A 56,590-nucleotide genomic window follows, 5' to 3' on the forward strand; every position below is an offset into this window, starting at 1 on the left:
CGGCGGACCGCGACGCCGTCCACCGGCCGCGCGGTGTACGGCGCCCAGGTGAGGACGCTCGCGTCCCATCGCGCGGCGTCGAACCGCCTAAGCATCGACAGCAGGTGGTTGCCCGTCCCGCCGCCCAGGTCTCCGAGCAGATAGAGCAGCCGCCGCGGCGCCGCTTCGCCGTTCATCGCGCGCTCCGTCCGCGCGCCGCGCGCACCGCCTCGACGAGACGCCGCGTCGCGTCGTCGATCAGGGCGAACGCCGCGGCGAACCGCTCCGGCGGACCGCCGTAGGGGTCGGCGATCGCGGCGACCGGCGGCGACGCCAGCGCGCCGAGCAGGTGAATCCGCCGCCGCGCGTCGCCGCGACGCCGGCGGACCGCGCGACGCTGCCACGGCTCCATCACGAAGTAGATCGTGCCGGGGCTGTCGGAGAGCGCGCCGAGCGGCGTCGCGCGGTGGGCCGACAGGTCGAGGCCGCGCTCCCGCGCGGCGACGACCGCGGCGCCGGGCGGCGCCGCGCCGGCCGTCGCGTGCAGCCCCGCCGAAGCCACGGAGCACTCGGGAAGCATTTCCGCGCAGCGCGCGGCGGCGTAGGCGCTGCGGCAGATGTTGCCGAAGCAGACGAAGACCAGCCGCTCCGGCGGGGCGGCGAACCGGGGCGGCCGCGGCGGCGCGACGCGGTCCCGCAGCGCGCACTCCCAACGCCGGAGACGCCGCCGCAGCGCGGCCTCGAACGAGGCGAGCGCCCCGCCGCGCAGGCTCGGATGGTCCTGCGGCCCGTTCATCGGCGGCGACGCGCCGCGCCGAACAGCCAGCGGCGGCATTCGTGGAGAAACGGACGCGGATCGTCGCGGCGGAGCGTGTCGAAGTCGAGCGCGCGTCCCTGGCGCGTGCGGCGCAGGTCCCGCAGCGCCGCCGGCAGCGCCGCGGCGCCGCCGCGGCGAAGGCGGATGAGGAAGTGATCGAGGTCGCCGAGCAGCCACCAGAGGCGCACGTTCCAAATCGGCGCCGGCGGCGCCGCCGCCGCGCCGAGCAGTTCCTGCTCCAGCCACAGCCGCGGGAAGTCGATCCCCGCGGCGACGGCGAGCTGCATCGAGCCCCAGAAGCGGCCGTTGATCTCCATCAGCCACGCCCGCCCGTCGGTCGGGTCGCGCTTGAACTCGACCATCGCGACGCCGCTCCAGCGCAGCGCCGCCAGCAGCCGTCGCGCGTGCTCGAGCAGCGCCGGGTCGGGCGGCGCCGCCTCGCAGAGCGTGCTCACGCCTCCCCAGGGCGGCTTCTCGCGCAGCCGCCGATGGGCGAAGGCGCACGAGACCTCGCCGTCGCGGGCGAGCAGGAAGACGCCGCATCCCTCGCCCGGCACGAGCCGCTGCGCCAGAAACGGCCGTTCCGCGAAGGCGCCGTCGCGGCGCAGCGCCGCGCGCAGCTCTCCGCGGTCCCGCACGATCGCCACGGACGCGCCGCGCCAACGCCCGTCGGCGAGATAGCGCGAGCGCGCCGGCTTGAGGACCAACGGGAAGCCGAGCCGCTCGAGCCGCGGATCGTCCTCGAGGCCGGGTCCGCCTTCGAAGCCATCGGGGACCGGCACGCCGAGTTCCGCGGCGAGCGCCATCAGCCGGACCTTGTCGTGGGCGAGATCGAGCGCCTCGGCCGGCGGCGCGACGAGCTTCGTCCCCCGCGGCAGCGCGTCGCCGTGCTGCCTGAGCGCGGCGGTCGGCACGTCGGCCGCGGGCAGGACCGCCGCGGCGCCGTGCTCCGCCGCGGCGCGGCCGACCGCCGCGGCGAACTCGCGCGGCTCGTCCTCCGGCGACGGATGCAGGAAGCGCTTCGCGGCGAAGCGCGACGCCCAGCCGACTCCCCCGCCCCGCGGCGCGCCGGCGACGATCGCGCAGCCGCGACGCCCCAACGAGCGGATCGCCGTCAGCGACGCCCTCGTCGTCGCGTCGGGCACGACGACGCAGGTTCCGGCGAGGGGATCGCTCACCGCGCCGTCGGCGTCCAAGCGACCAGCTTCTCGCGGCGCGCCCAGCGGAGCCACGCGACGAGGATCGACAGGTTGACGAGGACGAAGTAGTGCGCGGCGCGCGCCGGCCGGAAGCCCAGCAGCCGCGGAAAGAAGGTCGCCGCCGCGCTGTAGGCGTAGAGCGCGGCCTGCAGCGCGAAGAGCGCGGCGAACGTCGGCGAGCCCGGCGCCGACGCGGCGCTCGCGCCCAGCGCCGCGAGGAGGGCGAACGGAACGAGCCAACGGCAGAGCTTGTGCGAGACGAGCTGCCACCAGAACAGCGGCGCGCGGAACGGGTTGACGCGCGGGAACTCGGCGAAGAACGCGGTGAGTCCGCGCAGCACCGTGCGTACCTTGCGCTGCAGTTCCGCGCCGGGGCGGGCGACGTCCTCGTAGTAGCCGAACGCCCCCTCGCCCTGCACCGCGCGCAGTCCGAGGCGCGAGGCCGCGATGACCGAACGGAAGTCGCTGGGGAGACGGTCGGAGAAGTCGTTGCACACTTCGCGCCGCACGGCGAAGAACGAGCCGCTCATGCCGACGAGCGAGCCGGCGTTCGTCTCGAGGCGCCGCAGGAACATCTCGTACCGCACGTAGAGTCCCTCGCCCGCGGGACGTCCGTCGCGCGTCACGAAGCGGTCGATCGAGCTCACGCAGCCGATCCGCGGGTCGGCGAACGGGCGGACGATCGCGGCGACGCCGTTTGCGTCGAGCCGCGTGCCGACGTCGGTGAAGACGATCACCTCCCCCGTCGCTTCCGCCAACGCCGCCTTCTGCGCCGCCTCCTTGCCGCCGCGCGCGGCGAGCCGGACGAGGCGCACGCCCCGCGCCGCGTACTCGCGCTCGACCAGCGCCGGTCCGTCGTCGGCGGAGGCGTCGTCGGCGACGATGATCTCCAGCCGCTCCGGCGGATAGTCCTGCGCGAGCGTGTTGTCGAGCTTGGCGCGCAGCCGCGCCGCGCCGTCGTGGACGGCGACGATCACGGAGACGCGCGGTTCGACGCGGCCCGACGGCGGCCGGCGGCGGCGCAGCGCCCCCAGCGCGCCCAAGACGGCGGGGTAGCCGACGTAGGCGTAGGCGACGAGCAGGGCGGCGAGGCAGAAGACGATCGCCGGCATCGGATCAACCGTTCCGTTCCGCGCCGGCTTGTTCCTTCTTCCGCTGGTAGTAGCGGGAGTAGTAGTAGTGGTAGTGCGAGCGGCCGTCCACGATGTTCGGCGCGAGGTCGTTCAGGACGACGCCGAGAACGCGCGTCCCCTCCAGCAGCGCCAGCGTCTCGGAGTACAGCTCCACCGGCGTCACGCCGGCCCTGGCGACGACCAGCACGCCGTCGGACAGGCGGCCGAGGGCGGTCGCGTCGCCGAACGGCGTCACCGGCGGCGTGTCCACGACGATCCAGTCGAACCGCTCCCGCAGGCGGACGAAGAGCCCGCGGCATTCCTCGGAGTCCATCAGCGCCGCCGCGTCCCGCGCCGCGCGGCCGCGCGGCATGATCCGCAGCGGGCTCTCGCGCAGGGAGACGATCGCGCCGTCGAGGTGCATGCGGATCTGCAGGACGTCGGCGAGGCCGCGCGACGGCGGCGGCGAGAGCCACGCCGTCGGCTCGGCCCGCCGCAGGTCCGCGTCCACGAGCAGCACGCGCTCGCCGTTGCGGGCGCCGAGCGCCAGCGCGAGGTTGAGCGCGACGAACGACTTCCCCTCTCCCGGCAGCGCGCTCGTGACCACGACGACGCGGGAGGACCCGCCGCTCTCCGCGACGAGGAGCGAGGCGAGGCGCTGGAAGCTCTCCGCGTTGGGGTCGGCGAGCGGCGCGCCGAGCAGGACCTCCGGCGCGCGGACGAGTTCGTAGGGCGCGCCGGCGCGATCCGGCGGGACGGCGGAGGAGGGCGACTTCGCGCCCGTCGTGACGTTCTCTCTCAACGGCGTGCTCGCCATGGCGCGTCAGCGGGGAAACGCGACCGCCGCGAGCGCCAGGAGCGCGACGGAAGCGACAGTGACCAAGGCGGCGAGCCAGCGACGGACGCGCCGCTGCCGCCGCGCGGTCTGCGTCTCGACCCGGCCGACGACGACGAGCACCGGCACGGACGACGCGGCGCGCAACCCTTGCCGCGAGCGGATGCGCGGCTGCAGGAACGTTCCGACGACCAGCGGCCCGACGCAGAGCACGAGCCCGGCCATGACGCTGAACGGGAAGACGATCATCGGCGAGGGGCTGATCGGGAAGAGCGGCGGGATCGCCCGCTCGATCACCTGGAACTGCTCCCCTTGGCGCGCCTGCTCGACCTTGTGCGTGCCGCGCGCGTTCTCGAGGCTCGTCTGGTAGTTCTTGTAGCGCTCCTGCAGGACGTCGTAACCCTTCGTCAGCTCGGCGAACTGCTGCTCGACCCGCGGCGCGCTTTCCAGCCGCTGGTTGAGCCGCGCGAGGTCGGCCCGGATCTGCTCGCGCTCGCGCTTCAGCCGCTCGATCTCGCGCGCCGAGCCGGCGACCTGCGCCGCGAGCGGCTCGCCGGCGAGCGACGACGACGCCTCGCCGCCCGACGCGGCCGGCGCCGGCTGCGCGGCGAGCGCCTCGTCCAGTTCCTTCGACTTGGCGCGCACCGCCGGATGGGCGTCCGTGTAGCGCGCGCGCAGATCGGCGAGTTCGCGCCGCAGACGGGCCGTGCGCGCCTCGGGCGTCTCCGCGTTGTCGGCCGGCGTCGCGGAGGGAAGGGGAAGCGACGAGGCCAGCGCCTTCTGCGCGGTCAGCAGTTCGTACCGGTTCTGCTCCTGCGCGAGGGCCCGCTCGGTCGCTTCGAGGTCGCGGCGCCGCCCCTCGAGAAGCTGCAGGTTCGGCTCGCGCTGGTCGCTCAGTTCGTAGAGGTGCTGCGACTTGAACGAGGCGATCGCCTGCTCCTGACGCTCGAGCTGCGCCCGCGCTTCGTCGGCGAGGCTTTCCAGGACGGTGGTCGTGGTCTCCGCCTGCGCCGTGCGGAGCTTGACGTTCTCCTCGATGAACAGAGAGGCGAGCATGTTCACCGCCGCGGCCGCCCGCTGCGGGTCGGCGTCGCGGTAGGCGAGGCCGAAGACCCCCGCGCCGCGCTGGGCGTCGAAGCGGATGACCGAGGCCTCGAGGCGCGAGGTGATCGCCCCCAGCCAGTGCTCGCGCTCGGCGCGCGCCTCGTCCACGCCGTAGATCTCCGACGCGACCTTGAGCAGGTAGGGACGGCTCAGCACCGACTCGCGCAGCGACGCGACGCGCATCGAGATGTCGTCCGGCGTCTGGTTCCGCACGAACTCCAGCGGCAGCCGCGACGGGGCGACGAAGATCTTGGTCTCCGCCTCGTAGGTGCGCGGCAGGAAACGCATCGCGGCGCGCCCGCCGGCGAAGCCCAGCGCGAGCCCCAGCAGCATGAGCCACCACGAGCGGGCGATGCGCTCGAACGTCTCCGCCAGCAGGACGGTCTTCTGCCTTCCGTTCATCGGGGTGCAATCCCCCCCTTTCGGCGCGCCGCGGGCCGCGACGGGCAGTCGGAATTTACGGGGAACTCGAACCCGCGCCACGAAAGCCATGTCCGATGCGGCGCGGAATTCGGTCTCGTCGCGCGGCCGGCGGCGGGCGGCGCTCCGGGGCGCCGAGCGAGGGACGGTTTGCGCCGGCCATTCCCGGCTCGGCGGCGAGGCCCGCCGGAACCCATTCCGCAGACCGACGCCGGGCGCGGTCGGCGGCGGCGCGGGCCCTCAATTAACGCCCCGGATGGGGGCGCCCTCGGGATAAACTGTTGTAACTTAGGTCCACTTCGAGAGGATGCAGGGGGTCGCGACGGATCGCCTCGGCGGCAGGTCGGGGCGGGACGTTTCGCCTTAGTTTCATTTTGGGAGAAGACGCATGGACGACGAAGGGATCGGCGGGCTCCCCCGCCCGGATGCCGTCAAGGGCATTTTGGCCGCCATGCAGCAGGACAACCCGGAGATCGCCGGGTGCGCCCTGCTCTCGGACGACGGGCTGATGATCGAGTGCCTTCTGCCCGACTCGCTCGAGGAGGGGTTCATCCAAGGGATGGCGGCGATGCTCGCCAGCGTCGGCGAAAGAACGTCGAACGAGATGGGCCTCGGGCCGATGGAGCAGATCATCGTGCGCGGCCGGGACGGGTTCGCCGTGATGGTCGGCGCGGCCGAAAAGACCTATCTCTTGGTCATCACGTCGTCGACGGCGAAACTGGGCTTGGCTCTCCTCGACGCGACCCGGGCCGCGGCCGAGATTAGAAAGAAGATGTAGCCATGGCTTCCAACTCTTCATCCCGACGGCGCGCGCCGCGCCCACAAGCGAGCGGGAGGAACACGATGCCTGTCAGACTTTCGGTGGTCAGCCAGAAGGGTGGTGCGGGTAAGACGACGGTGGTGCTCAACTTGGGCCTCGCGCTGGCCAAGCGGCACCGCGTCCTGATCGTCGATCTCGATCCGCAGGGCGGGATCGCCCTGTCGCTCGCCAAGCCGGACCAAGCGTGGGCCGGCCTCGCCGAGCTGCTCATGGGGAGCGCCTCGATCGACCAGGCGATCATCCAGACCAAGGAAGGGAACCTGTCGATCCTCTCCCGCGGCCGCCTCGATCCGGCGGACGTCTGCGAGTTCGAGCTCGCGCTCCATCAGGAAGGCGCGCTGGGCCGCGTCCTCGCCGACGTCGAGAAGGGGTACGACTTCGTGCTGATCGACACGCCGGCCGGCATGGGGATGATCCCCCGCGCCGCGCTGCAGGTGACGAACTTCGCGATGGTCACCTTCCAGGCCGAGCCGCTGGCGATGCGCTCGATCGGCCAGGTCCTGCGCGTCATCGAGCGGGTCAAGGCCGACGAGAACCCGCAGCTCGAGCTGGTCGGGATCCTGCCGACGATGGTCGACGCCGAGAACCAGAGCTCCAAGACCGCGCTCTGGACGATGTGGTCCGGGATGCAGGGCGTCCTCGACAACCACATCCCGCGCTCCGACGTCTTCAGCAAGGCCAGCGAAGTCGGCATTCCGATCGCCTTCCTCGGCGGGCCGTCGCGTCCGGAGGTCCGTCGGTTCGACGCTCTCGCCGTCGAGGTCGAGAACATCATCGACAGGTTCACGCCGAAGGAGACGGAGGAGCCGGAGGGCGCTTACCGTGAGCTCGTCTGATCTCGAGTTCGCGCGTTCGATCGCCGAGAGGCTGAAGGCGCAAAAGGACGCCGCGAAGCCGGCCCAGTCCGGCGGCGGGTACGTGCGTTTCTCGTTCGGCGCGCCGCCGCCCGCGGCGCGCCGGGCGGCGCCCGAGCCTTCGGCGGCCGAAGAGCCGAAGGCGGCGCCGGCGGAGGCGCCGGTCGTCGCGGTCGACGAGACGCCGGTCGCCGTCGAGGAGACGCCCGTTCCGGTCGCCCCCGAAGCGCCGGCCGACGAGCCGGACCTGGCGGCGGCGTTCGAGCGGCTCATCGAGACGCCGGCCGCGCCGGACGTTTCGACGCAGGCCGTCGAAGTGGTCGAGGCCGAAGCCGAAGCCGAGGCCGCCGAAGCGGTCGTGGTCGAGGCCGAAGCGCCGGCCGTCGAAGCGGTCGTGGTCGAGGCCGAAGCCCCGGTCGTGGAAGCGGTCGAGCCCGAGTCCGAAGCCCCGGTCGTCGAAGCGGTCGAGCCCGAAGCCGAAGCACCGGTCGTCGAAGCGATCGAACCCGAAGCCGAAGCCCCGGTCGTCGAAGCGATCGAGCCCGAGGCCGAAGCCCCGATCGTCGAAGCGATCGAGCCCGAAGCCGAAGCCCCGATCGTCGAAGCGGTCGAGCCTGAAGCCGAAGCGCCGATCGTCGAAGCGATCGAGGTCGAGGCCGCGAAGGAAGCGGAGGCCGCGCCCGCGGTCGCCGCCGTCGAAGCGTCGTCGCCGAAGGCGCCGGCGCTGCCGGAGCTCCGCCTCGAAGGGCTGCCGGCGTTCGGGCCGCAGGCGTGGGACGCGCTGCTCGATTGGTGCATCGCCGCGGCCGGCGCGTCGGAAGCGTTCGCGATGGAAGGGCAAGGCCTCCCGATCGCCGTCCGGGGAACCGACGAGGAAGCCCGGCTCGGCGCGGTCGGAACGCGGGCCGTGATGGCGCTCGGCCAGGCGAAGTTGATGGGGCTCGCCGAAGAGGCGCCCGAGCAGTTCGACGTCTACGCCGGCGACAAGGTCCTCTCCGTGATCGCCGTCGATTTCGGCGCCGACCAGGTCATCACCGTCGGCGTCGTCGGAACGCGTCCCGTCGCCCCGGAGGCCCGCCGGAAGATCGGCGCGGTCCTCCACGGCTGGATGGGCGTCTGACAGGCAGGCCGAGGCCGCCGTCCTTCGGGCCGGCGGCCTTTTGACCGCGCCGGACGGTGGCGATGAGCGACGAGGGAAGCGGATACGGCGTCGAGCGCGCGGCGGACGCGGCGTCCGGACGCGCGGCGCCGCTGGACGAGATCCTCGACGCGATCGACGTCGGCCTGATTCTCCTCGACCCCCCGCGCTCCGCCGTCGTTTCGATCAACGTGCCGGGAAAGCGGCTCCTCGCCGCGGCGGGCGCGCCCGTCGACTTCGACGGGCTGCGGCGCCTCTTCCTCCCCGCGGTCGGCGACTGGACGATCCCGACCGGCCCGACCCGCTCCGGCACGCTGCGCCTCGGCGCGACGCTCGTCGGCTACAACACCTATCCGGCGGGGGACGGGCTGATCTGCATCGTCGCGCGGGACGTCACCGAGCGCGCGCGCCTCGAGTCGATCGCGCAGGCCGTCAACATCATGGACCACACGGGCTACATCTTCTCGTGCATCCGCCACGAGATCGGCAACCCGCTGAACTCCATCAAGACGATCCTCTCCGTCCTCGACGCGAACCTCGACTCCTACCCGCGGCCGGCGCTCGCCGACAACCTGCGGCGCTGCCTCGGCGAGGTCCAGCGGATCGAGACGCTGCTGCGCTCGCTCAAGAACTTCAGCCTCTACGAGCACCCCGCGCCGGAGCTGCTGGAGCTGCCCTCGTTCATGGAGCAGTTCCTGCGCCTGGTGCAGCGGCAGCTCGAGGGGCGCAAGATCGCCGTCTCCACGGCCTTCGCCGACGACGCGCGGCTGGCGTTCGTCGATCCGCGGGCCCTCACCCAGGTGATGCTCAACGTCGTGGTCAACGCGATGGACGCCCTCGCCGGGCGGGAGTCGCCGCGGATCGAGATCGCGGCGACGCGCTCGGGCGAGTACGTCCTGCTCAAGGTCGCGGACAACGGCGTCGGAATCACCCCCGAGCAGCGCCGCAACCTGTTCCGCCCGTTCTACACTTCGAAGCCGCACGGCACCGGCCTCGGGCTGGTGATCGTGCGCAAGCTGCTGACGAAGATGAACGGCCACATCGACGTCGAGGGGCGCCCCGGCGCGGGCGCGACGGCGACGCTGGCCATTCCCGCCCACCCCGAAGCGCCGGCGAGGCCCATGCGATGAAGACTGTCCTCCTGGTCGACGACGAAAAGGTCTTCCTCTCCAGCCTCAAGGAGGGGTTGCAGTCGTTCGGCAAGCGGCTGCGCGTGCTGACGGCGCGCGACGGCAAGGAGGCGATCGGCGTGCTCGCGCGCACGACCGTCCACCTCGTCGTCACCGACCTCAACATGCCCGGCGTGGACGGCATGGCGCTCCTCGCCCACATGAGCCGCAAGCACCCCAAGGTGCCGGCGATCGTGATGACCGCCTACGGCTCGCCGGAGACGGAGCAGAAGGTCAACGCCCTCGGCGCGCTGCGCTACATCGAGAAGCCGATCGACTTCAAGGAGACGGCGCGGCTGGTCTTCGACGTGCTCGAGCTGCCGACGAGCTACATCCGCGGCATCGGCGTGCCGAGCTTCGCGCAGCTGATCGAGGTCGAGCGCAAGACCTGCATCGTGCGCGCCACCTCGTACGAGACGCCGCCGCGGACCGGCGTGCTGCATTTCGTCGACGGCGAGCTGGTGCACGCCGAAATCGGGGCGCTCGCCGGCGCCGAGGCGGCGTACGAGATCCTCGCCTGGGGCGAGGCGAGCCTCGAGCTCGAGGAGCTGCTCGGCAAGGCCGCGGAGCGCACGATCCACGCCCCGCTCGCCAACCTGGTCATGCAGAGCCTCGTGATCGCCGACCAGAAGCGGAGCGAGGCCGAGGCGGCCGCGGGAGAAGGAGCCGCCGCCGAGCGGCCGGCCTACGAGGCGCCGAAGCTGGAGGAGGAAGCGCCCGCGGCGAAGGAGACCGAGGCCGAGCCGGCGGACGAGGGGGCGCCCGACGAGGGGGCGACGCTGGCGATCGCCGAGGCGGCCGCCGGGCAGGTGCAGGAGATCCTCGCCAACCTGCGGCAGCTCGTCCCGGGAACGGAGACCCTCGGGCTGGTCGCGGCCAACGGCGTCGCGGCGCAGGTGCTCTGCGCCCCGGGGCACGACGCGGACGAGGCCCGGGAGCGGATGGCGCCGCTCGTTTTCGCCCTGGTCGAGTCGGCCGAGATGAACGCCGCGAGCTTCGACAAGGACCGCTTCCGCCGCGTGACGGTCGAGTGCGGCGGCGGGCACGTCTCGGCGATGCGGGTCAACGACCAGTTCTACCTCTTCGCCGTGACGTCCTCGCGGGCCAAGCTCGGGATGATCTACTCGGCGATGGACGCCACCGCCCGCTCGCTGGCGCTGGTTCTCTAGCGGCGCGGGACGGCCGCCGCGCGCGCCGCCCGAGGCCCCGTTTCGGACGCTCGCCGACGTTGGTTCTCGGACGGCGCGGCGCCGGCCGCGGGGCCCCGTCCACCCGCGGACAGGTGTCCGGACAGGTGTCCGTCCGCGGACGCGGGACGCGCCGCCGGCCCGGCGTCCGGAGGCGGGCGACGCCGCAACTCCTTCATTCACCGACCTTTGGGCCTGACGCCGGGACGGGCCGGCGGCCGGCACGCCCTTTGCGTCTCCGGCGGGCATGTGCGGCGCGCCGTCCAGCTTCCCGGAAGAGAAGGTCCTCGTCGCTCCGGCGCCGCGGCCGTGGGCGGCGGCCGCGCTCGCGGCGTGGCGGGAAGCCGGCGGCCGGGGGGTCGTCGCGCTTCCCGCGGGGATCGGCCGGGCGGGGCTGGTCTTCGCCGCCGCGGCGGAGGCGCGCCGCGCGCTGATCGTCGTCCCCACCCCGCGCCGGGCCGCCCGCTGGCGGGAGGCGGCGGGGCGTTGGCGGGACGCGGCGGCTGCGGCGGCGGGTCCGGATCGCCGAACGCCGGACGGCGCATCGGGCGGCTCGGCGCCCGGCGCCCGCACGACCCGGGCCGCGGACGACTCGGCGATCATCGCGACGCCGACCGAAGCGCTCGCCGTGGTGGGCGGCGACGGCGGCGAGTTCGATCTGCTGGTCTTCGACGCCGTGCCGGCCCCGGGCGGGATGCGGGTCGAGCTTCATCCCGACGCGCTGGAGACGCTCGCGGCGTGCGGGGCGGCGAGACGCCTCGGCCTCTGCCGCGCCGACCTCCCGGACGCCGCGCGCCGCCCCCTCCCGCCGGCGCTCGGACCGCGCGTCTTCGAGCTGGCGTTCCGCGCCGGGGCGGCCCTCGACGTGGCCGCGGTCGGCCTCGCGCTGGGGCCGGAGGAGCGACGCGCCTACGCCGCCGACGCGCGCTTGTTCGGGCCGCTCCTCGCGGAGTTCGAGCGGCGCGGGCCCCGCGCCTCGTGGGAGGAGTTCGTGCGGGAGACGTCGCGGGGGGAGTCGGGCCGGGAGGCGCTCGCGGCGTGGCGCCGCGGCCGGCGGCTTCTCGCGGGCGCGCGGAGCGCCGCCGCCGCCGCCCGTGAGCTCCTCCGCGCGCACCGCGGCGCGCGGACGGTCGTCGTCGCGGCGGGGCGGCAGGCCGCCTACGCCCTCGCCTTGGACAACCTCCTCATGCCGCTGACCAGCGACGTCGCCGCCGCGGAGCGCGAGGAGGCGCTGCGCCTCTTCGGCGAGGGGAGGCTGAGGGCGCTGGTCTTCGCCAGCGTCCCGGAGCGGCTCCCGGCCGCGGCGGAGGCCGAGGTCGCGCTCGTCGTCGGCGGGGAGCGGGACGTCGTCGCCGCGCTTCCCCGCGTCGAACGGCTGCTGAAGCCGCGGGAGAGCGGCCGGGCGCTGCTTTACGCGCTGGCGACCTCCCCGACGTTGGGCGCGGCGGGCGCCGAAAGGCGAATCGCGGCGGCGGGCCGAGCGGCGGCGGCCGCCTCGTGAGATCCCCCGCCCCGTTCACCGTGCGGGACGGCGTCCTCGTTCCGCACTACTTCCGCGAGGCGGACGAGGCGTGGATCGCGCGCCTGCTCGCGGCGCGGCGCGCGGCGGTCGGCGCGCCCCGCCGGGCGCTGCCGGACGACGGCGCGGCGGCGGGAGCGCCGGCGGCCAAGCGCCGGCTGATCGAAACGCTGCTCGACGACCTCGCCGCGCGCCGAGCCTTGGCCGCCCCGCCGCGCGCGGCGCGGCGGGCGCTCTTCCTCGCCCGCGCCGCTTCGGACGCGCCGCGGGACGAGGTCGTCGCCGCGGTCGCGGCCGAGATGCGGCTCGAACCGGACGCGCTGCTCGCCGCCGCGGTCGCCGACCTCGCCGACGAACGGCTGGTCGAGCCGCTGCCGGCCGGCCTTTCCCCGCCATGGCTCGCCGCGCGGGGAAACGAGCGGCTGCTGCAGCTTGCGCTGGAGCGGGCGCGGGCCGTCGAACTGCGGCTCGCCGGGCGGGGCGAGGAGGTCGCGCGCGCGGCGCGGGATCTCGACCTCGCCGTCGAGGCGGCGAGGGACGGGGCGGGCGGCCTCCGCCTGCGCCTGGCCGGGCCGCTGGCCCTTCCCGGCAGACGCGCGCGCTGCGCCGGAGCGCTCGGCGAGCTCGCCGCCTGCCTCGCGTGGTCCGGGGGGTTCGCGCTCCGCGCGCGGGTCGAGTGGAACGACGCCCCCGCCCTGTTCGAGCTCCGCGCCGGGGAGGTCGAGCTGCCGCGGAATCGGCCCTCCGGGCGCGGCCGCGCAGTCGTCGAGGCGCTGACGCGCGAGGGGCCGCCGCGCTTCGCCGTGCGGCGCGACCCGCCGCCGCTCGAGGTCGGCGGAGCGCTCGTCTTCCCCGACCTCGAGGTGCGGGACGCCGCCGCGCCGGGCCGCCCCTGCTTCGTCCACGCGCTCGGCCTCTGGACCCCGGCGTATCTCGCGCGGCGCCTCGCGCTGCTCGGCGAGCCGGCGGCGCGCGGCCTGATCGTCTGCGTGGACGAGTCGCTCGGCGTCGGCGGAGGCGGCGTTTCGCCGGAGGGTTTCGTCCGCTACCGCCGCACGGTCGCGCTCGGCGCGCTGGCACGGGCGATGGCGGCGGCGCGCGGGCCGCCTTCCCCGCCCCCCGCGCGGCGCGCGCCGCGCCGTCCGGCGGCGCGGAGGGGCGGAGCGTGGTATTCCGTTGGCGCGGAGGACGCGCGATGCGCGAGATCACGGTCCACTCGTGGGCGGAACTGCAGCAGGAGGTCTTCGCCGGAAGCTGGAGCGAGACGATCGGGCGCTACCGGTCGCCCTTCGTCTTCCGCGGCAACAACGACGCGCGGGCCGACCTGCGGACGGGGCTGGTGCGGCTCGGCGGGCCGCCGGCGCGGCAGGAGCTCCACCTCCTCCGGAACTTCCGCAAGTACGCGCGGCAGGACGCCGTCCCCGGCGACTCGATCTGGAACTGGCTGGCGCTGGCGCAGCACCACGGCCTGCCGACGCGCCTCCTCGACTGGTCGTTCTCGCCGCTCGTCGGGCTCCACTTCGTGACCGAGGACATCCGCCGCTACGGCGTGGACGGCGTGCTCTGGTGCCTCGACCACGTCCGCGCGCAGGACTGCCTGCCGCCGGCGCTGCGGAACGCGCTGGCGCGCGAGGGGTCGGAGGTCTTCACCACCGAGATGCTCGCCGCCGAGGCGCGGACGCTCGAGCAGTTCGACGCCCTCGGCGCCGCGTCGCCGTTCGTCGTCTTCCTCGAGCCGCCGTCGCTCGACGAGCGGATCGTCAACCAGTTCGCCCTCTTCTCGCTGATGTCCGGCGCCGGCACGGGGCTCGACGCCTGGCTCGGGACGCGCCCCGACCTCTGCCGCCGCATCGTCGTCCCGGCCGACCTGAAGTGGGAGGTCCGCGACAAGCTCGACCAGCTCAACATCACCGAGCGGGTCCTCTTCCCCGGCCTCGACGGGCTGTCGCGCTGGCTGACGCGCTACTACGCGCCGACGCGCCGCTGAGGCGCCCGCGGAACGACGAAGGGCGCGGCCTTGGCCGCGCCCTTCGCTTCGTCCGGCGATCCGCGCCGGAGGTCAGTGCGGGATCTTCGCCGCGTCGGCGAGGAACTTCGCCAGCCCCGCGTCGGTCAGCGGGTGCTTGGCGAGCTGCTTCAGCACGCCGAACGGAATCGTCGCGACGTCGGCGCCGATCAGCGCCGCGTCCACGACGTGCATCGGGTTGCGCACGCTGGCGACGATGATCTCGGTGTCGAAGCCGTAGTTGTCGTAGATCGCGCGGATCCGGCGGATCAGCTCCATCCCCTCTTCGCCGACGTCGTCGAGCCGCCCGACGAACGGGCTGACGTAGGTCGCGCCGGCCTTCGCCGCGAGCAGCGCCTGCAGCGGGCTGAAGCAGAGGGTCAGGTTGGTCTTGATGCCGTTCTCGGCGCACCACTTCGTCGCCTTGAGCCCTTCGGGAATGATCGGGATCTTGACGACGATGTTCTCGTGGATCTCGTGCAGCGCCTCCGCCTCGCGGCGGATGCCGTCGCAGTCGGTCGCCGTGACCTCGGCGGAGACCGGGCCGTCCACGACGGCGAGGATCTCGTCGAGGACCTCGCGGAACGGGCGGCCGGTCTTGGCGACGAGCGACGGATTGGTGGTCACGCCGTCGAGCAGCCCCATCTTGGCGGCTTCCTTGATCTCGGCGACGTCGGCGGTGTCGATGAAGAATTTCATGTCGTGTCCTCTGGGCCGCGGCGGCTGTCGCGCCGCGGTCAGTCCTGGCCTTCCCCGCTCCCCGACTCCTCGGTCGGGACGACCTGGGAGCGGGTCACGGAGACGACTTCGTCCTCGTCGGTCTTGAGGCGGATGATCCGCACCCCCTGCGACGAGCGGCCGCAGCGGCGGATCTCCACCACCGGCGTGCGCAGCGTCTGCCCGTCCTTGGTGGCGACGACGAGCTCGTCGTCGTCGTGCACCGGGATCGAGGAGACGACCGGCCCGGTCTTGTCGGTGATCTTGAGGTTGATCAGCCCGAGCCCCGCGCGCCCCTGCACGCGGTACTCGTCGGCGTCGGTCCGCTTGCCGTAGCCGTGGCGGGTGATGGTGAGGATGTCCTCGTCCCCGCGGACCACGGTGGCGCTGACGACCTCGTCCCCCTCGCGCAGCTCGATCCCCTTCACGCCGCGCGCCGTGCGGCCCATCGCGCGGACCTCGGAGAGCGGGAAGCGGATCGCCATGCCGTCGTTGGTGGCGATGAAGACGTGGTCGTTCTCCCCCACGTTGTGGACGGAGATCAGCTCGTCGTCGTCGTCCAGCGTGAGGGCGATCAGCCCCTGCGCGCGGATGTTGCCGTAGGCGGCCAGCTCGGTGCGCTTGACGACGCCGCGGCGGGTGATCGTCACGATGTAGCGCCCCGCCTGCTCGAAGTCGCGCACCGCGAGCAGGCCCTGGACCGTCTCCCCCGGCTCGAGCCGCAGCAGGTTGACGATCGGCTTGCCGCGCGCCGCGCGCCCCGCCTCCGGCACCTGGTAGACCGGCAGGGCGTGGACCCGCCCGCGGGAGGTGACCCAGAGGCTCGTGTCGTGCGTGGAGACGACGCGGACGCGCTCGATGTAGTCGTCCTCGCGCGTCTCCATCAGCTTGATCCCCGCGCCGCCGCGCCCCTGCGAGCGGTACTCCGTCAGCGGCGTGCGCTTGACGTAGTCGGCGTGGGAGAGCGTCAGCACGACCTTCTCGTCGGCGATCATGTCGAGGGTCTGGATCTCCCCTTCGTCCTCGACGATCTCCGTGCGGCGTTCGTCGCCGTACTTCTCGCGGATCGCCTTCAGCTCGGCGACGACGATCTCGTCCACCAGCGCCGTGGAGCCGAGCACCCGCTTGTAGTACTCGATCTTCCCCAGCAGCTCGGCCAGCTCCTCGAGCAGCTTCTCCCGCTCGAGCTGCGTCAGCCGCTGCAGCCGCATGTCGAGGATCGCCTGCGCCTGCACGTCGCTGAAGCCGAGGCCGAGCAGGCCCTCCTTCGCCGCCGGCGCGTTGGCCGAGCGGCGGATCAGCGCGATGACCTCGTCGAGGATGTCGAGCGCCTTCTTCAGCCCCTCCAAGATGTGCGCCCGCGCCTCGGCCTGCCGCAGCAGGAACTGCGTCCGGCGCACGACGACCTCGCGGCGGTGCCGGAGGTAGTGCCAGAGCATCTGCTTGAGGTCGAGGACGTGCGGCCGGCCGTCCACGATGGCGAGGAAGATCGCGCCGAAGGTGATCTGCAGCTTGGTCTGCTTGAAGAGGTTGTTGATGACGACGTTGGCGACCGCTTCCTTCCGCAGTTCGAGGACGAGGCGGATCCCCTCGCGGTCCGACTCGTCGCGGATGTCGGCGATCCCCTCGAGCTTCTTGTCCCGGACGAGGTCGGCGATCTCCTCGATCAGCTGGACCTTGTTGACCTGGTACGGCAGCTCGGTCACGACCAGCCGGTCGCGCTGGTTCTTCGCCCCCTCCTCGAACTCGATCCGGCCGCGGACGAGGATCCGGCCGCGCCCGGTGCGGTAGGCGGAGCGGATCCCGGCCCGGCCGTAGATCACGCCGGCGGTCGGGAAGTCGGGGCCGACGACGAACCCCGCGAGGTCATCCACCGTGCAGTCGGGGTTGAGGACGAGGTGCTCGGCGGCGTCGATCAGCTCGCGCAGGTTGTGCGGCGGGATCTTCGTCGCCATGCCGACGGCGATGCCGTCCGCGCCGTTGGCCAGCAGGTTCGGGAAGCCGCAGGGCAGGACGAGCGGCTCCATCTCCGTGTTGTCGTAGTTCGGCGCGTAGTCGACCGTCTCCTTCTCGATGTCGGCGAGAAGCTCCTGCGCCAGCGGGTCCATGCGGATTTCGGTGTAACGCATGGCCGCCGGCGGATCGCCGTCGATCGAGCCGAAGTTCCCCTGCCCGTCCACGAGCGGGTAGCGGAGCGAGAAGTCCTGCGCCAGCCGGACGATCGTGTCGTAGGCGGCGGCGTCGCCGTGCGGGTGGAACCGCGCGATGACGTCGCCGACGGTCTTGGCGCTCTTGCGGTACGCCTTGTCGGACGTGTTGCCGGCCTGCTGCATCGCGTAGAGCACGCGGCGATGCACCGGCTTCAATCCGTCGCGCACGTCGGGCAGCGCCCGGCCGATGATCACGGACATCGCGTAGTCGAGATACGCCGTGCGCATCTCGTCTTCGATGTTCACCGGCTGGCGCGCGGTCACGCTTCCGTCGTCTGCCATGTCGTCCTGACCTCGCTGGGCCGGCGCCGCGCGGGGCGGCGCCGCGGGTCACACGTCGAGGTTCCGCACGTCGAGCGCGTTTTCCTCGATGAACTGCTTGCGCGCCGGGACGTCGTCGCCCATCAGCACGCTGAAGATGCCGTCGGCCTCGACCGCGTCGTTGACCAGCACCTGGAGCAGGCGGCGATTTTCCGGGTTCATCGTCGTCTCCCAGAGCTGGTCGGGGTTCATTTCGCCGAGCCCCTTGTACCGCTGGACGGCCACGCCCTTGCGCCCGGCCTCGAGCAGGTGGTCGAGCAGCGCCCCGCGGGAGTGCAGCTCCGTGGGCGCGCCGCCGCCGACCGTGACCTGCGTCCCGCCGGAGAGCTCGGCCAGCCGCGGGAAGAGCGCGCGCAGCTGGCGGTACTCGCCGGCGAGGACGAGCTCGTCGTTGACCAGGAACAGGCGGTGGCCGTGGTCGAGGGCGACGCCGCGGATCTCGTAGAGGCCGTGCTCCTCGTCGGTGGCCAGTTCCTCGATCTCGTGGCGGCGCTGCGAGAGGAACTCGGCCAGCGCCTCCATCCGCTCGCGGTCGGCGAAGTCCTGCTTGCCGGCGAAGCCGAGCTCGAGCAGCGCCTCGACCGCCGTCTCGGGCCAGCCGCGGCGGGCGAGCGCCTCGCGGTAGCGGCGGTACTGGACGAGCTGCTCGAGCAGGTTGACGAGCTCCGGCCCCGACCACTCGCGGCCCGACGTCAGGGAGCGGACGGTCCGCTCCTCGGCCGCCTTGCGCACGAGGAAGTCGTTCAGGTCCTGGTCCGTCTGGAGGTAGAGCTCCTGCTTCCCCTTCTTGACCTTGTAGAGCGGCGGCTGCGCGATGTAGACGTGGCCGCGCTCGACGAGCTCCCGCATCTGGCGGAAGAAGAACGTCAGCAGCAGCGTGCAGATGTGGCTGCCGTCGACGTCGGCGTCGGTCATCAGCACGACCTTGTGGTAGCGCAGCTTGCTGACGTCGAAGTCGTCGCTGCCGATCCCGCAGCCGAGCGCGGTGATCATCGTCCGGATTTCCTCGTTCTCGAGCATCCGGTCGTAGCGCGCCTTCTCGACGTTGAGGATCTTGCCGCGCAGCGGGAGGATCGCCTGGAAGCGGCGGTCGCGTCCCTGCTTGGCCGAGCCGCCGGCCGAATCGCCCTCGACGAGGAACAGCTCGCACTCCTGCGGGTCGCGCGACTGGCAGTCGGCGAGCTTGCCGGGGAGCGAGCCGGATTCGAGCACCCCCTTGCGGCGCGTCAGCTCCTTCGCCTTGCGCGCCGCCTCGCGCGTGCGCAGGGCGAGGGCGCACTTCTCGACGACCGCGCGCGCGTCCTTCGGGTGCTCCTCGAGGAAGCGGGAGAGGGCCTCGTTGACCAGCGCCTCGACGACCCCCTTGACCTCGCTGTTGCCGAGCTTGGTCTTGGTCTGCCCCTCGAACTGCGGGTTCGGCACCTTGACCGAGACGACCGCGGCCAGCCCCTCGCGCACGTCCTCGCCGGCGAACTGCAGCTCGCGGAACTCCTTCGGCAGCCGCGGCGCCTCCGCCTGGAGGTAGTTGTTGAGCGTGCGGGTCAGCGCCGCGCGGAAGCCGGCGAGGTGCGTCCCGCCCTCCGCCGTGTTGATGCTGTTGGCGAAGGAGAAGACGTTCTCCTGGTAGGAGTCGTTGTACTGCAGCGCGATTTCGGCGCCGACGCCGTCCTTCTCGCCGCGGAGGAAGATCGGCGGCTGGTGGAGCGGCGCGCGGCCCTTGTTGAGGTGCGAGACGAACTCCGAGATCCCGCCCTCGTAGTGGAACTCGACCTCGCGCAGCTTCGCGCCGCGCTCGTCCTTGAGGACGATCCGCACGCCGCTGTTGAGGAAGGCGAGCTCGCGCAGCCGCTGGGCGAGGACCTCGAACGAGAACTCGAGCGTCTCGAAGATCTGCGGGTCGGGGCGGAAGGTGATCTTGGTTCCGCGGCGGTCCGTCTTGCCGGTCTGCTGGAACTCGGAGACCGGCTCGCCGCGCGAGTACTCCTGCCGGTAGACGCGGTTGTTGCGCCAGATCTCGAGGTTGAGCGACTCGGCGAGGGCGTTGACGACCGAGACGCCGACGCCGTGCAGGCCGCCGGAGACCTTGTAGGCGGAGTGGTCGAACTTGCCGCCGGCGTGGAGGTAGGTCAGCACGACCTGCGCCGCGGGCAGCCCGGTGTCCTCGTGGGTGTCCACGGGGATGCCGCGGCCGTTGTCGATCACCGTGACCGAGTCGTCGGCGTGGACGGTGACCTCGATGCGGTCGCAGTGCCCGGCCTGCGCCTCGTCGATCGAGTTGTCCACGACTTCCCAGACGAGGTGGTGCAGTCCGACCGCGGAGGTCGAGCCGATGTACATCCCGGGGCGCTCGCGGACCGCCTCGAGCCCCTTGAGGATCTTGATCGAGCTGGCGTTGTACTCGCGCTCGCCGCCGGCGGCGTTCGCCGCTTGGGTGTCGGTTTCGTTGTCGGCCATGGGTCCTCGTCCGGCGGCGGGCCGCCGGGCCTCAATCGAGCGCGGCGACCTTCCCGGCCGCCACCGCGAGCCGAAGCGCCCCGGCCGGGACGCCCAAGCCCGCCTTCGACGTGGCCGCCAAGACCTGCGCCTCGGCGGCCGCCGCCTCGAGGAGCGCCGCCAAGCGGCGCGGGTCGAGGTCGGTGTCCACGTCGTCCAACAGCAGGAGCGGCTTCCGCCCCGTCCGGGCCAGCCGCACCCGCCGCACCTGCGCCGCCGTCACCGCCGCGAGAGCCGATCGGACCTGGCCGGCCGAACCAAGTTTGAGCAGGTCGGCCCCGTCGAGTTCGATCAGCAAGTCGTCCCTGTGCGGCCCCGCGGACGTCCGGAGCGTCTGGCGGTCCAGAGGGCGCTGCCGTTCCAGGCGCTCCCTCAGCGTTCCGCCCTTGCTCCGCCCGGCCTCGCGGTAGACGAGCTTGGCCCTCGCCCCTTCCGGGAAGAGATCCGGCCAGCTCGCCAGCTCCGCCTGCCAAGCGGCTATCTGCGCCCTCCTCCGCGAGGCGATCTTGCCGCCGATACCGGCGAGGAGATCGTCCCAAGGATCGAGTTCGCGGTCCCCCGCGCCCCGCCGCAGAGCCTCGTTCCGTTGGTTCAAGGCCCGGCGGTAATCGCTCAAGTCGGCGAGGTGGGCCGCGTCGGCCGCGGCCGTGGCCCGGTCAACGAACCGGCGCCTCTCGGAGGGGCTTCCGGCCACCTGCCGGATGCTGTCTCCGGCGAGCGGCAGGGCGGGCAGAAGTCCCAGATATTCCGCCAACTTAGCGTCGAATTGTCCCACGGAAAGGACCCGTTCGCCACGCGCCTTTCCGAGGGCCATCGCCAGCCCGGGAAGCGGCCCGTCGGGCCCTTCCAACGCCCCCTCGACCCGCAGATGGGCCTCCCCGACGGCGATCGCCTCCCGCGGGTCGCGGGTGCGGAACGAGCGGGTCGTGGCCAGCAGGTAGGCCGCCTCGAGGAGCGAGGTCTTTCCCTGCGCGTTGGCCCCGGTCACGACGACGAGGCCCGCCCCCCCGAGGTCGATCGACTGGGGGACGAGGTTGCGGACGTTCTCGACGGTCAGGCGGGTCAGCACGGGGCGCCTTCGCGGGCGTTCGGGTTTCGGCCGTCCCGCCGCCCGGCCGGAGAGGCGCGCCCGGCGCGGACGACCATCGCCCGCGCCGCCGCGATTCCGCTACTGCAGGGCCATCGGCATGACGACGTACTTGTCGTCGCGCGTGTCGCCCGCTTCGCGCACCGGCTCGAACAGCCCCTGCCCCATCTCGCGGCCGAGGCTGACGCGGACCCGCTCCGTGCCGGCGACGTTGAGGAAGTCGAGCAGGTACTGGGCGTTGAAGCCGATCGCCAGCGGCTCGCCGGAGTACTGGATCGGGATCTCTTCCATCGCCTCGCCCAACTGCTGCTGCTCGACGGAGATCTTGAGCAGGTCGATGCCGAGGTCGAGGCGGATCTGGCGCGTGTTCTCTTGGCTGAGGACGGAGACGCGCTCGATGGCGCTCTTGAAGGCGGAGACGCCGATCTCGAACACTTTGTCGTTCCCCGCCGGGATGACCTTGCGGTAGTCGGGGAAGCGGGTCTCGCCGAGGGTCGTCCAGAGTTCGCGCTCGCCGAACTGGGCGAAGAGGGAGCTCTTCTCGAGCCAGAAGTAGCTGTCGCCGTCGTGCTCCGCGCCGAGCCGCTGCAGCTCGGCCAGCGCCTTGCGCGGCACGACGACCTTCTCGATTTCCTTGTCGGAGACGTTCTGGCCGACGCGGCGGGACAGCGAGAGGCGGTGCCCGTCGGTGGCCACGATCGTCGCCACGTCGCCGTTCCATTCGAGCAGCGCCCCGCCGAGGGCGTAGCGCGGATCGTCGGAGGTCACGGCGAAGATCACCCGCTTCACGGCGTCGGTGAGCTGGTCGGCGGCCAGCAGGGCGGCCGGCTTCCCTTCGCGCTGGCGGAAGGTCGGGAACTGGTCGGAGTCCTGCGTGGCGAGGCGCGAGCGGAAGCTCTCGCTGACGATGTGGAGGCTGGAGCCGTCGTAGCGCAGCTCGACCTGCCCCGGCAGCAGCTTGCGGGCGAGCTCGTTGAGGCGCCGCGCGTTCACCGCCAGCTTGCCCGGGTCCGCGACCTCGGCCTCGATCGACGAGCGGAAGCCGACTTCCAAGTCGGTCGCCACGATGTTCAGCCGGCCTTCCTCGAGCGCCTCGATCAGCACGTTGGAGAGGATCGGGATCGTCCCCTTCTTCTCGATGATGCCCTGCAGCAAGCCCAATTCGCGGAACAAGGCGCCTTGGTCGAGCCGGATCTTCATGCGTGGCCTCCGGAGGTGCGCCGCGCTCCCGCTCGGGGGGACGCGCGCGGCGTCGATTGTAAAGCATTCAAGACCGGGTTGTATGTCTCTAGAAGCTTTAGAAGGGCTGTGGATTGTGCGCGCCCCGGCGGAAGGGGCGAGGGGTCAGCGGTTTGGCCGTCCACCGTTCCGGGCGCGGGCTGTGGAAAGCGCTGTGGAGAAGCCCGCCTCGGGGTCCGCGCGGCGGCCGTCCACAGGGCGGGCGTCCTCAGCCCTGTGGACGCTGTGGATGGATCAGCGCAACTGCTCTTCGATCTGGGAGATGGTCTTGTCGGCGGCCGGATCGGCGGAGCGCAGCTGTTCGATCTTGTGGCAGGCGTGCAGCACGGTGGTGTGGTGCTTGTTGCCGAACGCCCTGCCGATCGTCGGCAGGCTCTCCTTGGCGATCTTCTTGCCGAGGTACATCGCGATCTGGCGCGGCCAGGCGATCCGCTTGGCGTTGTTGCGCGCCTTGAGGTCGGAGACCTTGAGGCTGAAGTGGCGCGCGACGACCATCATCACCGTCTCCAGCGTCACCGGCTCCGGCTCGTTCGGGACGAGGGAGTTGACGACGTCGCGGGCGAGGGCGAGGTCGGGGGCGGCGCGGCGGACCGAGCACTGGGCCATCAGCGTCGTCAGGCAGCCCTCGAGCTCGCGGACGTTGCTGGTGATCGCGCCGGCGATGAACAGGGCGACGTCGGAGGAGAGGGACCAGCCGCGCGCGGCGGCCATCTTGTTGAGGATCGCGACCTTCGTCTCGAGGTCGGGCGGCTGGATGTCGGCGAGGAGCCCCCACTCGAAGCGGCTGCGCAGCCGTTCCTCGAGCGCGGGGATCGAGCGCGGCGGGCAGTCGGAGGTGAGGACGATCTGGCGCCCGGCGTCGTAGAGGGCGTTGAAGGTGTGGAAGAACTCCTCCTGCGTGCTCTCCTTGCCGGCGAGGAACTGGATGTCGTCGATCAGCAGCACGTCCACCGAGCGGTAGCGCTCGCGGAACTGCGGCGTCTCCTCGAAGCGGATCGCGGTGATCAGCTCGTTCATGAACTGCTCGGAGGTGAGGTAGCGCAGCCGCGCGGCGGGGGAGCGCTGGAGGACGCGGTTCCCGATCGCCTGCATCAGGTGGGTCTTGCCCAGTCCCACGCCGCCGTAGAGGAAGAGGGGGTTGTAGGCCCGTCCGGGCTGGTCGGAGACGGCGAGCGCGGCCGCGTGGGCAAACTGGTTGCACGAGCTGACGACGAAGTTGTCGAACGTGTAGCGCGGGTTGAGCGGCGAGGCGGCCGGCTGCGGCTCGGCCGGCGCCGGCTGGCGCGCCGCGGCGGGATCGGGGGCGGGAGCGAGTTCGGCGGAGACGAAGACGACGTCGTTCGCCGCGACGCCGGAGGCTTGGATCGCCGCGCGGATCTCGCCGAGGAACTGCGTCCTGAGCCATTCGCCGAACATCCCGTTCGGCACCGAGACGCGGATCGTCGCGCCGTCTTGGGCGAGAAACTTCGTGGGACGGAACCAGGTGTCGAAGATCGAGGGGTTCAGCCGGGGCTGGATCGCCTCGAGCACGCGGTCCCACGAAGTCGAGTCGGCGGCGGGACGGGAGAGCAGGTTTTCCACAGCGCTATCCTCAGGAATCAGCGACGGTTGCGGCGGTCGCGGGCGCAAGACGAGCACAAGATTTCCACAGGTGTGGAAGGCTGAAATCCGGCTTTTAAGTCCTTTTTTGTGAGGGACTTGGAATTTCGTGCGGTCACGCGAGGGCAACTCGCGTCCACAGAAAGACCCCTCGTTCGCGCACCGACGGCCTCGGGCGCGCGTTGTCGTGGCGACGTCTCTGGCGGAGGTTCCGCGGGCCCCCATCCGGCCCCGAACGAAGCGGGAGACTACCACCCGGTCGGCCGCTCGATCAAGGCCGCGGGGGAGGATATTTTCGTTCGCGGGCGCCGAGTCCAGGTTTGACAGGGAAGCGGGGCGTCTCTAATCTGATCGTCCCTCACAACGACGCCCAAGCGGACGGCGCGTCGAGCGCCGAGGGCTTGGGCGCAGCTTCGTACGCGAGCGCCCGGCGCAAGGTGCGCAGGGCCGCTTGGGAGCAAGGGTTGACCGATGAAGCGCACGTTCCAGCCGAACAACCGCCGCCGCAAGAAGGTTCACGGATTCCGCGCCCGCATGGCGTCGGCCGGGGGCCGCGAGGTTCTGAAGCGCCGCCGCGCGAAGGGGCGCAAGCGCCTGACCGTCTGAGCGGGGACGCGGGGCTGAAGTTCCCGAAGTCGTTTCGCTTGACGCGCCGGAGCGAATTCCTTCTGGTGTACGGGGAGGGGATTCGTGTGTCCGGCGATCGTCTTGTCTTGTTCTGCCGTCCCTCGGAGCGCGGTCCGCGCCTCGGGATCACGGCGACGAAGAAGTACGGCGACTCGGTCCGCCGCAATCGGGCGCGGCGGCTGGTGCGCGAGGCCTATCGCCGCGCGCGGCCGCTCTTCGGACCGTGGGACTGCGTCGTCAACGTGCGGTTCGGGACGCGCGGGGCCGGCTTGGCCGAGGTCGAGACGGAACTGCGGCGGCTCGCCGCGAAGGCGCGGCGCCGGTTGGCGCCGGCCGAGGCGCGGCCGTGAGCGTCGCGTCGCGGATCTTGTTGACGATGATCCGCGGCTACCAGCGATTCGTCTCCCCGGGGCTCGGCGCCCGTTGTCGTTTCCTTCCGTCCTGTTCGGAATACGCGGCGATGGCGGTCGAGGAGTGGGGCGCCGTCCGCGGGTCGTGGCTCGCGGCGCGGCGCTTGTCGCGTTGTCATCCGTTCCATCCCGGCGGGCTCGACCTGCCGCCGCGGCGTCGGCCGCAGCCCGGGAAGGACGTTTCGGCGGGGTTCGCTGAGAGCCCCTGCCCGCGGTTGGACGCATGAACCGGACCGACCTCAAGAACACGATCACCGCCGTCGTGCTGTGCGTGCTGGTGATCGTCGGGTGGAGCTACTTCTTCGGGCCGAAGCCCCAGCCGCCGCGCCCCGCGCAGCCGCCTGCCGCCGCGGCGCCCCAAGCCCCGGCCGCCGCCGCCGCGCAGGCGCCTTCGGCCGTCGCGCCGGTCGCCGCCGAGGGCGCCGTCGCCCCGGCGGCCGGTTCCGCGCCCGCGGCGCCGGCGGAAGAGAAGATCGTCGGCGATCCGCAGTTCCCGCCGCTGACCGTCAAGACGCCGCACGTCGAGATCCTTCTCTCGCCGCGCGGCGGGCGCGTGCTGCAGTGGCGCCTGCTGGACTACGCCGTCGCTCCGGCCGACCCGTCGAAGGGGCACATCGACCTCGTCTCGCCCGAGGCGCGGGCCCTCGACCGGCACCCGCTGACGCTGGCGACCGGCGACGCGGCGCTCGACAAGCTGGTCAACACCGCGCCCTGCGTCGTCGAGGACGGGCCGGCGCCGGCGGACGAGGCGCGCGCGCGGAAGTTCCCCGGCGCGGCGCGCAAGATCGTCTTCCGCTGGGCGGACCAGGGGTACAAGCTCGTCAAGACGCTTTACGTCGCGGAGGACGACACCTACCTCGCGCGCGTCGAGTGGTCGCTGCTCAAGGACGGCCGCGCGCTGACCGGCGCGGCGCTTTCGTGGGGCCCGTCGCTCGGCGCGAAGCCGGAAGAGGGCGGGACGTCGAAGCGCTACGCCTACCGCGGCTACGTCAAGTATCCGGAAGGCACGAAGGTCCGCGACATGATCCCGGAGAAGAGCGGGGACATGTCGTGGCCCGGCGGCGCCTCGCCGCGCTGGATCGCGCTCGTCGACCAGTACTTCGCCCTCGCGCTCGTGCCCGACCAGGGCGGCGCGGCGGCGGTGCGCGGCTTCGGCGCGGAGAAGGAGCGGACGCTCGGCCTGACGGCGACCGCCGCGGGCGTGACGTTCTTCGCGGGGCCGAAGTCCGACAAGCTGCTGGCGCGGATCGACCGCACGCTCGGCGTCGACCTCGCGCAGCTCGTGCCGTGGGGGATGTGGGGCTTCCTCGCGCGGCCGCTCTACTTCGCGCTCGGCTGGTTCGACGGCCTGCTCGGCAACTGGGGCTTGGCGATCGTCGTCGTGACGGTGATCATCCGCCTGCTCTTCCTGCCGCTGATGCACAGCTCGATGGTCAAGATGCGTCGGGCGCAGGCGCAGATGAGCAAGCTGCAGCCGAAGATCCACAAGATCCGCGAGAAGTACAAGGGGAAGCGCGACGTCGAGTCCCGCCGCAAGGTCAACGAGGAGATGATGGAGCTGTACCGCCGCGAGGGGATCAACCCGATGGCGCAGCTCACCGGATGCCTGCCGCTGCTGCTGCAGATGCCGGTTCTCTTCGCGATGTACACGGTGCTCACGGTGGCCACGGAACTGCGCGGCGCGCCGTTCTTCGGCTGGGTGCGCGACCTCTCGGCGATGGATCCCTACTACATCACGCCGATCGTGATGGGCGTCACGATGCTCGTGCAGCAGCTGATGTCCACGACGAAGACCGAGGATCCGCAGCAGCGCAGCCAGCAGCGGATGATGCTCGTCATGCCGGTCGTCTTCACCTGGATGTTCCTCTGGGTGCCGAGCGGCCTGGCTCTCTATTGGCTGGTCAACAACATCGTCAGCATCGGGCAGCAGGCGCTCGTCAACCGCCACGCGGTCGAGACGGCGCCGGCGCGCGGCTGAACGGCGGAACGGCGCGGCGCCGCGGAGGCGCCGCGGAGGATGCGATGAGCGAGGAGAAGGTCAAGTTCACGGGGCGCGACCTGGCCGAAGCGATGGGCGCGGCGCGCAGGCATTTCAACGCTTCGCGCGCCGAGGTGGCCTACGAGATGGTCGGCGAAGCGAAGGTCGGTCCGCTCGAGGGCACGCCTTCGGTCGAGATCTACGCCTGGCGGCGCACGCCGGAGGACGTCGCGGAGCGCGCGGCGCAGGCGGAGGCGCGCGAGGCGCGCGCCGCGATGCGGCGCGGCGGACGCGACGAGCGCGGCGGACGGCGCGACCGCGGCGACCGCGGCGACCGGGATCGCGGGCCGCGCGGCGATCGCCGCGGCGAGGGCCCGCGTCGGCCGCGCGAAGAGGACGAGGGGCCGGTGGAGTTGGCGCCGCTGCTTCCCGCGGCGGAGACGACGGCGCCGGAGGAGATCCTGCGTCATCTCGCGGAGCGCTTCGTCGGCGGCTTCGGCCTCGATCTCGCGGTGGACGCCGTCGAGACGACGAGCGCCGGGCTGCGCGTCTCGCTGTCCGGCGAGGACGAAGGGCTCCTCTGGGAGAACGAGGGCGAGGGGCTCGAGGCGCTGCAGTATCTGGCCAACCGCGTGCTGCAGAAGGACGGCCGGGTCGAGGGGCGCGTGTCGATCGACGCCGGCGGCCGGCGCGGCCGCGCGGAGGCGCGGCTGGTCGCCGAGGCGCTGCGTCTGGCCGACGAGGTCGTCGCGACCGGCGAGGTGCGGAAGATGGCGGCGATGGGTCCGTACGAGCGGCGCCTCGTGCACGTCGCGCTCGCCGACCGGAAGGAGATCCGGACCTTCTCGACGGGCACCGGCTACCACCGCCGGCTGCACATCGCGCCGATCGGGAAGGGCGACGCGCCGGAAGAGGCGGGGGACGCTCCGACGGAGTGAGTCCCGCGCGGGATCGCGAAAGGCGGGCCGGCCGAGCGCCGGCCCGCTCTTTTTTTCCGCCCGGAAACGGGGCGGACCCGGCCGGCGCGACGTCGATGGGCCGGGCGGGCAAATAGGAACGAACGCGGACGACCAGTGTCGTTTATGCGGAAAGTGGGCCTGCAACGCGAAAAACGCGCCGGAACCGGGAAACCGGTCGGCGCGTTTTTCGTGTCCGTGACGGTATTTCGCTGCGGGAGGCCGGAGTAGTTCCGGCAAATCCCGGCCCGAAAATGGGGACGGTCAGACCCCTCGCGGCCCCTCGATGTAGGGGCGGGTCAGGTCGCGCGGCCCGTCGGCGGTGCAGACGACGTCGTCCTCGATCCGCACGCCGCCGAAGGGGAGGAAGTGCTCGACGAGCTTCCAGTCGACGAACTGGGAGTTCGGGCCGGCCTTGATCGGGTCGAGCAGCAGCGGAATGAAGTAGAGGCCCGGCTCGATCGTCACGACGTGCCCGACCTCGAGCCGACGCGTGTTCCGCAGCGCGGGGAACTCCGGCGGCGGCGGGGCGAGCTCGCCCTCGGGGTTGGCCATCTGGCCGCCGACGTCGTGGACCTGCAGGCCGAGGTGATGGCCGAGGCCGTGCGGCAGGAACGGGCGGGTGAGGCCGAGCTCGTAGGCCTTTTGCGGCGCCCCCTTGAGAACGCCGAGGCGGCAGAGCAGTTCGGCGACCTTGAGGTGCGCGGCGACGTGGAGCTCCATGAACGGGCGGCCGGGAACGACCATCTCGACCAGCTCCCGCTGGAAGAGGTCGACGCCGTGGAGCAGCTGCAGGTAGAGCGGGTCGCCGTCGGCCGGGTTGGCCCAGGTGCGCGTGATGTCCGAGGCGTAGCCGTCGCAGGTCGCGCCGGCGTCCATGAGGAAGGAGCGGTGCGGCGTCGGGATGTCGGTCCGCTTGTTCTGGTAGTGGAGCGTCGCCGACTTTTCGTCGATCGCGGCGATCGTCTCGAACGGCATCTCGCATTCGAGGTGGCCGGTGCCGCGCAGGTAGGCCCAGTGGACCCCGCGCTCGTCCTCGCCGGCCTCGAACGCCTCGCGCGCGGCGCGGTGGCCGCGGCCGGCGCGTTCGGCGGCGACGTCCATCAGCGCGATTTCGTGCTCGGTCTTGACGGCGCGGTGCCAGTCGAGCGGGTTCATCAGCGCGGCCGGCTCGACGAGCTCGGCCGGGATGCCGAGGGCGGCGGCGGCCTCGGGGCTCGGGCCGACGTAGGCGATCTTGTTCAGCGGGCCGACGGCGGCGCCGACTTCGGCGAACGAGGAGACCTCGCGCAGCTCGACCTCGCCCTGCCAGTAGGACGGCGCGGGCGGGGCGATCTCGTACCAGTAGTCCTTCGGCGCGACGCGGACGACGAGCGGCATGCGGCCGGGGCGGGCGAGGACGCAGTGGTCCGGCCCGATCAGCGGCACGTACCGGCGGTAGTGGGCGTCGGCGCGGAAGCTGATCAACTCGTCGTCGCGGTGGTAGGTCCCTTCGGGGCCGGCGTGGAAGAGGACCCCGTCGAGCTGGAGCCCCTTGCGGGCGGCGCGCTCGAGCGAATCGCAGAGGACCTGGTCGAGAGTCTTGAGGTGGCGGCGGTAGAGCTCTTCGTTGGTCATGCGCGTCATTGTAAGCGCGAACGCGCGGGGCGGGGCGGCGGGGACGGACGCTTCTAGCTCAGCAGATAGACGCCGTAGACGGCGAGGAGCGTGCCGAGCGCGGAACGCGGGCCGAGCGGCTCCTTGAGCGCGAAGCGGGAGATCGGCAGGGCGAAGATCGGCGTCGTGGCGAGGAGGGAGGCGGCGATTCCGGTTTCGAGGCGGGCGATGCCGCTCATCGCGAAGAGGAGCGCGATCACCGTGCCGAGCAGCGTGGGGAGCGCGAGGCTCGGCCAGTTGCGCGGGCCGAGGTGGTCGATCGGGCGGCGGCGCGCGGGCCCGCCGACGAAGAAGAGCAGGGGCAGCAGCGTGAGCGCGCCGGCGGCGACGCGGATCGCCGTGCCGGGCAGGACCGGCATCTCGGTCAGCGGGCCGCGGGAGAAGAGGACCCCCGCCGCCTGCCCGAGCGCGGCGCCGAGGCCGGCGAGCGTCGCCAGCCACGGACGGCGCTTGGCGGAGGCGTCGGCGCGGCGCGCGGCGGCGCGGCGCGGGTCGGTCTCGACCATCAGCACGCCGGCGAGGACGAGGAGCATCCCGATCCAGGCGATCGGCTGCGGCAGTTCGTGCAGCAGCGGGATGGCGGCGAGCGCGGCGATGAGCGGGGAGAGGTTGAAGAGGACCAGCGCGCGCTGCACCCCTCCCTCGCGCATCGAGATGAAGAGGCACATATCGCCGAACGTGAAGCCGAGGACGCCCGAGGCGGCGAGCGAAACCCACTGGCCCGGCGTGCCCCACGAGCCGTGCGGCCCGAAGGCGGCGATCCAGCCCCAGTAGAGGATCGTGGCGACGGCGCACTTGAAGAAGTTCGTGGCCCGCGCGCCGAGGGTCTCGACCGGGCCGCGGAAGAGGGCGACGGAGACGGCCCAGAGGGCGGCGGCGACGAGACAGTCGAGCGCGCCGACGCGGGCGGCGAGGGCGGAGACCGGCGGCGCCGCGGCGAGCGGGGCCTGAAGGAGGGCGGGAAGGAAGGGCACGCGGTCTCCGGTTCTGCGGGGCGGCGCCCGGGGGGGGGCGCCGCAGGGAAGCGTAGAGCGCGGGCCGGGCGGCCGCCAAGCCGCTTCGACGAAGGAGACGACCGCCGATCCGGCGCGACGAGGCTGATCGTACTTTGCGCGGGGACGACGGGGGCCGCCGAAGGCGGGGCCGCGTCGTAGGATGCGGGCGGGAAGCGCGCGAGGACGGCGATGGGCGAGGGAGGCGATGCTGCCACGCCGGCGTCGGGCGCGAAGCGGCGCGGCGACGCGAGGACGGCGATGGGCGAAGCGGGCGAGCGGATCGCGGCGTCGTGCGGGGCCGGGGCGCTGGCCACGGCGGCGCAGGTCGCGCTGCAGCGGGACGTGGCCGTTTCCTGCGGCGGGGACGAGCTGAGCTGCGGCCTCGCTCTGGGCGCGTGGCTCGGGGCGATCGGCCTCGGGGCGTTCGCCGCGCGGCGGGTCGGGCGTCCGGAACGGATCCTCGGACCGCTCTTCGCCGCGGCGGCCTTCGCGGGGCCGATCGTCTTGGCGGCGGGGCGGCTCGTCCGCGGGTTCGGCGCCGACGCGCCGGGGGAACTGCCCGGGGTCTTGGGCGAGATCGGGTTCGCGGCGCTCGGCCTCGGCCTGCCGGGGCTCGTTCTCGGCGCGCTCTTCGTGGCCTTGGCGGCGGCGCAGGAGACCGGGCCTCGCGGCGCCGGAATCGCCAGGTTCTACGTCGCCGAGGCGGCGGGGGCGCTCGGCGGCGGGATCGTCTCGACGGTCGTCTTCGGCGCGGCGTCTCCCCTCTGGGCGTTGTGGGCGTTCGGCTTGGGGGCGCTCGCGGCCGGGTGGCCGGCGGCGCGGCGGGGTGCGCGCGGCGCGAGGGCGGCGCCGATCGTCGCGGCCGCGGCTCTTCTGGCGGTCGGGCCGTGGGTCGGCGCGCTCGACGGGGCGCTGGAGGGGCGGCGGCTGGCGGGGATCGTTCCCGGGGCGCGGCTCCTCTGGTTCGGCACGACGCGGATGTCGGCGCTGTCGCTGGCCGAGGTTGCGCGGACGCGCCTTTGGATTTCGGGGGGCGTTCTTGCGGCGAGCTTCCCCGAGCCCGAGGCGGGCGAGCTTCAGGCGCATGTCTTGGCCTCGTTCGCGCCGCGGCCGCGGCGGGTCGTCTCGTTCGGGGGGCTCGAGGCCGGCGCGCTGCGGTTCCTGCTGCGGCATGCGGTGGAGCGCGTGACGTTGGTCGAGGCGGACCGCGCGGCGTTCGCCCGGCTCGCGGCGGCGCTGCCGCCGGAGGACCGGGCGGCGCTCGCCGATCCGCGGGTCGAGGTGGTGCGGGCCGACCCGCGCCGCTTCGCGGCGGAGCGCGGCGGGGCGTACGACCTCGCGTTGCTGCTCGACCCGGAACCGCGGACGCTGCTCAGGGCGCGCCTTTCGACGCGGGAGTTCTTCGAGGACCTGCGCGGGCGGATGGCGGAGGACGGCGTGGTCGTCGTCGCGCTGCGGACCGCCCCGAACGCGGTCGCCGGGGACACGCGCGCCTTCGGCGGCGCGGTCTTCGGCGCTCTGCGGGCGGCGTTCCCGGTGGTCCGGGCGACGCCCGGGCCGGAGGCGTTCCTCGTGGCGGGGCGGACCGCGGCGGCGACGGTCGATCCGGCGGTCCTCGCCGAGCGGTGGCGGACGGCGGGGATCGCCGGGGCGCGGTTCGACGGAGGGCTCTTCCCGTTAATGTTCCCCGCGGAGCAGTCGGCGCGGCACGAGGCGAGTCTGCGCGCGGGGGCGGCGGCGGTGGGACCGAGCCGCGACGCGCGGCCGGCGGCGTTCCAGTGGGCGGCGGCGCGGCGGGCGGCGGGGGCGGGCGGACCGCTGGGGAAGGCGGCGGCGGCGCTCTTCCGCGCGCCCTCGTGGACGGCGGCGGCCGCCTTGGCCGTCCCGGCGCTGGTCGGCGCGGCGGCGGCGCGGCTCGGCGGACGGGGGCGGCGCCGGCGCCGGGCGGCGGTCGTGGCGCTCGCGGCGACGGGGGCGGCGGCCGCGGGGTGGTCGGTTCTGGCGATGCTCGCCTTCCAAACGATGGCCGGGGAGATGTTCGGGGCGCTCGGGCTGCTGACCGGTTGCTTCATGGCCGGGCTCGCGCTCGGCGGCGGCGCCGCGCGGCGCTGGGCGGTCGGCGGCGCCGAGGGCGAGGCGGCGGCGGTCGCGGGGGGCGCAACGTTGCGCGGCTGCTCCGGTAGCGGACCGGTCGGCGGCGCCGAGGGCGAGGCGGCGGCGGTCGCCGGGGGCGTAGCGGGCGTGCGGGACGCCGCGCGGCCGGCGTCGGGAGGTCGCGCGGCGCACCGGCTCCGGTGGGTGGTGGCCGGGGCGGCACTCTGGGGAGCGGCGTTCCCGGCGCTGCTGTGGGCGGCGGGCTCGGCGGGGCGGGGCGGACTTGGCGCGGGACTCGTCGCGTTCGGCCTGCTCTTGGCCGCGTCGGGCGCCGTCGCGGGGGCGGTCTTCCAGGCGGGCGTGGGCGCGTTGACCGCGGCGGGGGCTTCGGGGGCGCGGGCGGCGGCCGCGGCGGCGGGGGCGGACCATCTCGGGGCCTCGGCGCTGGCGCTGGCCGCGGCGGCGTTCTTCGTGCCGGTGCTCGGCGTTCCGGGGACGGCGCTCTGCCTCGGGGCGATCCTCGTCGCCGCGCTCCTCGCCTAGAGGCCGGGCCGTCGGCGGCCGACGGCGAAGTGTCTGCGGCCGACGCGGCTCAACGCCAGACGCCTGGAATCGCCCGGCCGCAGTCGGGACAGGCGCCGTGCTTCAGCCGGTTCTTGCGGACGAGCAGCCCGAAGCGCTCGATCAAGAGCGCCTTGCAGCCGGGGCAGTAGGTCGATTCGCCAGGTTCGCCCGGCGCGTTCCCGACGTAGACGAAATGGAGTCCCTCGTCGAGCGCCGCCGCGCGCGCCCTGGCGAGCGTGGCGATCGGGGTCGGCGGCAGGTTGACGAGACGGTAGGCGGGGAAGAAGCGGGTGAAGTGGACCGGCACGTCGGGCCCGAGGTCGTCGCGCACGAAGCGGGCCAGGGCGCGGATCTCGGCCTCGCCGTCGTTGAGGGTCGGGATCAGCAGCACGACGATCTCGGTCCACGTTCCGCGGCGGCGCAGATGGCGCAGCGTGTCGAGGACCGGCTTCAGCTCGCCGTTGCAGTGCGAGCGGTAGAACGACTCGGTGAACCCCTTGAGGTCGATCTTCACCGCGGCCGCCGCGTCGCACCAGGCGTCGAGCGGCTCCGCCTGCAGGTAGCCGTTGCTGACGACGACGGTCTTGATCCCGAGCTTCCGTCCCGCCGCCGCGATGTCGCAGACGTACTCCGACCAGACGACCGGCTCGCTGTAGGTGCAGGCCAGCAGCGGAATGCCCCGCTGCCGCGCCGCCGCGGCGAGGCGGTCCGGCGGCGCGGGGACGGGGTGGATCTGCTCCGGCCGCGCCTGCGCGATCTCCCAGTTCTGGCAGCAGCGGCACTCGAAGTTGCAGCCGACCGTCGCCAGCGAAAGGGCCTGCTCGCCGGGCAGGACGTGGAAGAACGGCTTCTTCTCGATCGGGTCGACGTTCAGCGCGACGGGGCGGGAGTGGACGAGGGTGTAGTAGCGGCCGCCGCGGTTCTCGCGCACCCCGCAGGTGCCGCGCTCCCCTTCGGAGACCCGGCAGCGGCGCGGGCAGAGGCCGCACTCGATCTCGCCGCGCGGCAGCGCCTTCCACCAGCGGGCGGGGACCGGCGCGAGGCCGGCCTGCTCGTCGCCGAAGAGGGACGGGGCGCCGGCGACGTCCTGCGCGCGGGCGAGGCGGGAGCAGGCGAGAAGCGCCCCGCCGGCGGCGAGCTGGGCGAGGAGGGCGCGGCGCTCCGGCTGGAACGCGGCCATCGGTCCCCCGGTCAGACCACCTCGACCTTGATCCGCGCCGGATCGGCCTCGCCGAGGCCGAGCTTCGCGGCGTCGAGGATGTAGAGCGGCTCCCGCCCCTCGGCCTTGAACGAGGGGAGGCCGACCTCGCGCCGCCGGTCCTCGAGGATCTTCCAGCCGACGAAGTCGAGCGCGGCGACGTTGGTCGAGGCGAGGAAGCCGGCGAACGGCCACTGCCAGCGCGGGTTGCGCATCGGCCCGGCCTCGCACTGGCCGACGCCGCCGTCGACGACGGTGAGGCGGAGCTTGTCGTTGATCAGCGGGAACGAGGCGAGCTGGGGGATGAAGGGGCGGCCGTTGTCGGCGTGGAGCTTGTTGGGGTTGTGGACGACGCCGTACCAGTTCTTCATCCCGAGGCTGGCGCCGGCCAGCCCGTGCTCCTTGAGGACGCAGAGGTTGATCACGGCGGTGACGTCCTGGGCGAGGAACGTCGGGAAGCGCGAGGCCGAAGGGCCCCACTCGCGCACGTTCGGCTCGTAGTCGCTCTGCGTGCCGAAGACGCGGACGTCGTCCCCGCCGCGGTTGAGGGTGTAGCCGGCGGCGACGAGCTCGGCGTCGGTGCGGTCGAAGACGAGGATGTTCCGCGCCGGCAGGCCGGCCTCCTTCAGCCACGAGACGAGTTTCGCCGCGACCTCGGGACGGGAGGAGAGGCCGCGGCGGGCGATGCAGTTGACCTTGATCGCCACGACGTCGGTCTTGCGGAAGAGCTTGCGGCAGGCGTCGCGCGGCGTCGCTTCCCCCGCGGCGCGGGCGACGGCGGCGCCGAGCGCGGCGTCGAGCTTGGCCGCGTCGAACTGGCCGTCCTTGAGCAGCCCCTCGCGCTGCGCGCGGGCGACGGTCGCGCTCCCCGGGGCCGACTTGGCGCCGGGAAGCGGGCCGGGGACGGCGGCGGCGGCGGCGCGGGCGAGCGGCGAGGCGGCGAGCGCCCCCAACGCGAGGGCTTTGATCGTGCGGCGGCGTCCTTCGTCCATGGGTCGTTCCTTCGTCGGCCGTCCTCGAGGCGGCGGTCAATTCTCCTCGAAGACCTGCCCGGTGAAAACCGAGAAGCGGGCGCCGGAGCGCCAGGCGTCGGCGGGGAGGCCGGCCTTCCGCGCCAGCGCGTCGAGCGTCTGCTCGAGGGTCCAGCCCTGCTCGGGGGCGACCTGCGGGAGGAAGAGGGCGCGGCGGCCCCCCTTCTCGAGCACGATGCCGTGGCGGCCGAGCTGAATGTCGCGCCACGAGGCGATCGGGCGCGGGGCGGAGAGGACGGTGACCTCGACGGCGAGGCGCGGCAGCTCGCGCGCCTCGACCGGCTCGAAGCGCGTGTCGTGGAGCGCGGCGTCGAGCGCCGACTCGACGATCGACGTCGCCAGCGGCAGGACGGGGACGACCTGGCCGACGCAGCCGCGCAGCTTTCCGTCGCGGGCGATCTCGCGCGGATCGCGGCGGTTCAGCGTGACGAACGTCGCCTGCAGCCGCTGGAATTCCGGCGCGTCGGGGAGCGCGTCGAGGGCGCGCGGGAGCGCATCCGTTCCGGACAGTTCCGTTTCGAGCGCGGCGCGGGCGAGTGCGGGGAGCCGGCGGCCGAGCGCCTCGGGGAGCGGCGGCTCGTCGGGGCCGACGGCGCGGTAGACCGGCGGGGCGTCGAGCGGGACGACCTTCGTCGTCTGCGGCGCGCGCGGGAAGGCGACGGCGGCGTAGTCCACCGCCTCGTCGCGCGGGTCGCCGACCTGCGAGGAATCGTAGTGGGCGAGGAGCACGCCGCGCGAGGCGGGGGCGACGCGGGCGAGGAGCTCGAGCAGCACGCCGATGGCGGAACGGCCGCAGATCGTCGCCCCGGTCGTCTCGATCACGCGGCGGAAGGCGCGGGCGTCGCGGTTCTCGATCGCCTCGATCGCCGAGCGATCGACGCCGCGCACGCGGGAGCGGGCGGCGGCGAAGCTCGGGCCGTAGGGGGTGTAGTCGAACGACGGGCCGTAGTGGGTGAAGTCGCTCGAGGCGACGAAGAGCGTCGTCGCGTCGGCGAGCGGCGCGAGGCGCGCGGCCAGTTCGGCTTCCTGCGCCGGGCTCGTCTGCCCGGCGAGGATCGGGATCAGGCAGAAGGCGCCGAGGCGGCGCTGCAGGAACGGGAGCTGGATCTCGACCGCGTGCTCGGGGGCCGCGGCCGCGGCGTCGATCCGCAGCAGACGGCCGTCGGCGAGGCGCGCGGATTCGGGGCAGAGCGGCACGTCGCCGAGCGGCGTGCGGTAGGCCGCGGCGTCGTCCACGGCGAAGCCGTCGAAGGCCCGATGGTGCGAGGGGGCGAGGACGACGACGCGGCGGACGGCGCCGCGGGGGATCTGGGCGAAGGCGGCGGCCGCGGCCGGGGCGGAGAACTGCCAGCCGGCGTGCGGAACGACGAGGGCGAGCGGCGGCGCGTCGAGACGCGGTGCGGGCTCGTTCAGCAGACGCTGCGCCTCGGCGGCGAGCAGCGCGGGGGAACCGGGATACCAGGCGCCGGCGAGGGCCGGCGGGCGGACGCGCGCGGCGCCGGCCGCGGGAAAGACCGCGGCGAGCGCGGCGGCGGCCACGTGGAGCTTCTTCACGCGCTTCCTTTCAGCGTGAGCGAGGAACGCGGATCGCGCGACTCGCCGACGCGGGTGACGCGGATCGCGGCGAGATCGTTGACGGGGCACTTCGCCTCGCAGAGGCCGCAGCCGACGCAGCGGGCCGGATCGACGTGGGGGCGCTGCAGCGCGACGACGCTGCCGTCGCGGCGCACGACCTGCGCGCGTTCGAACCAGATCGCCTTCGGGCTGGACGGGCAGACCTCCTCGCAGACGATGCAGGGGGTGGCCATCGCCCAGGGGAAGCAGCGGCCGTAGTCGTAGAAGGCGGTGCCGATCTTCACGCCCGGATGGTCGTGGGTCCAACCCTTTTCGTCCGGGGCGAGCGGGCGGATCGCGCCGGTCGGGCAAGCGTGGCCGCAGCGGGTGCAGCTCGGCTCGCACCAGCCGCGGCGCGGCACGAGGACGGGGGTCCAGAGCCCTTCGAGGCCCGCCTCGCCCATCGCGGGCTGGAGCGCGCTCGTCGGGCAGGCGTTGACGCAGGCGCCGCAGCGGACGCAGCGGGCGAGGAACTCCTCTTCGGGGAGCGCGCCGGGGGGGCGGATCGCCTGCGGGCCGGGGCTGGAGGCGGCGCCGGCGGACGCGCGCAGCAGCGGCGTGAGCGCGGCGCCGGCGACGAGGGCGCCGAGGAGCTGGCGGCGTTCGAGCTGCACGCCGCCGTTCGGCGCGGCCGTGCGGGCGAACGGCGCGTAGCGGATCGCGTCCGAGGGGCACGAGGCGACGCAGTTCAGGCAGACGTGGCACTCGGAGACGCGGTGCTCGGCCCATGGCTCGTCGGCGCCTTGGCAGTCGCGGGCGCAGGCGCGGCAGTGGTTGCAGCGGTCGGGATCGACGGCGATGCGGAAGATCGCGACGCGCGAGGTCCAGCCGAGAAGGGCGCCGAGCGGGCAGAGGACGCGGCACCACCAGCGGGCGATCCAGCGGTTCGCGGCGAGCAGGGCGAGGAAGAGGGCGGCGGTGAGCCAGGCGGCGATGAAGACGCGCGGGCGGAACGACGTCGCCGGGGCGGCGGCGCGCGCGGCGGCGAAGAGGCCGGCGCCGAAGGAGCGGGTGGCGAGCGAGAGCGGGTCGAAGAGGGCGACGGTCAGTCCGCCGGCGAGGGCGGCGCCGAGTCCGGCGACGAGGAGGAAGTACTTCGTGCGGAACAGCGGTCGCCAGCGGTTGAGGACGTGGCCCGGACCGCGGCGCAGCGGGCGCGAGAGATACGAGGCGAGATGGTTGAGCGTGCCGAGCGGGCAGATCCAGCCGCAGAAGACGCGGCCGAAGAGGACCGTGGCGAGGACGAGGAGCAGCGCCGTGAGGAGGGCGGCGGGGAGAACCCACGACGCGGCGAGCGTGCCGAACGCGGCGAGCGGGTCGAGGTTGTAGAGGAACCGCGCGGGGAAGCGGCGCAGCCCTTCGTCGGTCATCAGGAAGAGGCCGAGCGCGAAGAGGAGCAGGAAGTAGGCCTGGTAGACGCGGCGGAAGGTGCGCGCGAGGCGGCGGGGGCGGCGTTGCGCGCGGTCAGGCGCCGACATGGGTTTCGCCTCCGAGGGCGGGCGCGGCGGCGGCGCGGCCGAGGCCGCGTCCTTCGGCGAGCGCGATGTAGGGGATGTCGGCGGGATCGGCGCCGAGGACGCGCGCCGACCACGCGTCGAGCGCGACCGGATCGGTGCCGGCGGCCAGGAGGTCGCGGCGCGCGACGTCCTCGAGGCGGCCGCCGGTCGGGCCGCCGCGCATCAGCACGCGCGTGGCGTCAACGATCGTGAGGGTCGGGCGGATGGCGGCGCCGAGGTCGGCGATCGCGTTGTGGATGTCCTGGTGCAGGCGCGCCCGCGTGCCGCCGAGGAAGCCGTAGGAGTTCTTGAACACGCAGGTCAGGCGGGAAAGGGCGTGGTCCTTGACGATCGGCAGGCTGATCAGCTTGTCGGCCTCGAAGAGGTCGCCGAGGAGATCCCATCGCGCGAGGACCGTTCCGTGGAGGTCGGCGGCGAGGAACGGCGCGGCGGGCGGGATGTGGAGTTCGCCGCCCGCCTCGAGGGTCGCGCGGCGGATGCCGGAGCGCTCGGACGTGCGCGAGGCGTCGTGCACGGGGTTCTCGGCGACGACGACCCGGCGCGCGCCGGCGGCGCGGCATTGGCGGACGACCTCGCCGACGATGGCGGGGTGCGTGTTCGCCCCCTGCTCGACGTTGCGGTCCCAGGCCATGTTCGGCTTGATCAGCACGCGGTCGCCGGGGCGCACGAAACGGCCGACGCCGCCGAGCTTGTCGAGGGCGGCGCGGACGAGGAGCGCGGGGTCGGCGCCGTGCGCGGCGAAGACCGTGGGGCGCAGCGGGTCGGCGGGGACGCGGAAGTCGGGAACGGTGCGCGCCGCGGCGAGACGGCCGAAACGTCCGGGGGAGAGCCGGCCGAGGGCGGCGAGCGCGGCGGCGCCGCCGAGGACGGCCGAGGCCTGGACCAGACGGCGCAGGACGAGGCGGCGGTTGGGGCGCGGATCGTCTTGGGGGGTCATTTCGCGGCTCCCGCGAGGTAGGCGTCGAGCTTGGCGGCGACCGGGGCGAGGGCGCCCGGCGCGGCCGGGGCGTCGGGGTCGGCGAGGAGCCGGACGTAGGCCGGGCCGCGGCGGAAGTAGATCGACTGGGGAGCGGCCTGGGCCTCGTCGCCGGGGCCGGGGGTCCGGTCGGGGCCGGCGTCGCGGGCGAGGGCCTTGGCCGCGCCGGCCGCGGTGTCGAACAGGAGGAGTTCGAGGTCGGCCGCGGGGGCGGGAAGGCGCCAGTAGACGAGGCGGCGGCAGCCGATCGACGTGAGGTAGGCCGCGGCGCCGTCGACGCGCTCCTCGAGGCGATCCTGCGGAAGGTCGGCCTCGGGGCGGGGGAGCCCGGGCGCGGCGGCCGGGTCGGGCACGGTCGCGGGCCGGGTCGCGGCGGCGGTCGTTGCGGGCGCGGCGGGGGCCGAGGGCGTCGACGCGTTTGCGGCCGCGGTCGCGCGCGCGGGCCCGGCTGTCGTCGCGGGCGCGACGGCGGGCTGCGGGGGAACCGGGCCTTGGACGGCGGCGCTCGGTTCGGTCGCGGCCGGCGTCGGAGCGGCGGGCGCGGGCGCCGAGGGGAGGGTCGGCGCGGCGGCGATCGGACTCGGCGCGGCCGGCGTCGACGCGGCGGGAAGGTCGCGGACGGAGACGTCGTGGGAGCGGTTGGCCGCTCCCCACGCGATCCACGCCGTCAGAACGACGAGCGGCGCGGCGAGCAGCGGGCCGACGATCCAGCCGGAGATGCGTCGATCGGTCATCGAATCCTCGCGGGGAGGGAGGCGAGCGGTTTCAACTGTAATACCGTGGGGCGGCGCGCGGTCGGCCCGCGGGCCGATTCGGCGCGGGCGGTCGGGACGGCGGCGCCGGCGCGTTGGGCGCGGGACGGCGCGGCGCCGGGCGCGCGGCGCGGAGGCGCGGCGCCGGGGCGGCGCGGGTCTTGGACGAGGTGGGCGCGATGGTCGAGGACGAGGAGAAGGACACGATCGTGGCGCTGGCGACGGTGCCGGGGCGGGCCGCGCTGGCCGTGGTCCGGCTGAGCGGGCCGGGGACGTGCGCCGTGTTGGGGCGGGTCTTCCGGCGTCGCGGCGGGCGGGACGTGGCGGTGCGGAGGCCGGCGCTGGGGGTCGTTCTGGGAAGGGACGGCGGCGTGGTGGACGAGGGGGTGGCCCTGCGGTTCGCCGCGCCGCGCAGCTACACCGGGGAGGACGCGGCGGAGCTGACGCTGCACGGCTCGCCGGCGGTGGTGCGGGAGGTCGTCGCGGCGTGCGTTGCGGCCGGCGCGCGGGGGGCGCGGCCGGGGGAGTTCACGCTGCGGGCGCTCAAGGCGGGGAAGCTCGACTTGGCGCAGGCGGAGGCGGTGCGGGATCTGATCGAGGCGGCGACGGTGGAGCAGGCGCGGGTCGCGGCGCGGCAGATGGGGGGCGAGGTCGGCGGCTTGGTCGGGCGGTTCGCGGAGCGGGCGCTCGATCTGCAGGCCGAGTTGGAGGCCGGGCTCGACTTCGCGGAGGAGGAGGACGTCGGGGAGGCGCCGGAGGCGTTGGGGGCGAAGTGCGCGGCGCTGGCGGCGGAGATCGAGGCGGCGCTGGCGGCGGGGGAGGCGGCGCTGCGCGTGCGGGAGGGGGCGCGGGTCGTGCTGCTCGGGCCGCCGAACGCGGGGAAGTCGTCGTTGTTCAACCGGCTGCTCGGCGAGGATCGGGTGATCGTGACGGAGGAGCCGGGGACGACGCGGGACGTGGTGGAGGAGACGATCGTCGTGGAGGGACTGCCGGTGACGGTGGTCGACGCGGCGGGGGTGGGGGAGGCGAAGGGGCGGGCGGAGGCGGAGGGGATGCGGCGCGCGGTCGCCGCGGCGCGCGGAGCGGATCTGGTGCTGGACGTCTTCGACGCGCGGATCGGGCCGGCGGATCGGTGGCCGGGGGGGCTGCTGGTCGGGACGCACGTGGACCTGGCGGGGGCGCGTCGGGAGTGGGATGCGGTCTACGTGGGGAACGCGAGCGGCGAGGGGCTGGCCGAGCTCCGGCGGACGATCGCGGCGCGGCTCGAGGCGCCGGGCGGGGCGCCGCTGGAGAGCGTCGCGCTGGCGACGGAGCGACATCGGGACGCGGCGCGGCGGGCGGCGGAGCGGCTGCGGGCGGCGTCGTCGGCGGCTGCGGGGGAGCTGGCGGCGTTCGAGGTGCGCGGGGCCGTGAACGCGCTGCGGGAGATCTTGGGGGAGGTGCGGCCGGAGGAGCTGCTGGGGCGGATCTTCGGCCGGTTCTGCATCGGCAAGTGAGGGTGTCGGCGGCCGACAGAGAAACGTCGGCGGCCGACAGCGACGGTTCGGGGGGGGGGTCGGAGTCGGCTGCGGGGTGGCGGGCCGGCGCGGCGGGCAGGTCGTCGATGGCCGGGCACGGTGAAGCCGAGCCTGTTGCGCGGGAAGTGGAGGGGGAGCCCCGCGCGTTTGCGAGGTGGAATCGTGTGCGGACCGGCTGCGCTCGCGGCTGGAAGGACGCGGCGGCCGAACGCGTTTGGGGCGCGCGCTGATTTGGCCAGCATAACAGTCGGGGGTTCACCGCGGCGCGGTTGGGCGGGTTCGTCGGCGGCCGACACCATAATGTCGGCGGCAGACGGTGCGGTGGATGGCGCGGCGCGGCGGCAGGTCGAGTCCTGCGCGAGGGGAGGCGCGGCGACGCGGGAACTCGGGGGCCGCCGGGCGGCGGCCGGCTGCGGGGCGGCGTCGGGTGGGCGCGCGGGGTGCAGCCGGGATTGTCGCGGCGGGGATGCGGGGGGGCAATCGTCGGAGCGGCCGCGAGGGCGGCGACGGTGAAGCCGAGATTGTTGCGGGTCCCGGCGGTCGACGAGCCGGGCCGCGCCAGGCGGTCGCGAACCGCGCAGGGCGAAGCGGAGCGTGTCGCGGGAGGTTGCGCCGGGGGTCCCGGGCGCGGAGGCGGGGCCGGCGTTCGCCGGAGGGCGGGCGGAGGGCCGGACCGGCGGCGCTCTGCGGGCTGGTCGGTTAGGCTGCAACAGGCTCGGCTTCACCGTGGGCGGGAGCGGAGAGGGGACGAGCGGCGGAAACGTCGGCGGCCGACAGCTCGATGTCTGCGGCCGACAGCCATCAGGCGCGGGCCTCGAGCAGCGCGCCGGTCGGGTGGTGGCGCAGCGGATGGACCGCCGCGCGCGGGATCAGGGCGGCGATCCGGGCCGCGTCCTCCGCGGAGACCCAGGCCAGGACCTGCCGCGCCGCCCCCCGTTCCAACGCGGCGCGGATCCACCGCTCCGGCTCGGGGAAGCCGCGCATCGTCAGCACGTCGGCTGCGGGGAGGGCCTCCGGACCGGCGATCCGAACCCGTTCCACCCGGACGCGGTCGGCCAGCCCGGACTCGCGCAGGGCGGCGCGGAGGAAGGCGGCCTTGGCGTCGCGGGCCTCGAAGAGCGTTCCGTCCAGCGCGGGGCGGCAGGTCAGCAGCGGCAGGGCGGGGTAGCCGTTCCCCGAGCCGAGGTCGACCAGCCGACCGGACGTCGCGGCGCCGACGAGCGGCAGGGCCTCGAGCGCCTCGAGCAGATGGCGGCGCAGCCCCTCCCGCGGATCGCGGATCGCGGTCAGCGCGAAGCGGCGGTTCCAGTCGTAGAGCAGCCGGAGGTGGGCGAGGAGCGCGGCGACCAGCGCGGGGGCGGCCGGCTCGCCGAACTCCTCGAGCAGCCGGACGGTCTCGGCGGCGGACGCGGCTTCGTCGATGCGGGGGGCCGGGGCGGGGCGGCTCACGAGAGACCCTTTCGGCGGCGGTCGAGCGCCGCGGCGAGGAGGCCGACCGCGGCCGGGGTCATCCCCGGGATCCGCGACGCCTGGCCGAGCGAGGTCGGGCGGACTTGGCGCAGCCGCTCCTGCAGTTCGTTGGAGAGCCCGGGCAGGCCGTCGAACGAGAAGCCGTCCGGAACGGCGATCCCCTCCGACCGGCGCAGGCGGTCGGCCTCGCGCGCCTCGCGCTCGAGGTAGCCGCGGTAGCGGACGAGGCTGGCGACGGTCGCGCGGTCGCGCTCCGGCAACGGGGCGGCTTCGGCGACGGCGTCGAGGAGCGGCGCCGCCTCCTCGCCGCGCCGCAGGCGGTCGCCGGCGGTCGGGGCGTGCGGCCCGTCGAGCGGGCCGGGGTCGAGCGCGGCGCGGGCGGCCTCGATCCGCTCCCAGCGTTCCCGTGCCTGGCGCTCGCGGTCCGGCGGGACCGCGCCGAGCCGCGCCGCGAGCGGCGTCAGCCGGCGGTCGGCGTTGTCGGGGGCCAGCGAGAGCCGCATCTCGGCCCGGGAGGTGAACATCCGGTACGGTTCCAGGACGCCGGCGGTCGTCAGGTCGTCCACCATCACGCCGATGTACGAGGTCAGCCGGTCGGGCCGCCACGGCTCGGCCCCGGCCGCGGCGCGGGCGGCGTTGATCCCGGCGACGAGCCCGAGCGCGGCCGCCTCCTCGTAGCCGGTCGTGCCGCAGATCTGCCCGGCGAGGAAGAGCCCCGGAACCGCCTTCGTCTCGAGCGTCGCGCGGAGCTGCGCGGGCGGGACGTAGTCGTACTCCACCGCGTAGCCGTGGCGGGCGACCTCCGCCCCCTCCAGCCCGGGGATCGCGTGGACCAGCTCGTCCTGCAGCTCCGGCGGGAGGCTGGTCGAGAGGCCGTTGACGTAGATCCAGGGGTGGTCGAGGCCGAGCGGCTCGAGGTGCAGCAGGTGGCGGTCGCGGTCGGCGAACTTCACCACCTTGTCCTCGAAGGAGGGGCAGTAGCGCGGACCGCGGGACTTGATCCGGCCGGTGTAGAGCGGCGAGCGGTCGAGCCCCCGCCGCACCACGGCGTGGACCGCCTCGTTCGTGTGGGCGAGGTGGACCGGCCGCTGGGAGAGGACGGGCTCGAACCGGCCGTCGGCGCCGTGGGCGAAGCTGAGCGGCTCCGGCCGCTCGTCCCCCGGCTGGGGCTCGAAGCGGGCGAAGTCGATCGACGCGCGGAGGAGCCGCGGCGGGGTGCCGGTCTTGAACCGCTCCAGCCGCAGGCCGGCCCGCCGCAGGGCTCCGGAGAGCGCCTCGGCCGGCGGCTCGCCGGTCCGGCCGCCCGGGACGACCTCCTCGCCGCGGAAGAGGCGGCCGCCGAGGAACGTGCCGGTGGTCAGGACGACGGCGCTCGCGGGGAACCGCCGTCCGTCGAGCGTCTCCGCCCCGACGACGCGGCCGCCCTCGAGGATCAGGCCGGCGGCCTCGCCGCGCTCGACCCGGATCCGGGGCTCGGCGGCGACGATCCGCCCGACGGCGGCGGGGTAGCGCTCGGCGTCCTGCTGGACCCGGGGCCCCTGGACGGCGGGGCCGCGGCTGCGGTTGAGGACGCGGAAGTGGATCCCGGCGAGGTCGGCGGCGATCCCCATCGCGCCGCCCATCGCGTCGACCTCCCGGACGAGGTGCCCCTTGCCGATCCCGCCGATCGCCGGGTTGCAGGAGAGGCGGACGAGGGCGTCGGGGTCGTGGGTCAGGAGGACGACGTCGGCGCCGCAGCGCGCGGCGGCGAGGGCCGCCTCGACCCCCGCGTGGCCGCCGCCCACGACCAAGACCGGCTGTAGTTCGCGCATCGTCCGCTCGCCTCGACGAGGCGGTAATGTCGCCCGCCGGCCGGGCCGCCGCAAGCGCCGGCGGCGGGCGGGGGCGCCGTCCGGCCCTTGTTCCACGTGGAACACGGCCGGCCCGCTGTTCCACGTGGAACATCCCCGCGGCCAACGGGTCCTCGCGGCTGTTCCACGTGGAACACCGCAGGCGTCATAACGACGAAGGCGACGGTAGACCGTAAGCGTCCGTCCGGCGATCGGAACGGGCGCCGCGTTCCGGCGGACACGGGGGAGTGTGCTATTCTCGCGCGGTTGCGCTCCCCCGAGCCGCTCGGCAGGATCCTTCCATGCAGCGTGTCATCGCAGTCGCCAATCAGAAGGGCGGTGTCGGCAAGACCACGACCGCCGTCAACCTCGGAGCCGGACTCGCGCTCGCGGGGCGGCGGACGCTCCTCGTCGACCTCGACCCGCAGGCGAACACGACGCGCGCCTTGGGGTACGAGCGGGACCCGGAGCGCCGCACGATCTACGACTCGCTGATCGACGGCGTGCCGATGGACGAGACGCTCCTCGCGACGGAGCTCGAGAACCTGACCCTCTGCCCCTCGGAGAACGAACTCGCCGGGGCGGAGGTCGAGCTGATCAACCTGCCGCGGCGCGAGTACCGCATGGCGGAGCTGTTCGACGCGCTCGCCCGGCCGTTCGACTTCGTGCTGATCGACTGCCCCCCCTCGCTGAGCTTCCTCACGGTCAACGCCCTCTCCGCCGCCGACTCGGTGCTGATCCCGATCCAGTGCGAGTACCTGGCGCTCGAAGGGGTGACGCAGCTGATCGAGACGCTCAAGCGGGTGAAGAAGGCGCTCAACCCGAGGCTGAACGTCGAGGGCGTGCTGCTCACGATGTACGACGATCGGACCAACCTCTCGCGCCAGGTCGCGGAGGAGGTCAATTCGTTCTTCAAGGGGAGCGTCTACCAGACGATCATTCCCCGGAACATCCGCCTGAGCGAGGCGCCGTCGTTCGGCAAGCCGATCTTCCTCTACGATCCGCGCTCGCGCGGCGCCGCCGCGTACCTCGAACTGGCCAAGGAGATCCTCAGCCGTGAAGGTCGAACCGAGACGCAAGGGGCTGGGTAAGGGCCTCGGCGCGCTGATCCGCGAGACGCCCGGAGCCGATCCGCTGCAGGGGCCCGTCGGCGCCTCCGCGGAGGCCCCGGCGCCGGTCGCCGCGGGCGTGCCGCTGGAAGTCCCGGTCGAAAAGATCCACCCCAATCCCCACCAGCCGCGGCAGCGCTTCGACGAGGCGGAAATCGACGCCCTCGCCGAATCGATCAAGCAGAGCGGCATCCTCCAGCCGCTCGTCCTGCGCCCGGAGACCGACGGCCGCTACACCCTCGTCGCCGGCGAACGGCGGCTTCGCGCCGCGAAGCGGGTCGGCCTCGCCGTCGTCCCCGCGGTGATCGGCGAGTACGCCGACGACAAGCTGCTCGAGCTGGCGCTGATCGAGAACATCCAGCGCGACGACCTTGGTCCGCTCGAGACGGCGCGCGCCTTCCGCAAGCTGGTCCGCGAGCTCGGCCTGACCCAGGCCGAGGTCGCCGAGCGGGTCGGCAAGCCGCGCAGCTCGGTCGCCAACTTCCTCCGCCTGCTCGACCTGCCCGACGTCGTGCAGAACCTGCTCGACGACGGGACGCTCGACATGGGGCACGGCCGCGCGCTGGCCGGCCTCGAGAACCCGGAGCTGCAGGAGAAGCTGGCCCTCGCCGCCGCGACGAACGGCTGGTCGGTGCGCGAAGTCGAGGCGCGGGCCAAGCGGGCGCAGGTCGAAGGGACGGTGGCGGACGACGCCGCCGACGACCGCCGCGACCCGAACGTCGCCGCCGCCGAGAAGACGCTCGCCCGGGCCCTCGAGGCCGGCGTTTCGATCAGCATCAAGCGGAACGGCAAGGGGAAGATCGAGATCCGCTTCGCCAACGGCGAGGACCTCGACCGGCTCTACCGCGCCCTGCTGCGCGGCTCGGGCAAGGCGGGGGCGTAGCGGATGCCCCGCCGGCCGGCGGCGCGGGACGCGATCGGCGCCTGGCTGGGGGAGGGGATCCGCCTCGACAAGGGGGTCTTGGCCTTCGACGGCGGGCTGCGCGTCGACGGCCAGATCGACGGCGCCCGGATCGAGGGGCCGCTGCTCGTCGTCGGGCAGGGCGCCCGGGTCAACGGGCGGGTCAACGTCCGGCGGTTGGTCGTCTACGGGCGGGTCGAAGGGAAGGCCCACGTCGGCGAGGCGGTGCAGATCGCGGCCGGCGGCGTCTTCGCCGGCGACCTCGTGCTCGAACAGCCGACCCTCGACGTCGAGGACGGCGGCCGCTTCGAGGGGCGCGTCCGGATCGCCAAGCCGCGCGCCAAGAAAGCCTGACGCTTCCCGCCGCGTCCGCCGTTCCCGGCGTTCCGGCCGGCGGGTCTCGCCGCTCCCGAGGAGGAGACGCCTCGCGCCGCGCCCATCAGCCCCGGGGCCGGTCCGGCGCGCCGCGTTCCGCTCTTACCGTCAGCCCGCGGCCGGTCCGGCGCGCCGCGCGATCGCCAGCAGCTTGCGGGCCTCGCCGCTCAGCGCCTCCCCGTCCGGCCGCTCGTCCGCCAGCCAGCGCCAGCCAGCGCCGCGCGGCGCCGGGCCGCGGAGCTCCGCCGCCGCGGCGTGGACGACGATCCGGTCGGTCGTCACGCTGTGCCGCGTCCGCCCGAGCGAGGCGCCGATCACGGCGTCGAGGCCGCAGCGCGCGGCGAGCGCGTCCGCCAGCCGCGCGGCCAGGGGGCCGTTCCACGTGGAATCGCCCGCCCCCGCTCCGCGAGCCAGCTCGACGGTCGGCGGCTCCCAGAGCCCGCCGTTCCGCTCCTCCGGGCCGATCCGGCGCAGGAGGAACCGCCCCCGCCGGTCCCGCACGATCGCAGCGGCGCGCAGGACGGCGGTCGTCTCCGGCCTTGCCCGAGCGGTTCCGAACGTCGCCGGACTGCCGGCGCCTCGCCCGGCGCAGAGCGTCGCCAGCGGGCAAGCGCCGCAGCGCGGCGCCCGCGGGACGCAGACCGTCGCCCCGAGCTCCATCACCGCCTGGTTCCAGTCCCCCGGCGCGTCCGGATCGATCAGCCCCTCGGCCGCCGCCTCGACCGCGCGCGCCGCCGATCCAGTACGACCGTCCCCTTCGACCGCGGCCAGCCGGGCGTAGACGCGGAGCGCGTTGCCGTCGAGCGCGGGCGCCGGCACGCCGAACGCCTGCGAGGCGACCGCCGCCGCCGTGTAGGCCCCCACGCCGGGAAGGGCGCGCAGCCCCGCGACGTCGCCCGGCAGCTCCCCGCCACGCTCGGCCGCGACCAGCCGCGCCGCGGCGAGCAGATTCCGCGCCCTGCGGTAGTAGCCGAGGCCGGACCAGAGGCGCAGCACCTCCTCCTCGGAGGCGGCGGCCAGCGCCCCGGCGTCGGGGAAGCGGGCCATGAACGCCTCCCAGTACGGCGTCGCCGCCGCGACCGTCGTCTGCTGCAGCATCACCTCGGCGATCCAGACGGCGTAGGGATCGCGCCGTCGGCGGAACGGCAGGTCGCGCGCCGCCCCGGCGAACCAATCGAGCAGCGCCCGTCGCGCCTCGCCGCGCCGCGCGAGAAGCCGATTGATCGGATCGGTCGGTTGCCTTACTGTCATGTCCGTCCGCTTCACTCCGAGGAACGACGCATGAGTATCCCGTTTCCCTGTCGGCGCCGCGAGAGCCGCTACCCGGTGGCCCGGATCGCCGACGCCCGGATCGAGTTCCGCTATCCGACGCCCGACGATCCCCTGCGCTCGTTGCCGCTCAACGACCTCAGCGCCGCGGGGATCTCGTTCGTGCTCGACGCCCCGCTGCCGCAGTTCGAGCCCGGCATGGCGGTCGCGCCGGCGAGCGTCGTCGTCGCGGACGACCGGGTCGGCGGGGAAATGGTGGTGATGCACGTCACGCCGACGAACGACAAGGACGGGGTCTGCGGCGCGTTGTTCTATCCCGAAGACGATGCCGCGATCGATCGCCTCCTGGGGCTGCTGACGCATCTCGGGCGTCCGATCCCGACCGCCGACTGACGCGGCGTCTCTCGCCGCGCGCTCGATGAGTTCTCTCCGCCCGCGGTTCCCCGCCGCCGCGCCGCGCTGTCTGCTCGGCGCCGACCGAAAGGACGCGCTCGCGCGCGTCGCTTTCGGCGCGCCGCGCGACGGCGCGGACTGCGTCGTTCCCGCGCCCCGCCTCGGCGGAAGCGAGCCGATCGAAACGTGGACCGCGAAACGCGCCGCGCGTCCCGCGCGCCTCGGCGCCTTCGCCGCGCGCGACGACGGCGACAACGTCTTCGCCTGGGCCGAAGCCGACGCCGGCCGCGCCGACGCGCTCGAGGAGGCCGCGCGCGGGCTCTACCGCGAGGCGCTCCGCGCGCTCGCCGCCGACGGCCGCGCGCCGCTCCGCTTCTGGAACTACGTGCCGCGGATCAACGAGGACGAGGACGGCGTCGAGCGCTACAAGCGCTTCTGCCGCGGCCGCTCGCTCGCCTTCGAGGACGCGTACGGCGCCGACTATCCCGCGCGTCTTCCGGCGGCGAGCGCCGTCGGCGCCGAAGGGACGCGGCTCGTCGTCTGCTTTCTCGCCTCGCGTCTCGCCGCGGAGCAGTTCGAGAATCCGCGCCAGGTGAGCGCCTACGACTACCCGGCGCGCTACGGGCCGCGCAGCCCGTCCTTCGCGCGCGCGACCGCGGCCGGCGGCGCGGTCTTCGTTTCCGGAACGGCGAGCGTCGTCGGGCACGAAACCCGGCACGCGGGGAACGCGGACGCGCAGCTCGAAGAGACGCTCCGCAACCTCGAGGCGCTGCTGACGCGGATCGACCCCGCCACGCCGGGGGAGGATCCGCTGCGGCGCTTCGAGACGCTGCGGGTCTACGTGCGGCGCGCGGCGGACGCGCCGCGCCTCGAGGCCGCGCTCGCCGCGCGGCTCGGCGCCGGCGCGCCGACGTTGCTGCTGCGCGCCGACATCTGCCGCGCGGAACTGCTGCTGGAGATCGAAGGGACGGCGCGTCGTCCGCGCCGCTGAACCTCGCGCGACGGCGCGAAGCGGACTTCCACGTGGAACCGCGCGAGGAGACGAGACCGCGACCGCGCGAGATGGTCTCCACGTGGAACCGCGCGACGAAACGAGAGCGCGACGGCGCGAGGCGATTTCCACGTGGAACCGCGCGCGGCGCGGCGAGCGGCGCCGCGCGAAAGAGAAGGCCGCGCGCCGACCCGCGAGTCTTCAGACCGACGCGCCGGCGTCCACCATCAGCAGCTGCCCCGTGATCGACGCGGCGCGCTCGGACAACAGAAACAGCACCGCCTGCGCGACGTCGCCGACCGAGGTGCCGCGCCGCAGGCATTCCGTCGCGCGCAGCGCCTCCACCGCCCGCTCCGGCAGGTCGGCGACGAAGTCGGTCTCGACGTAGCCGGGCGCGACGGCGTTGGCGCGCACGTTCCGCTTGCCGCACTCCCTCGCCAGCGCGCGCACCATCGCGACCATCCCCGCCTTCGACGAGGCGTAGAGCGTCTGCCCCGCGACGCCGTGGACCGCGGAGAGCGAGGAGACGGCGACGATCGCGCCGCGCCGCCGCCGCAGCATCCCCGGCAACACCGCGCGGCAGACGCGGAAGAGGCCGCCGAGGTTGGTGTCCAGCACGGCGTCCCAGTCGTCGTCGCTCGTCAGGGCGAGCAGTCCGTCGCGGCGCATCCCCGCGCAGTGGACCAGGCCGTCGATCGGCCCGAGCCCGCGGTCGATCTCCTCGACCAGCGCCTCGGGGCGGCGCCGGTCGCGCACGTCGAACTGAAACGCGCGCGCCTCGCCGCCGAGCGATTCCTCGAGCGCGCGCGCCGCGCTCTCCTCGCCGCGCCAGGTGAAGGCGACCTTCGTCCCCTCGGCGGCCAGCGCCTCGACGACGGCGCGGCCGATGCCGCGGCTTCCTCCGACGACCAGAACGGTTCCTTCGACGACGCTCATCGCCGCACCCTCACGTCCGCGCCTCGTCCGGCTTCGCGATCTTCGCCCCTTCCGCCTCGGCCGGATCGACGCCGCGCCCGGGGCTCTCGCCCTGCGCTCCGGTCCGCGGCCCTCAGGACCACGGCCAGCGGCAAAGCCGCGCGCGCGCCACGGCCCGCGCGATCCGCAGGCTGTCCACGAGCGGCCGGTAGTGGCTCGTCACCCGTCCGTCGGCGAAGCCGAGCCGCACCGGCACGGCGGTCACGCGGAACCCGCCGCGCACCGCGCGGACGATGATCGCGCTCTCCGCCTCGAACCGTCCCGCCGGAAAGCCGGTCGCCTCGATCAGCCGCCGCGCGTAGAGCCGGAAGCCGGTCTGGACGTCGGCCAGGCGCTCCCCGGCGACGCGCGAGATCGCCCACGACGAGGCGCGGTTGCTGCAGCGCCGCAGCCGGCTCATCTGCGCGAAAAGGCTGTCCCGCGTCCCGAGGACGAGGTCGGCCGGGTCGGTCTCGAAGGCGCGCAGCAGGACCGGGATCTCCTCCGGCAGATGCTGGCCGTCCGCGTCCACCGTGACCACCGCCTCGCAGCCGCGGTCGAACAGGACCTTGAACCCCGTCTTGAGCGCGGTCCCCTTGCCCATGTTGCGGGGCAGGGTCAGCGTCTCGATCCCCGCCGCGCGCGCGGCGTCCCCCGTGCCGTCGGTCGAGCCGTCGTCCACGACGAGGATCTCGGCCAGCTGGGCGCGGGCGCGGAGGGCGATGTCGGCGACGGTGGGGGCGGCCTGATAGGCGGGGATGAGCGCGGCGACTCGGCGCTCCCCGCTCACGGCCGCTCCGCGACGAGCCAAGCCGCCGCGCCTCCCGCGGCGACGTCGAGCGCCAGCACGCGCCGCGCCCCGGACGCGGCGGCGGGAACGACTCCCAGCGCCGGATCGGGCTCGCCGAACCCGGCCGGCCGCGCGATCGGCGCGCCGGCGGCGGCGAGCGCAGCCGCCCCGAGCAGGCCGCCGGCGTACTCGCCGACGATCCCCTTCGGCGCGGCGACCGGGGGCAAGGGGCGTCCGCCCCACGCGGCGCCGAGCGTCGCGGCGATCAGGCGGTCTCCCGCCCGCGCGCCGGACGCCCCGGCGACGATCAAGTCGATATCGTCCATTCCGATTCCCATTCGTGTCATGTCGTCCGAAAGCCGCCGCGCCAAGGCGGCGGCGCCGCGGCCGAAGCCGTAGCTCGGGGCGGTCGGGTCGAACGCCCCGCCGCCGCCGCGCAGGACGGCGAGCGGCCCCGCTTCGGCCGCCGCGGCGCTTCCCTCGGCCGCGACGGCGAGGACCAGCGCCCCCTCGGCGAGCAGGAAGCCGTCCCGCCGCCGGTCGAAGGGACGCGGCGCCTCCGGACCGCCCGCGGCGGGGCGGGCGAGGGCGCGGAAGCGGTCGAGGACGGCGTGCAGGAACGGCGAGGCCTCCTCGGCCGCGCCGACCAGCGCCGCGTCGAGCCTGCCGTCGCCGACGAGCGCCGCGGCGCGCGCCGCCGCGCTCAGCGGCCCGACCTCCCGCTGGGTCAAGGTGACGTTCGGCCCCCGCGCCTTGAGCGCGATCGCCAACTGGGCCGCGGCGGCGTTGGCCACGCACTCGGTGAAGAGATAGGGGGACGCCGATTCCGGCCCCTCGAAGAGGATCTGCCGCAGCAGCCGCTCGGTGAAGACGTTCGGCCCGTAGGCGGCGGCGAGGACGCAGCCGGTCCGCGCGCCGAGCGGCTCGGGACCCCAGCCGGCCTCGGCCGCGGCGAGCTTTCCCGCGGCGACCGCGAAGCGGGACGGGGCGCTCATCCGGCGGGCCGCGGCGGGAGGGACCAGCGGGGCGAGCGTCGCCGGATCGACCAGCGCCGCCGTCCGCGCCCCGCCGGGGGCGTGGAACCCCGCCGCGCGGTCTACGTCGCGGACCGTCGGCGTCCCCGCGGCGAGGGCCGCGGCGAGCGCCGCGCGCCCGGCCCCGTACGAGCCGACCGCGCCGAGGCCGACGACCAGCGTCCGCCGCCGCATCTCAGCGCCGCTCCCCGGGGAAGGCGACGCCGTCCGCCGGCGCGCCAAGCCGGCCCGCGGCCTCTTCGCCGCCGCTCGCGGAGCGCGCCGGCGCGCCGCCGCGCTCGATCGGCGCGGGACCGAAGACCGCCGCCGCGTTGGCGCCGCCGAAGGCGAGGTTGATCGACAGCGCCGGCCCGGGCGCGATCCCCAGCGGCCCGCCGACGACCAGCCGCACCGCGGCGTCCGGATCGATCTCCCCTTCGCCGGGGGTCGGGTGGACCTGCCCGTGGATCAGGCAGAGGACCGTCGCCGCGGCCTCGATCGCCCCCGCGGCGCCGAGCAGGTGGCCGATCGCCCCCTTGGACGACGTGACCGGGAGCGCCGCCGCGCCCTCGCCGAAGACGCTCCGGAGCGCCGCCGCCTCGGCGGCGTCGTTGAGCGGGGTTCCGGTGCCGTGGGCGTTGACGAAGCGGATCTCGTCCGGCCGCACGCCGGCGTCGGCCAGCGCGGCCTCCATCGCTCGGGCCGGCCCCGCGCCGTCGGCGTCGGGGGCCGTCATGTGGCCGGCGTCGCAGGACGCGCCGCAGCCGAGCAGCTCGGCGAAGAGCTGCGCGCCGCGGGCCAGCGCCCGCTCCCGCTCCTCGAGCACCAGCACCGCGCCCCCCTCGCCGATGTTCAGCCCGGCGCGGCCGGTCCGGAACGGCCGGCACGGCTCGGGATCGACCGAGCGGAGCGAGTTGAAGCCGCCGTGGGTGAGTTGGCAGAAGCAGTCCGCCCCGCCGACGACCGCGACGTCGACCGCGCCGTCCCGCAGGGCGTCCAGCGCCGCGCCGAGCGCGAGCGTCGCCGAAGCGCAGGCGGAGGAAAACGTCTCAACCGGCCCCTCGACCGCGAACTGGCGCGCGACCGCCTCGCCCGGCACGCTGCACTGCTGCGGCGCGAACGGTCCGACCGAGAACGGCCCGCGGGTCTCGCCGGCGAGCGCCGCGTACTGCCGCTCGGCCTCGAAGAAGCCGCCGGTGCTGCTGCCGAAGTACAGCCCCGCGCGCACCCCGGCGAGGGAGCGGCCGAGGCCGGCCTCGGCGAGCGCCTCGCGCGCCGCGGCGAGCCCGAAGAGATCGGCCAGCGAGACGCGGCGGTCGAGCGCGAGCGCGGAGACGACGTCGTAGGGGGGCGGGGGAACCTCGGCCGCGAGCTGGGTGCGGTGGCGCGAGGCGTCGAAGCGCCGGATCGGCCCGAACGCCGCGCGTCCCGCGGCCAAGCCGTGCCAGAGCGGATCGATTCCCCAGCCGAAGGCGCAGACCGCCCCGAGGCCGGTGACAACCGCGCGTCTCGCGGCGGGGCTCATCGCGCGCGCCTTGCGCCGCGCGGCGCGTTCGGGCCGGTCATGGTCGTTCTTCCGCTCCTTGTGGGGTCCAGCCGGTGGCTGACGGCGGGCCGTATACTACCGCACCCCTCCGAGGTTCCGCCTTGCCCCAGAACGAACCGATTCTCGCCCCCTTCGACGCGCTGCTGCGCGCCGCGCCGACCAAAACGATCGTGTCCGGCGAGGGGCGCCGCGCCTCCGCGTCCGACCTCGACGCGCTGGCCCGGGCGGCGGCCGGGGCGCGGACGCTCGCGCCGCCGCGCGGAACGCTCGTGGCGATGGCCGCGCCGGACGGGCCGGGTTTCCTCGCGGCGCTGCTCGCCCTGCTGCGGCTCGGCTGTCCCGTCGTGCTGCTCGACGCCTGGTCGCCGGCGGCGGAACGACGCCGGATCGGGACCGCCCTGGGCGCGGCCGCGCTTCTCGAATGCACGACGCCTTGGCCGTCGGGCCCGTCGTCCTTCGTCTGGACCGCGCTGCCGACGGCGGCGCCGGCGGTCCTCGAGGACGTCGCGGTGGTCAAGCTGACCTCCGGCTCGACCGGCGCGCCGCGCGGCGTCGCCGCCTCGGCCGCGGCGCTCGCGGCCGACGACGACGACCTTTGGCGGACGATGGGGCTCGCCGACGACGACCGGCTGCTCTCCGCGGTGCCGCTCGGCCACTCCTACGGCCTGTCGAGCCTGACGCTGCCGGCCCTCCGCCGCGGCGCGCCGCTCCTTCTCCCGACCCCCGGCAGTCCGTTCGCCGCGCTCGACGCGGCGGAGCGGGATGGGGCGACGTTCTTCCCGACGACCCCGGCGTGGGTCGGCGGGCTGCTGCGCCTCTCCTCGCCGCCGGAGTGGCCGGAGACGCTCCGCCTGACGATCTCGGCCGGCGCGCCGCTCTCGCCGGAGGTCGCGTCCCGTTTCCGCGAGGCCTTCGGCCGCCCGATCCACACGTTCTACGGCTCGTCGGAGTGCGGCGGAATCTGCTACGACCGCGCCGGCGACGCCGCGGAGCGCGGCACGGTCGGCGCGCCGGTGGACGGCGTGCGGATCGAGGTCGTGCCGCTCGAACGGGGCGGGGCGGGGAAGGCGGGGGCGGTCCACGTCCGCTCGGCCGCGGTCTGCGGCGGCTACTGGCCGCACCCCGATCCGCGCCTCGAAGGCGGCCGGTTCGTCGCCGGCGACCTCGGCCGCTGGGAAGGGGAGGAGCTGGCGCTCGAGGGGCGGGTGGACGACCTGCTCAACGTGCACGGCAAGAAGGTCTCGCCGCGCGAGGTCGAGGCGACGATCCGCGAGCTGCCGGGGGTCGAGGACGTCGTCGTCTTCGGCGCGCCGCACGCCGTGGCCGGGCACGTCGTCTGCGCCGCCGTGGCCGCCGACCCGGCGCGCCTGCGCCCCGACGAGATCGCGCTCCACTGCCGCGCGCGCCTCGCCGCGCACAAGCGGCCGCGCGGCGTCTTCGTGCTCGCGGAACTGCCGCGCACGCCGCGCGGCAAGATCGACCGCGCCGCGCTCCTTTCGCTCGGCGCGCCGCTCGTCGCGGCCGACCGCGACGCGTAGCGGAGAACCGGCCGTGACCGCGAAGGAGCGGGCCCCGCTCTCGTCGTTCGTCGCCCTCTCGCTGGCGGGGCACGTCGCGGGGCTCGGCGCGCTCGCCGCGGCGCCGCGGCTCTGGCCGTGGTGCGTCGCCGCGCTCGCCGCCGACCACGTCGCGCTCAACGCGGCCGGCCTGCTGCCGCGCGCGCGGCTGCTCGGCCCGAACCTCGTCCGCCTGCCGCGGGAGGAGGCGGCGCGCGGGCGCGTGGCGCTGACGTTCGACGACGGCCCCGATCCGGAGGTCACGCCGCGCGTGCTCGACCTGCTCGACGCCCGCGGAGCGAAGGGGACGTTCTTCGTGATCGGCGAACGCGCGGCGCGGCGCCCCGACCTCGTGCGCGAGATCGCGGCGCGCGGCCACGCGCTCGGCAACCACACCTGGTCCCATCCGGTCGGCTTCTACTTCCTCGCGCCGCGGCGGATCGCGCGCGAGATCGACGACGTGCAGCGCCTCGTCGCGGAGCTGTGCGGCGCCGCGCCGCGCCACTTCCGCGCGCCGGCGGGAATCCGCAGCGCGCTGCTCGAACCGCTCCTCGCGCGCCGCGGGATGACGCTCGCGACGTGGACCCGCCGCGGCTTCGACGCGGCGTGCGGCGATCCGCGGACCGTCGCGCGGCGCCTGCTGCGCGGCCTCGCCGCGGGAGACTTGCTCTTGCTGCACGACGGC

At 74.3% G+C, this 56,590-nt stretch carries 46 protein-coding genes and 2 pseudogenes; 22 read left to right on the forward strand and 26 right to left on the reverse strand.

From position 1 onward, the window contains the following. Positions 1-172: 172 nt before the first annotated feature. From LLG88_08035 to LLG88_08055, 5 genes are read right to left on the reverse strand one after another with little or no spacing between them, the layout of a single operon-like run. Positions 173-775, reverse strand: coding sequence for a protein tyrosine phosphatase (locus tag LLG88_08035; GenBank protein ID MCE5246852.1), 603 nt, complete (start codon positions 773-775; stop codon positions 173-175). Continuing rightward, complete coding sequence (locus LLG88_08040) at positions 772-1,992, reverse strand: ATP-grasp domain-containing protein (GenBank protein ID MCE5246853.1); 1,221 nt, start codon at positions 1,990-1,992, stop codon at positions 772-774. Before LLG88_08040 ends, LLG88_08035 begins: the two co-directional genes overlap by 4 nt. Next, positions 1,971-3,107, reverse strand: a complete 1,137-nt coding sequence (locus LLG88_08045) for a glycosyltransferase (protein ID MCE5246854.1) — start codon at positions 3,105-3,107, stop codon at positions 1,971-1,973. Before LLG88_08045 ends, LLG88_08040 begins: the two co-directional genes overlap by 22 nt. 4 nt (positions 3,108-3,111) lie before the next feature. Beyond that, complete coding sequence (locus tag LLG88_08050) at positions 3,112-3,909, reverse strand: CpsD/CapB family tyrosine-protein kinase (GenBank protein ID MCE5246855.1); 798 nt, start codon at positions 3,907-3,909, stop codon at positions 3,112-3,114. Between the two features lie 21 nt (positions 3,910-3,930). After that, positions 3,931-5,448, reverse strand: a complete 1,518-nt coding sequence (locus LLG88_08055) for a hypothetical protein (GenBank protein MCE5246856.1) — start codon at positions 5,446-5,448, stop codon at positions 3,931-3,933. A gap of 406 nt (positions 5,449-5,854) precedes the next feature. On the opposite strand from LLG88_08055, the gene LLG88_08060 reads away from it, so the two are divergent. From LLG88_08060 to LLG88_08095, 8 genes and pseudogenes are all read left to right on the forward strand, one after another. After that, the gene (locus LLG88_08060; GenBank protein MCE5246857.1) at positions 5,855-6,244 is read left to right on the forward strand and encodes a roadblock/LC7 domain-containing protein; all 390 of its coding nucleotides are present in this window, start codon (positions 5,855-5,857) and stop codon (positions 6,242-6,244) included. Positions 6,245-6,309: 65 nt separating this feature from the next. After that, a complete protein-coding gene (locus LLG88_08065; GenBank protein MCE5246858.1) occupies positions 6,310-7,122 on the forward strand; it encodes a ParA family protein in 813 nt (270 codons plus the stop codon). Beyond that, positions 7,109-8,260 carry a hypothetical protein gene (locus tag LLG88_08070; GenBank protein MCE5246859.1) on the forward strand — a complete coding sequence of 384 codons (1,152 nt, stop codon included), beginning with the start codon at positions 7,109-7,111 and terminating at the stop codon, positions 8,258-8,260. Before LLG88_08065 ends, LLG88_08070 begins: the two co-directional genes overlap by 14 nt. Positions 8,261-8,322: 62 nt before the next feature. After that, positions 8,323-9,408 carry a HAMP domain-containing histidine kinase gene (locus LLG88_08075; protein ID MCE5246860.1) on the forward strand — a complete coding sequence of 362 codons (1,086 nt, stop codon included), beginning with the start codon at positions 8,323-8,325 and terminating at the stop codon, positions 9,406-9,408. Beyond that, positions 9,405-10,616 carry a response regulator gene (locus tag LLG88_08080; GenBank protein MCE5246861.1) on the forward strand — a complete coding sequence of 404 codons (1,212 nt, stop codon included), beginning with the start codon at positions 9,405-9,407 and terminating at the stop codon, positions 10,614-10,616. Before LLG88_08075 ends, LLG88_08080 begins: the two co-directional genes overlap by 4 nt. A 265-nt stretch (positions 10,617-10,881) precedes the next feature. Next, positions 10,882-12,135, forward strand: coding sequence for a hypothetical protein (locus LLG88_08085; protein ID MCE5246862.1), 1,254 nt, complete (start codon positions 10,882-10,884; stop codon positions 12,133-12,135). Positions 12,136-12,155: 20 nt separating this feature from the next. Next, positions 12,156-13,223 (forward strand): annotated as a pseudogene (locus LLG88_08090) (DUF790 family protein). A 125-nt stretch (positions 13,224-13,348) separates the two neighbouring features. Then, the gene (locus LLG88_08095; GenBank protein MCE5246863.1) at positions 13,349-14,140 is read left to right on the forward strand and encodes an FRG domain-containing protein; all 792 of its coding nucleotides are present in this window, start codon (positions 13,349-13,351) and stop codon (positions 14,138-14,140) included. A gap of 72 nt (positions 14,141-14,212) precedes the next feature. Here LLG88_08095 and fsa read toward each other — a convergent pair whose 3' ends face one another. The 6 genes from fsa to dnaA all read right to left on the reverse strand — a co-directional run bounded on the left by fsa (position 14,213) and on the right by dnaA (position 23,806). Continuing rightward, positions 14,213-14,857 (reverse strand): fructose-6-phosphate aldolase, encoded by a 645-nt coding sequence (gene fsa, locus LLG88_08100; GenBank protein ID MCE5246864.1) that lies wholly within the window; start codon positions 14,855-14,857, stop codon positions 14,213-14,215. A gap of 38 nt (positions 14,858-14,895) precedes the next feature. Further along, positions 14,896-17,367: a DNA gyrase subunit A gene (gene gyrA, locus LLG88_08105; GenBank protein ID MCE5246865.1), complete on the reverse strand. Its 2,472-nt coding sequence runs from the start codon at positions 17,365-17,367 to the stop codon at positions 14,896-14,898. A gap of 48 nt (positions 17,368-17,415) precedes the next feature. Then, positions 17,416-19,860 (reverse strand): DNA topoisomerase (ATP-hydrolyzing) subunit B, encoded by a 2,445-nt coding sequence (gene gyrB / locus LLG88_08110; protein MCE5246866.1) that lies wholly within the window; start codon positions 19,858-19,860, stop codon positions 17,416-17,418. Between the two features lie 31 nt (positions 19,861-19,891). Beyond that, positions 19,892-20,968 (reverse strand): DNA replication and repair protein RecF, encoded by a 1,077-nt coding sequence (gene recF, locus LLG88_08115; GenBank protein MCE5246867.1) that lies wholly within the window; start codon positions 20,966-20,968, stop codon positions 19,892-19,894. A 99-nt stretch (positions 20,969-21,067) separates the two neighbouring features. Next, positions 21,068-22,186 carry a DNA polymerase III subunit beta gene (gene dnaN / locus LLG88_08120; protein MCE5246868.1) on the reverse strand — a complete coding sequence of 373 codons (1,119 nt, stop codon included), beginning with the start codon at positions 22,184-22,186 and terminating at the stop codon, positions 21,068-21,070. Positions 22,187-22,459: 273 nt separating this feature from the next. Then, entirely contained in the window at positions 22,460-23,806 is a 1,347-nt protein-coding gene (gene dnaA / locus LLG88_08125) for a chromosomal replication initiator protein DnaA (GenBank protein MCE5246869.1), read from the reverse strand. Between the two features lie 489 nt (positions 23,807-24,295). Here dnaA and rpmH point away from each other — a divergent pair, with 489 nt between their 5' ends. From rpmH to LLG88_08150, 5 genes are read left to right on the forward strand one after another with little or no spacing between them, the layout of a single operon-like run. After that, positions 24,296-24,430, forward strand: coding sequence for a 50S ribosomal protein L34 (rpmH, locus tag LLG88_08130; GenBank protein MCE5246870.1), 135 nt, complete (start codon positions 24,296-24,298; stop codon positions 24,428-24,430). A 14-nt stretch (positions 24,431-24,444) separates the two neighbouring features. Continuing rightward, the gene (rnpA, locus tag LLG88_08135; GenBank protein MCE5246871.1) at positions 24,445-24,801 is read left to right on the forward strand and encodes a ribonuclease P protein component; all 357 of its coding nucleotides are present in this window, start codon (positions 24,445-24,447) and stop codon (positions 24,799-24,801) included. Between the two features lie 26 nt (positions 24,802-24,827). After that, entirely contained in the window at positions 24,828-25,088 is a 261-nt protein-coding gene (gene yidD, locus LLG88_08140) for a membrane protein insertion efficiency factor YidD (protein ID MCE5246872.1), read from the forward strand. Then, entirely contained in the window at positions 25,085-26,839 is a 1,755-nt protein-coding gene (gene yidC, locus LLG88_08145) for a membrane protein insertase YidC (GenBank protein MCE5246873.1), read from the forward strand. The genes yidD and yidC overlap by 4 nt, the downstream gene beginning before the upstream one ends. Positions 26,840-26,883: 44 nt before the next feature. Further along, the gene (locus tag LLG88_08150) at positions 26,884-27,777 is read left to right on the forward strand and encodes a hypothetical protein (protein MCE5246874.1); all 894 of its coding nucleotides are present in this window, start codon (positions 26,884-26,886) and stop codon (positions 27,775-27,777) included. A gap of 282 nt (positions 27,778-28,059) precedes the next feature. Here LLG88_08150 and pepQ read toward each other — a convergent pair whose 3' ends face one another. Both pepQ and LLG88_08160 read right to left on the reverse strand, forming a co-directional pair. Next, entirely contained in the window at positions 28,060-29,412 is a 1,353-nt protein-coding gene (gene pepQ / locus LLG88_08155) for a Xaa-Pro dipeptidase (protein ID MCE5246875.1), read from the reverse strand. Positions 29,413-29,465: 53 nt separating this feature from the next. Beyond that, the gene (locus LLG88_08160; GenBank protein ID MCE5246876.1) at positions 29,466-30,425 is read right to left on the reverse strand and encodes a DMT family transporter; all 960 of its coding nucleotides are present in this window, start codon (positions 30,423-30,425) and stop codon (positions 29,466-29,468) included. Positions 30,426-31,424: 999 nt separating this feature from the next. On the opposite strand from LLG88_08160, the pseudogene LLG88_08165 reads away from it, so the two are divergent. Continuing rightward, positions 31,425-31,895, forward strand: a pseudogene (locus LLG88_08165) (hypothetical protein). A gap of 1,237 nt (positions 31,896-33,132) precedes the next feature. Here the strand turns inward: LLG88_08165 and amrS are convergent. From amrS to LLG88_08195, 6 genes are read right to left on the reverse strand one after another with little or no spacing between them, the layout of a single operon-like run. Continuing rightward, positions 33,133-34,284, reverse strand: a complete 1,152-nt coding sequence (amrS, locus tag LLG88_08170) for an AmmeMemoRadiSam system radical SAM enzyme (protein MCE5246877.1) — start codon at positions 34,282-34,284, stop codon at positions 33,133-33,135. A gap of 11 nt (positions 34,285-34,295) precedes the next feature. Then, positions 34,296-35,294: a DUF362 domain-containing protein gene (locus LLG88_08175; GenBank protein MCE5246878.1), complete on the reverse strand. Its 999-nt coding sequence runs from the start codon at positions 35,292-35,294 to the stop codon at positions 34,296-34,298. Positions 35,295-35,330: 36 nt separating this feature from the next. After that, positions 35,331-36,887 (reverse strand): AmmeMemoRadiSam system protein B, encoded by a 1,557-nt coding sequence (gene amrB, locus LLG88_08180; GenBank protein MCE5246879.1) that lies wholly within the window; start codon positions 36,885-36,887, stop codon positions 35,331-35,333. Next, a complete protein-coding gene (locus tag LLG88_08185; protein ID MCE5246880.1) occupies positions 36,884-38,425 on the reverse strand; it encodes a 4Fe-4S binding protein in 1,542 nt (513 codons plus the stop codon). Before LLG88_08185 ends, amrB begins: the two co-directional genes overlap by 4 nt. Continuing rightward, complete coding sequence (locus LLG88_08190; protein MCE5246881.1) at positions 38,412-39,401, reverse strand: DUF362 domain-containing protein; 990 nt, start codon at positions 39,399-39,401, stop codon at positions 38,412-38,414. Before LLG88_08190 ends, LLG88_08185 begins: the two co-directional genes overlap by 14 nt. Next, complete coding sequence (locus tag LLG88_08195) at positions 39,398-40,174, reverse strand: hypothetical protein (GenBank protein ID MCE5246882.1); 777 nt, start codon at positions 40,172-40,174, stop codon at positions 39,398-39,400. Before LLG88_08195 ends, LLG88_08190 begins: the two co-directional genes overlap by 4 nt. Before the next feature lie 197 nt (positions 40,175-40,371). Here LLG88_08195 and LLG88_08200 point away from each other — a divergent pair, with 197 nt between their 5' ends. Further along, positions 40,372-41,688 carry a 50S ribosome-binding GTPase gene (locus tag LLG88_08200; GenBank protein MCE5246883.1) on the forward strand — a complete coding sequence of 439 codons (1,317 nt, stop codon included), beginning with the start codon at positions 40,372-40,374 and terminating at the stop codon, positions 41,686-41,688. Positions 41,689-42,510: 822 nt separating this feature from the next. On the opposite strand, the gene LLG88_08205 is transcribed toward LLG88_08200, so the two are convergent. Both LLG88_08205 and mnmG read right to left on the reverse strand, forming a co-directional pair. Next, positions 42,511-43,158 carry a class I SAM-dependent methyltransferase gene (locus tag LLG88_08205; GenBank protein MCE5246884.1) on the reverse strand — a complete coding sequence of 216 codons (648 nt, stop codon included), beginning with the start codon at positions 43,156-43,158 and terminating at the stop codon, positions 42,511-42,513. Further along, positions 43,155-44,990 carry a tRNA uridine-5-carboxymethylaminomethyl(34) synthesis enzyme MnmG gene (mnmG, locus tag LLG88_08210; protein ID MCE5246885.1) on the reverse strand — a complete coding sequence of 612 codons (1,836 nt, stop codon included), beginning with the start codon at positions 44,988-44,990 and terminating at the stop codon, positions 43,155-43,157. The genes LLG88_08205 and mnmG overlap by 4 nt, the downstream gene beginning before the upstream one ends. Before the next feature lie 320 nt (positions 44,991-45,310). Between mnmG and LLG88_08215 the strand changes: the two genes are divergently transcribed. Genes LLG88_08215 through LLG88_08225 form a run of 3 tightly spaced genes read left to right on the forward strand, consistent with a single transcriptional unit; the run spans position 45,311 to position 47,372 of the window. Beyond that, positions 45,311-46,099 carry a ParA family protein gene (locus LLG88_08215; GenBank protein ID MCE5246886.1) on the forward strand — a complete coding sequence of 263 codons (789 nt, stop codon included), beginning with the start codon at positions 45,311-45,313 and terminating at the stop codon, positions 46,097-46,099. Beyond that, on the forward strand, positions 46,065-47,000 hold the full coding sequence (locus LLG88_08220; protein ID MCE5246887.1) for a ParB/RepB/Spo0J family partition protein: 936 nt from the start codon (positions 46,065-46,067) through the stop codon (positions 46,998-47,000). Before LLG88_08215 ends, LLG88_08220 begins: the two co-directional genes overlap by 35 nt. A gap of 3 nt (positions 47,001-47,003) precedes the next feature. Beyond that, complete coding sequence (locus LLG88_08225) at positions 47,004-47,372, forward strand: polymer-forming cytoskeletal protein (protein ID MCE5246888.1); 369 nt, start codon at positions 47,004-47,006, stop codon at positions 47,370-47,372. 129 nt (positions 47,373-47,501) lie between these two features. Here the strand turns inward: LLG88_08225 and LLG88_08230 are convergent, their stop codons facing one another. Then, on the reverse strand, positions 47,502-48,644 hold the full coding sequence (locus LLG88_08230) for an A/G-specific adenine glycosylase (GenBank protein MCE5246889.1): 1,143 nt from the start codon (positions 48,642-48,644) through the stop codon (positions 47,502-47,504). A gap of 30 nt (positions 48,645-48,674) precedes the next feature. Here LLG88_08230 and LLG88_08235 point away from each other — a divergent pair, with 30 nt between their 5' ends. Both LLG88_08235 and LLG88_08240 read left to right on the forward strand, forming a co-directional pair. Then, positions 48,675-49,055, forward strand: coding sequence for a hypothetical protein (locus LLG88_08235; protein ID MCE5246890.1), 381 nt, complete (start codon positions 48,675-48,677; stop codon positions 49,053-49,055). Between the two features lie 25 nt (positions 49,056-49,080). Continuing rightward, positions 49,081-50,046, forward strand: a complete 966-nt coding sequence (locus tag LLG88_08240; protein MCE5246891.1) for a hypothetical protein — start codon at positions 49,081-49,083, stop codon at positions 50,044-50,046. Between the two features lie 201 nt (positions 50,047-50,247). Here LLG88_08240 and LLG88_08245 read toward each other — a convergent pair whose 3' ends face one another. The 4 genes from LLG88_08245 to LLG88_08260 form a co-directional block, all read right to left on the reverse strand. After that, positions 50,248-50,982, reverse strand: coding sequence for an SDR family oxidoreductase (locus LLG88_08245; GenBank protein ID MCE5246892.1), 735 nt, complete (start codon positions 50,980-50,982; stop codon positions 50,248-50,250). A 112-nt stretch (positions 50,983-51,094) separates the two neighbouring features. Beyond that, entirely contained in the window at positions 51,095-51,790 is a 696-nt protein-coding gene (locus LLG88_08250) for a glycosyltransferase family 2 protein (GenBank protein ID MCE5246893.1), read from the reverse strand. Continuing rightward, positions 51,787-52,998, reverse strand: a complete 1,212-nt coding sequence (locus LLG88_08255) for a beta-ketoacyl synthase chain length factor (protein MCE5246894.1) — start codon at positions 52,996-52,998, stop codon at positions 51,787-51,789. Before LLG88_08255 ends, LLG88_08250 begins: the two co-directional genes overlap by 4 nt. A 1-nt stretch (position 52,999) precedes the next feature. Beyond that, on the reverse strand, positions 53,000-54,328 hold the full coding sequence (locus LLG88_08260) for a beta-ketoacyl-[acyl-carrier-protein] synthase family protein (protein ID MCE5246895.1): 1,329 nt from the start codon (positions 54,326-54,328) through the stop codon (positions 53,000-53,002). 122 nt (positions 54,329-54,450) lie between these two features. Between LLG88_08260 and LLG88_08265 the strand changes: the two genes are divergently transcribed. Together LLG88_08265 and LLG88_08270 are read left to right on the forward strand one after the other, a co-directional pair. Further along, on the forward strand, positions 54,451-55,887 hold the full coding sequence (locus LLG88_08265) for a fatty acid--CoA ligase family protein (GenBank protein ID MCE5246896.1): 1,437 nt from the start codon (positions 54,451-54,453) through the stop codon (positions 55,885-55,887). 13 nt (positions 55,888-55,900) lie between these two features. Next, positions 55,901-56,590, forward strand: a 690-nt coding sequence (locus LLG88_08270; GenBank protein MCE5246897.1) for a polysaccharide deacetylase family protein, incomplete at its 3' end; no start/stop codon positions are given.

This window comes from bacterium, assembly GCA_021372775.1.
Taxonomy (GTDB): Bacteria; Acidobacteriota; Polarisedimenticolia; order J045; family J045; genus JAJFTU01.

Bases quoted from the DNA above. Each gene is read 5' to 3' on its own strand.
- LLG88_08035 (MCE5246852.1), bottom strand. From the start codon at position 775: ATGAACGGGCCGCAGGACCATCCGAGCCTGCGCGGCGGGGCGCTCGCC.
- LLG88_08045 (MCE5246854.1), bottom strand. From the start codon at position 3,107: ATGCCGGCGATCGTCTTCTGCCTCGCCGCCCTGCTCGTCGCCTACGCC.
- LLG88_08055 (MCE5246856.1), bottom strand. From the start codon at position 5,448: ATGAACGGAAGGCAGAAGACCGTCCTGCTGGCGGAGACGTTCGAGCGC.
- LLG88_08060 (MCE5246857.1), top strand. From the start codon at position 5,855: ATGGACGACGAAGGGATCGGCGGGCTCCCCCGCCCGGATGCCGTCAAG.
- LLG88_08065 (MCE5246858.1), top strand. From the start codon at position 6,310: ATGCCTGTCAGACTTTCGGTGGTCAGCCAGAAGGGTGGTGCGGGTAAG.
- LLG88_08075 (MCE5246860.1), top strand. From the start codon at position 8,323: ATGAGCGACGAGGGAAGCGGATACGGCGTCGAGCGCGCGGCGGACGCG.
- LLG88_08080 (MCE5246861.1), top strand. From the start codon at position 9,405: ATGAAGACTGTCCTCCTGGTCGACGACGAAAAGGTCTTCCTCTCCAGC.
- LLG88_08085 (MCE5246862.1), top strand. From the start codon at position 10,882: ATGTGCGGCGCGCCGTCCAGCTTCCCGGAAGAGAAGGTCCTCGTCGCT.
- LLG88_08095 (MCE5246863.1), top strand. From the start codon at position 13,349: ATGCGCGAGATCACGGTCCACTCGTGGGCGGAACTGCAGCAGGAGGTC.
- fsa (MCE5246864.1), bottom strand. From the start codon at position 14,857: ATGAAATTCTTCATCGACACCGCCGACGTCGCCGAGATCAAGGAAGCC.
- gyrA (MCE5246865.1), bottom strand. From the start codon at position 17,367: ATGGCAGACGACGGAAGCGTGACCGCGCGCCAGCCGGTGAACATCGAA.
- gyrB (MCE5246866.1), bottom strand. From the start codon at position 19,860: ATGGCCGACAACGAAACCGACACCCAAGCGGCGAACGCCGCCGGCGGC.
- dnaN (MCE5246868.1), bottom strand. From the start codon at position 22,186: ATGAAGATCCGGCTCGACCAAGGCGCCTTGTTCCGCGAATTGGGCTTG.
- rpmH (MCE5246870.1), top strand. From the start codon at position 24,296: ATGAAGCGCACGTTCCAGCCGAACAACCGCCGCCGCAAGAAGGTTCAC.
- yidD (MCE5246872.1), top strand. From the start codon at position 24,828: ATGATCCGCGGCTACCAGCGATTCGTCTCCCCGGGGCTCGGCGCCCGT.
- yidC (MCE5246873.1), top strand. From the start codon at position 25,085: ATGAACCGGACCGACCTCAAGAACACGATCACCGCCGTCGTGCTGTGC.
- LLG88_08150 (MCE5246874.1), top strand. From the start codon at position 26,884: ATGAGCGAGGAGAAGGTCAAGTTCACGGGGCGCGACCTGGCCGAAGCG.
- pepQ (MCE5246875.1), bottom strand. From the start codon at position 29,412: ATGACCAACGAAGAGCTCTACCGCCGCCACCTCAAGACTCTCGACCAG.
- amrS (MCE5246877.1), bottom strand. From the start codon at position 34,284: ATGGCCGCGTTCCAGCCGGAGCGCCGCGCCCTCCTCGCCCAGCTCGCC.
- LLG88_08175 (MCE5246878.1), bottom strand. From the start codon at position 35,294: ATGGACGAAGGACGCCGCCGCACGATCAAAGCCCTCGCGTTGGGGGCG.
- LLG88_08185 (MCE5246880.1), bottom strand. From the start codon at position 38,425: ATGTCGGCGCCTGACCGCGCGCAACGCCGCCCCCGCCGCCTCGCGCGC.
- LLG88_08190 (MCE5246881.1), bottom strand. From the start codon at position 39,401: ATGACCCCCCAAGACGATCCGCGCCCCAACCGCCGCCTCGTCCTGCGC.
- LLG88_08195 (MCE5246882.1), bottom strand. From the start codon at position 40,174: ATGACCGATCGACGCATCTCCGGCTGGATCGTCGGCCCGCTGCTCGCC.
- LLG88_08200 (MCE5246883.1), top strand. From the start codon at position 40,372: ATGGTCGAGGACGAGGAGAAGGACACGATCGTGGCGCTGGCGACGGTG.
- mnmG (MCE5246885.1), bottom strand. From the start codon at position 44,990: ATGCGCGAACTACAGCCGGTCTTGGTCGTGGGCGGCGGCCACGCGGGG.
- LLG88_08215 (MCE5246886.1), top strand. From the start codon at position 45,311: ATGCAGCGTGTCATCGCAGTCGCCAATCAGAAGGGCGGTGTCGGCAAG.
- LLG88_08225 (MCE5246888.1), top strand. From the start codon at position 47,004: ATGCCCCGCCGGCCGGCGGCGCGGGACGCGATCGGCGCCTGGCTGGGG.
- LLG88_08230 (MCE5246889.1), bottom strand. From the start codon at position 48,644: ATGACAGTAAGGCAACCGACCGATCCGATCAATCGGCTTCTCGCGCGG.
- LLG88_08235 (MCE5246890.1), top strand. From the start codon at position 48,675: ATGAGTATCCCGTTTCCCTGTCGGCGCCGCGAGAGCCGCTACCCGGTG.
- LLG88_08240 (MCE5246891.1), top strand. From the start codon at position 49,081: ATGAGTTCTCTCCGCCCGCGGTTCCCCGCCGCCGCGCCGCGCTGTCTG.
- LLG88_08245 (MCE5246892.1), bottom strand. From the start codon at position 50,982: ATGAGCGTCGTCGAAGGAACCGTTCTGGTCGTCGGAGGAAGCCGCGGC.
- LLG88_08255 (MCE5246894.1), bottom strand. From the start codon at position 52,998: ATGCGGCGGCGGACGCTGGTCGTCGGCCTCGGCGCGGTCGGCTCGTAC.
- LLG88_08260 (MCE5246895.1), bottom strand. From the start codon at position 54,328: ATGAGCCCCGCCGCGAGACGCGCGGTTGTCACCGGCCTCGGGGCGGTC.